This is a genomic window from Actinomadura rayongensis, from assembly GCF_009831215.1.
Classification (GTDB): domain Bacteria; phylum Actinomycetota; class Actinomycetes; order Streptosporangiales; family Streptosporangiaceae; genus Spirillospora; species Spirillospora rayongensis.
This window is the reverse complement of sequence record NZ_WUTW01000005.1, coordinates 222437-280107: the sequence shown is the minus strand read 5'-3', so window position 1 is coordinate 280107 and position 57671 is coordinate 222437. Positions and strand designations below refer to the sequence as shown.

Below are 57671 nucleotides of genomic sequence, written 5' to 3'. Positions count from 1 at the left end.
CGTATCGTGCTCGCCGCGGACGAAGGCGTCGATCCGCTCCAGTTCCCGCGCCCGGCCGACGAAACGGGGGCTCGGCGGCGGCAGGCCGACGGTCATCGCGACGGCGTTGCGCTTGGACCTGCGGCTGGGCCGTCCGGCCACGAGCGCGATCAGCGCGCCCCCGGCGTCCAGTTCCCGGTCGTAGGCCCGTGCGATTCCGAGAGTGACGTCCCGTTGTCCTCTCTCGACCTTGCTGAGATAGCCCTTGCTGAACCGGACGCGTTCGGCGAACGTGCTCAGGGACAATCCCGCCTCCTCACGCGCCTTTCGGAGTTCGCGGCCGAGTTCCCGGGACGTCTCTGCCATGACCACATGGTGCCTTCTCCGTCTCGTCTGGACCGGTCGAATCGCGGCACGGGCACGTCGGTGCACGTCACTCGGGCAGCACTGGCCTCATCCGGTCGGGGCCGTCGAACGTTCCAAGATCGTTTCCGGAAAAATGTGACTGTGCATACCGGTCGCCTCGCCTGGGTCCTCGGGGCCGCAATCTGTCATGGAACTTGTTGATGCGGCCGGTTCCGCTGCCGCAAGCAAGTGTCACCCGAGGAAACTGAGGCGAGAAGCGGTTTCCCGTTTCCAGATCGGAGGAAACGGTGGGACGGCCCGCTAGGCGGAGGGCGGGTACGGGAGGCGGGCTTGGACCGTCCAGCCTTCGCCGTTCGGGCCCGCGGTGAGGGTGCCGCCGAGCATTGTGGCGCGTTCGCGCATGCCGACGAGGCCGCGGTTGCCGCCGCCGGACGTGGCGGGGACGGGGGTGCGGGGGCCGGTGTCGGTGATCGTCACGGTCAGGGCGGCGGGGCCGTAGGCGACCTCGATGCGGACGGTGGTGCCCGGGGCGTAGCGGATCGCGTTGCTCAGGGACTCCTGGACGATCCGGAACGCCGACAGGTCCACGCCCGCGTCGAGCGGGCGGGGCACGCCCGTCACGACCATGTCGACGTGGAGGCCGGAGTGGCGGGCGCCGGCGGCCAGGTCGTCCAGGCGGTCCAGGCCGGGCTGGGGGGCGCGCTCGACGCCCTCGTCCTCGCTGCGCAGGAGGCCGACGACGCGGCGGGTCTCGGTGAGGGCGTCGCGGGCCGCGTCCCGGACGAGCCCGAACGTCGCCACGGCCGCGGGCGGCAGTTCGGGGATCTTGAACGGGGCGGCCTCGGCCTGGAGCGCGATCACCGACATGTGGTGCGCGACGACGTCGTGCAGCTCGCGGGCGATGCGCGCCCGTTCCTCCAGGATCGCCTGCCGGGCCAGGTCGCGGTCGCGCAGTTCCTCCTGGACCCGCAGTTGGGCCTCGACGGCGCGGCGCTCGCCGACCGCGTTCCCGAACACGAGCGCGGTCGCCGCGACGGCCGCGAGGATCAGCGCGAACCAGCTCGCCATGCCGACGACGATCGCGACGCCGAGCGGTCCGGCGAGGGTCGCGGCGCCCGCGCCGACGGCGGTCTCCCGCTCGCTCGACGTGCCGACGAAGAACAGGACGATCGTGTACGCCAGCATCGACGTGACCGGCCACGGGCTGAAGTCCGTCCCGGCCATGAGGATCGCGCCCGCGACGAGCCCGGCGGCGCTCACCCGCCACGCCGTCATCGGCCGGTACGCGGCGAGCAGCACCGGCGCGGACTGGGCCGTGGCGAGCACGATCGCGATGATGTCGGGCAGGTGCTGGTGGAACACGTTGAGCTGGATCGCGATCGAGCCGCCGGTGAAGCCGATCGCCAGGCCGCCGAGCAGCAGCAGGATCGGGATCCGCAGCCACCAGCGGGACGGCAGCCGCGAGCCCTCGGGGTCGTGCGGTCCGGGCAGCACGGCGGCGCGCACGCCGCGCAGGACGTGCACGCGTTCGGGCTGCGCGCGGTGATCGGGCTCCATCGACGTCACCCTAGTTCCGCGCCGCCCGCCGGGCATGACCCCGGGGAGTGAACCCGGCACCGCACCCTGGGTACGAGGCGGCGCAGGTCAGGCGGCCGGTTCAGGCGACCGGGTCGGCGGCCGGGTCGGGCGGCCGGGTCAGGCGACGTGGACCTGGGGGCGTTCGCGCGGATCGGGGACGCGGCGGCGCAGGATCTCGTGCGTCAGCGGCGGGATGTCGCCCTCGCCGAGGACGAGGTAGCGCAGCATCGCGGCGACGGGGTTGCCCTCGGCCCAGTTGAAGTAGACGTGGGGCCGTTTGCCGGTGGTGTCGCGGACCTCCAGCAGGACGGCGGCGATGGCGTTGGCGACGGTCGCGCTCTCGGTCCGCAGGATCCGGTAGCCGTGGCGCTCCTCGCCGGTCACCGTCAGCTCCGAGGCGAACTCCGACGCGTCCGGGACGGTCACCTCCAGGAAGATCAGCGGCTCGGTGTCGGGCAGGTGGTGGTAGTCGCGCTGCTCGCGGTCCTTCTCCTCGTACTCGGCGCGGTCCCGTGCGTCCGGCTCGTTGGCGATGATCCGGACGACCTCGGTCTCGGCGAGGAACCGCTCGGCGACGGGGTCGAACGTGATGTCGGTGACGCGCAGCTCGGTGGAGCGGGTGGCGCGCGAGACCAGCGAGAACAGGATGATCGCAATGATGAACATCGACGCGATGCGCACGCCGTCCGGACGTTCGATGACGTTGTCGACCGTCGTGTAGGCGAACACCAGCGTGACCGCCGCGAACGCGAGCGTCGCCGCCCGTCCGCTGCGCCGCCACGCCGAGATCGTCACCGCGACGGCCGCCGACAGGATGAGGACGAGCACGCCGGTGGCGTACGCGCCGCCCTGCGCGTCCACGTCGGCGTGGAACCAGACTGTGATCAGGAACGCGACGGCGACGAACACGAGCACCAGGGGCCGGGGCGCGCGCGTCCACTCGGGCGCCATGCCGTAGCGGGGCAGGTAGCGCGGGACGATGTTGAGCAGCCCGGCCATCGCCGACGCCCCGGCGAACCACAGGATCGCGATCGTCGCGACGTCGTAGACCGTCCCGAACGCGCCGCCGAGGTACTGGTGGGCGAGGTAGGCCAGCGCCCGTCCGTTCGCCTCGCCGCCGGGCTCGAACGCGCGCGCCGGGATCAGGACGGTGGTCGCGAAGCTGGACGCGATGAGGAACACGCTCATGATCAGCGCCGCGACAGTGAGCAGCCGCCGGGTCGCGCGGACCCGGCCCGCGATCCCGCCCGGCGCCCGGATCAACGGCATCACCGCCACGCCCGTCTCGAAGCCGGACAGCCCGAGCGCCAGCTTGGGGAAGACCAGCAGCGCCACGCCCGCGACCGCCAGCGGCTCGGGATGGGCGGCCGACAGCAGATGCCGCCAGTGGACGACCAGGTCCGTGTGGGTCAGGACGCGCTGGACGGCGACCACCACCACGACCAGGTTGAGCAGCAGATACGTCGCGACCAGCGCGACCGCGATCTTGATGGCCTCGCTGAACCCGGCGAGGAACACCGCGCCGAGCGCCGCGATCAGCACGAGCGTCACCGTGACGCGCTCCCCGTGCAGCGCGGCGGGCGCGTACGGGTTCTCCAGCGCGTGCGCGGTCGCGTCGGCCGCCGACAGCGTGATCGTGATGACGAAGTCGGTCGCGACGAAGCCCAGCAGCATCAGCACGAACAGCTTCCCGCCCCAGCGCGGGAGCAGCTTCTCCAGCATCGCGATCGACCCCTGCCCGTACGGGCTCTCCCCGGCCACGCGGCGGTAGATCGGCAGCGCGCCGAACAGGGTCAGGGCGACGAGCAGCAGCGTGGCGACGGGCGACACGACACCGGCGGCGAGGAACGCGATGCCCGGCTGGTAGCCGAGCGTCGAGAAGTAGTCGACGCCCGTGAGGCACATGACCATCCACCAGGGGTGCTGCCGCTGGTCGTCGCCGTCGGGGAGATGCGGGCCGGGCGTCTCGCGCGGCACGCCGTCCAGCAGCCAGTTGCGCACACCCGTCACCCACTCTCCGTGTCGTCACGATCACCGACTGTCGAAGATCACGCTACCGACTCGGCCCGCCGTTCCCGCGCACCGGCTACCTCGACGGGTCGCGGTCGTAGAGTCTTCGCGCCCACAGGTAGGAGCCCAGCGCGATCGCGACGGCCCAGCCGACGGCGATGGCGGCGTGGTTCCCGATCGGCGTGCCGAACAGCAGCCCGCGCAGCGTCTCGATGACGGGCGTGAACGGCTGGTACTCGGCGAACCAGCGCAACCCGGCCGGCATGGACTCGGTGGGGACGAACCCGCTGCCGAGGAACGGGAGCAGCATCAGCGGCATCGGGGTGTTGCTGGCCGTCTCGACGGACTTGGCGGCCAGGCCGAGCGCGACGGCGAGCCAGGTGAGGGCGAACACGAACAGGGCGAGGACGCCGAGGACGGCGAGCCATTCGAGCGGGCCGGCGTTCGGCCGGAACCCGACCGCCAGCGCGACGCCGACCACGACCGCCATGCTCAGCAGCGTCTGCAGGACGCTGCCCACGACGTGCCCGGTCAGCACCGACGCGCGGGAGATCGCCATCGTGCGGAAGCGCGCGACGATCCCCTCCACCATGTCCATCGAGACCGACACGGCCGTCCCGGTGGCGGCGCCGGCCATCGTCATGAGGATGATCCCGGGCGTCACGTAGTCGACGTACGCGCCGCGTCCGCCGCCGATCCCGGCGCCCAGCGTGGCGCCGAAGACGTAGACGAACAGCAGCAGGAAGACCACCGGCATCCCGACGAGCATCAGCGTCAGGGACGGATAGCGCACCATGTGCCGGAGGTTGCGGCGCAGCATCGTGGCCGAGTCGTGCAGGGCGGGAGCGAGCGCGGTCATCGGGGGTCCTTCGGGTCGTCGCCGGGGCGGCCGGTCAGGGTGAGGAAGACGTCGTCCAGGTCGGGCAGGTGGACCGAGAGCGCCGCCACCTCGATCGACCGGTCGTCCAGCCGGGCGAGCAGGCCGCGCAGCGAGCGGACGCCGCCGTCGCTCGGGACGCGCAGGGTGAGCGCGTCGTCGTCCAGCGAGCCGGTGCCGAGCGCGTCGAGGGCGGCGGCGAGCCCGTCGGGGTCGGCGAAGCGGAGCTGGACGTGCCCGCCGGGGACGAGCCGTTTCAGTTCCTCGGCCGTGCCCTCGGCGATCAGGCGCCCGTGGTCCAGGAGGGCGATGCGGTCGGCCAGCTCGTCGGCCTCCTCCAGGTACTGCGTGGTGAGGAAGATCGTCACGCCGCCCGCGACGAGTTCGCGGATGATCTGCCACATGGTGCGGCGGCTGCGCGGGTCCAGCCCGGTGGTGGGCTCGTCCAGGAAGATCACGCGCGGGTCGCCGACCAGCGTCATCGCGAGGTCGAGGCGGCGCAGCATCCCGCCCGAGTAGGTCGCGGCGGGCTTTCCCGCGGCGTCGGTCAGGTCGAAGCGCTCCAGCAGGTCGGCGGCGCGGCGGCGGCCCTCGGCCTTCCCGAGACGGTGCAGGTCCGCCATGAGGATCAGGTTCTCGGCGCCGGTGAGGAACTTGTCGACGGCCGAGTACTGGCCGGTGACGCCGATGGCGGCGCGCACGGCGTCCGGTTCGCGCGCCAGGTCGTGCCCGGCGACGGTGACGTCGCCGCCGTCCGCGCCGATCAGCGTGGTGAGGATCTTGACGATCGTCGTCTTGCCCGCGCCGTTCGGGCCGAGCAGCGCGAAGATCGTGCCCGCGGCGACCCGGAGGTCCACGCCGTCCAGGACGGTGTGGGAGCCGTAGGACTTGCGCAGCCCGGTCGCGGCGACGGCGGGGGCGGGGGCGGTCGGGGGGTTGCTCATCTGTGCCTCCGGTGGCGGGCGCGGGGTCACGCCCGGTGGATGACGATGTCGCCGTAGCCGGTGTTCGCGCGGACCTCGACGGGCTCCAGGTCCGCGGCGGACGGATCGGGACGGTCGGCGGGCGCGAGGTCGCTGCGCACCAGCCCGTGCTTGGACGCGACGTCGAGCCAGGCCGGGACGCCCGCCGCGACCCCGATCTCGATCTCGCCGAACCGGGTCTCCAGGACGATCGCGCCGCGCACCGCCTCGCCCACCCTGACGCCGCCGAACGCCGTGCGCGCGACCAGCGCGGCGAGCGCCCGCTCGACCGTGACGTCGCCGTGGGCGGTGTTCAGCCGCGCGTCGCCGGTGATCTCGCCGACCGTGATGTCACCGCTTGACGTCTTGACGACGGCAGTGCCGTCGACCGCGCCGATGCGGACCCGGCCCGCGGCGGTCGTCACCTCGACGGGGCCGTCCGCGCGGCCGAGCGTGACGTCGCCCGCGCCGGTGCGGATCTTGAGGCGGCCCGTCCGGTCGAGCCGGACGGCGCCGCCGCCGATGGCGAAGGAGGACTCGCCGAGGCGCCCCTCGCTGCGGAACTCGGCGTTCCCGCGGGCGTCGACGCTCGAACCGGCGGGCAGCTCGATCGTCATGTCGACCGACGGGTACCGGCCGAACAACGAGCGGAGCGCGTACTTGGGCGACCGCACGCTGAGGTGCCCGTCGGCGTACTCGACGCGGGTCTCCTCGGCGGCCTTGACGTCGGCGTCCTCGGCGGGGTCGGCCGGCCGCACCTGGACGACCGTGTCGGCGCGGTCGCTCGCGCGGACGAGGACGCGGCCCGTCACGGTCTCAAGGGCGGCCGTGATCGGCTCGGGTGTGGCGAACGTGGGCATGACGGCGCCTTCCTCTGGCGGGTGAAAAGGGGGGAGCTGCGGGGTCAGCGGACCCAGCCGGTGTAACCGCGGCCGAACGGACGGCCCGTGTCGCCGCCCGGCCGGGGGACCCGGTCCTCCGGTTCCAGCGCGGCGGCCACGGCCCGCACGAGCCAGGAGTTCACCGACAGCCCGGCCTGCCCCGCCGCCGCTTCGATGCGCGGTTTCAGGTGCTCGGGGAGCCGGAGCGTGATCCGGGAGGTGCCGCCCGGATCGTCGGGCTCCGGCGGGACGGGCGGCGCGGGCGGCAGCGGCGGCTTCCCCTCCGCCCGCCGGGCCAGCGCGCGGCGCAGCGTGGCCTCGGCCGCGGACGGCGGGCCGACCGGTTCGTCGTCCGGCGGCGGCGTCACGACGAACTCGGGATCGCGCCCGCGCAGCCGCACTTCGACCGCGCCCGGCGCGAGATCGCGGGTGATCTCGTCCGCCGCGGCCGACAGCGACTCCAGCAGCGCGAGCCGGGCGGCCGAGTCCAGCGCGGCGCTGAGCCGTTCGGCGAGCGCGCGGGCCTCCGCGCCGCCGGCCGCGGCGGCGTTCGCCAGCTCCCGGCGGAGGTTGTCGAGGAAAGGCTCCAGATCCATGACGCCATCATGACGTCACGATGCCGCCGTCGTCAAATCGATCACGACATCACCTCGCCTCGGGGTGATGTCATGGTGGCGTCGAGCCGCGAAACGGCCCGCCGCCCCGGGGGGACGACGGGCCGTGACGAGCAGGCGATCAGCGGGAGGAGCGCACCGCCCGAGCGGCGGCGACCATGTTCCGCAGCGCCGCCTCGGTCTCCGGGTAGGCGCGCGTCTTCAGGCCGCAGTCCGGATTGACCCAGAGCCGCTCCGGCCCGACCGCCCGCAGCGCCGCCCGCAGGTTCCGCTCGATCTCCCCGGCGGACGGGACGCGCGGCGAGTGGATGTCGTACACGCCCGGACCGATCCCGTTCGCATACCCCGCCGCGCGCAGGTCGCCGACCAGTTCCATGGACGACCGCGCCGCCTCGACGCTCGTGACGTCCGCGTCCAGGTCGCCGATCGCGCCGATGATCTCGCCGAACTCCGCGTAGCACATGTGCGTGTGGATCTGCGTGGCGTCCGCGACCCCGGACGTCGCGAACCGGAACGCCCCGACCGCCCACGCCAGGTAGTCCGCGTGCTCGGAGCGCCGGAGCGGCAGGAGTTCGCGCAGCGCGGGCTCGTCCACCTGGACGATGCGGATCCCGGCCGCCTCCAGGTCGCCGATCTCGTCCCGCAGCGCCAGCGCGACCTGCCGCGCGGTGTCGGCGAGCGGCTGGTCGTCGCGGACGAACGACCACGCCAGCATCGTCACCGGCCCGGTCAGCATGCCCTTCACCGGACGGTTCGTCAGCGACTGGGCGTAGGTCGTCCACTCCACGGTCATCGGACGCGGACGCGACACGTCCCCGTACAGGATCGGCGGCCGTACGCAGCGCGTGCCGTACGACTGCACCCACCCGTTCTCGGTGGCGGCGTACCCGTCGAGCTGTTCGGCGAAGTACTGGACCATGTCGTTGCGTTCGGGCTCGCCGTGGACGAGAACGTCCAGCCCGATGTCCTCCTGGAGCCGGACGACCCGGGCGATCTCATCCTTCATCGCCCGCGCGTACTCGGCGTCGCCGAGCCGTCCGGCCCGGTGGTCGGCGCGCACCCGGCGGAGCGCGGCGGTCTGCGGGAACGACCCGATCGTCGTCGTGGCGAGGTCGGGCAGCCCGAGCCGGGCGCGCTGCGCGGCGAACCGGACGGCCCGGTCGCCCCGCCGCGCGTCGCCGAGCACGTCCAGCCGGGCGCGGACCCGGTGGTCGGGCGCCGGACGCGGCGGAGCCGGAGCGTCCAGGTCCAGCGCGCGGCCGAGCGCGACCACCTCGGCGACCTTCTGTCGCGCGAACGCCAGCCGGCCGCGCACCTCGGCGGGCAGCGCGGGCTCGGCGTCCAGGTCGAGCGGGACGTGCAGCAGCGAGCACGACGTGCTCACCTCGACCTTGTCGCTGAGCCCGAGCAGCGCGGGAAGGACCGCCTTGACGCGCGCGACGTCGGTGCGCCACACGTTGCGGCCATCGACCACGCCCGCAACGACGGTCGTGCGAGGCAGGCCGCCGATCGACCCGAGGACGTCCACGTTGCGCGGCCCGGCCACGAAGTCCAGCGCCACAGCTTCCACCGGGGCCGTACCGAGCGCGCGCAGTGCGTCCGCGCCGATCGTCCCGAAGTAGGACGCGACGAGGATCCGGGGCCGGCTGGGCAGCGCGGCGAGCCGCCGGTAGGCCCGCGCGAGCGCCGCCGTCTCCGCGTCGGTGCGGTCGGCGACGAACGCGGGCTCGTCGAGCTGCACCCACGCCGCGCCCGCCCCGGCGAGCCGTTCCAGCAGCTCGGCGTACACCTCGACGAGGCCGTCGAGCAGGTCGAGCGGACGGAACCCGGCGGGCGCGTCCGGCGCCGCCTTCGCCAGCAGCAGGTAGGTCAACGGGCCCACCAGCACCGGACGGGTCTCGACGCCGAGCCCCCGCGCCTCCTGGAACTCGGCGAGAGGCTTCGCCCGCGCGCCCTCGGCCAGCGCGAACCGGGTGCCGGGACCGATCTCCGGGACGATGTAGTGGTAGTTGGTGTCGAACCACTTCGTCATCTCCAGCGCCGGGACGTCCGGGACACCGCGCGCCATCGCGAAGTACCGATCCAGCCCGGTGAGATGGCGGTACCGGTCGGGCACCGCGTCGACCAGCACGCTGGTGTCGAGCATGTGGTCGTAGAGCGAGAAGGTGTTGGACGGGATCGTGTCGAGACCCGCGTCGCGCAGCTCCGTCCACACCGCGCGGCGCAGCTCGCGTGCGGTGCGGGTGAGCGTGGCGGCGTCCGACCGTCCGGCCCAGTAATCCTCGACGGCGAACTTCAGTTCCCTGTGCGCACCGATCCGGGGGTATCCGAGGATCGTCGTTCTCATCGGCAGCATCCCTCGCCTTGCCAGGCGCGGCGCCCGGGGACGGGCCGGCGCGCGCACGGCAGGGCTCACCCCGGCGGGCGCGTCCCAGGCCCTCCCACGAGGCCGCGGACCACCGCGCGCCGGGCGGCGCGCGGGCGGAGGCAGGTCTTCGGACTCGCGGGCGCCATGCCGGACGGGCATGTCCTACTGGCCGTCGCTTCCCAGGCTGCGCGCCCAGTGCGTATGACGGCGGTCGTTCCCACTCACCGCTGCGGGGCAGTCCCGGATTCCCACCGGGTTCCCTCTTACGACACCCGGATCGCGGGGACCCGGGTGAACCGTCCGCGTCCCGGAGTCTAGCGACGCCCTATCCCTACCGTTTAAGTTGACAACCCGCTGAACGCTGCTCCATGATCGCGAACGTTGTCCTCTCGCTGCCCTGGAGTCTGTTTTGAGTGGATTTGAGCCGTCCCGTCGAACCGTGCTGGCGGCCGGTGCCGGCGTCGCGGCGACGGCCCTCGCCGCTCGTCCCGCCGCCGCGGCCCCGGCGCCGCGCCCGAACATCCTGTGGCTGATCAGCGAGGACAACAACCCCTACATCGGCGCGTACGGGGACCGGGTCGCCCGGACGCCGACGCTGGACCGGCTCGCGCGCGAGGGCGTCCGCTACGAGAACGCCTTCTCCGCCGCGCCCGTCTGCGCGCCGTCGCGGTTCGCGCTCGTCACCGGCCTGCCCGCCGAGACCAGCGGCCCCGCAGAGAACATGCGCGCCGTCGGACGGCTGCCGTCGTTCGCGCGGGCCGTCCCGGAGTACCTGCGCGCGGCGGGCTACTACTGCACGAACAACGCCAAGAGCGACTACAACTCGCCGATCGACCCGGCGCGGGTGTGGGACGCGTCCAGCACCACCGCGCACTGGCGGAACCGCCCCGCCGACGCCCCGTTCTACTCGGTCTTCACCTACCTGACGACCCACGAGTCGCAGATCTTCACCGCCGGGCCCGGCCGCACGCGCCCCGAGGACGTCCGCGTCCCCGCCTACGTGCCCGACGTGTCCGAGATCCGCGCGGACCGCGCCCGGTACTACGACCTGATGGAGAAGATGGACGGGCAACTGGCCGCCCGTCTCGCCGAACTGGAAGCCGACGGGCTCGCCGAGGACACCATCGTGTTCTACTTCGGTGACAACGGCGGCATCCTGCCCCGCAGCAAGCGGTACTGCTACGACAGCGGCCTGCGCACACCCCTGATCGTCCGCTACCCGCGCAAATGGGCGCACCTGGCCCCGGCACGCGCCGGATCGGTCGTCACGTCGCCCATCACGGTGTCGCTGGACCTGCCGCCGACCGTCCTGGAACTGGCGGGCCTGCGGGCGCCGGACCACATGACGGGCACGTCCCTCGCCGCGCGGCGTCGTCCCGCCTACGCGTTCGGGATGCGCAACCGGATGGACGAGCGCTACGACGTCGTCCGTACCGTCCGCGACGAACGGTTCTGCTACATCCGCAACTACAGCCCGCACCGTCCGTACGGGCAGCACCAGGCGTACGCGTGGCAGCAGAAGGGCTACCAGGTCTGGGAGCAGGCGCATCTGGACGGCACGCTGACGCCCGTCCAGGAGCGCTTCTGGCGCGAGAAGCCCGCCGAGGAGCTGTACGACCTGCACGCCGACCCCGACGAGGTTTACAATCGGGCCGCCGACCCGCGCTACCGGGGCCACCTGAACCGGCTGCGCCGCGCGCTCGACCAGCACCTTCTCGACGTCAACGACAACGGCTTCATCCCCGAGGGCTCGCCGCTGGAGGGCTACGACGCGAGCCGCGCGCCGGGCGCGTACCCGCTGCGCCGCGTCCTGGACGTCGCCGGAACCGCGATCCGCCGCGACCCCCGCGACGTCGCACGCCTCACCCGCGCCCTAGCCGACAAAAACGAGGTCATCCGCTACTGGGCCGCGTCCGGCCTGCTCATGCAAAAGGGCAAGGCAGCCGCACCGGCCGCCGACGACCTCACCCGAATCCTCGCCGACGACCCGTCGCCGCAGGTCCGCATCGTCGCCGCCGAAACCCTGGCCCGCCTCGGCAACGGCACCGAACAGGCGATCTCCTACCTGGCCGCCACATTGGACGACCACCCCGACGCGCAGGTGCGGCTCCAGGCACTCAACGCGCTCACCTACCTCGGCGACGCCGCACGCCCCGCGCTCCCCGCGATCGACCGCGCCGCGCACTCGACCGCCGAGTACCTGCACAACGCCGGAAAGTACCTGAACCTCGTCCTGACCGGCGCGTACACGCCCACCACCCCGATCTTCGGCGCCTGACCCCGAAAAAGGAGAACGGCCCCCGGCGGGCGAGCCGGGGGCCGTTCACCGAACGGGGGTCAGAAGGCCTCTTCGGGGAGGTCCATCACGTCGAGCGTGGTGGCCTCGACGATCGCGCGGTCGGACGCGATGCGCGGCAGCACCGTCTGGACGAAGAACTGCGCCGCCGTGACCTTGCCGGTGTAGAACGCCTTGTCCGCGTCGGACACGTCGCCGCCGCCGAGCTTGCGCAGCGCGATCTCGGCCTGGCGCAGCAGCAGCCAGCCGACGACCAGGTCGCCGAGCGCGAGCAGCAGCCGGGACGAGTTGAGCCCGATCTTGTAGAGGAGCTTCGGGTCCTCCATCGAGCCGAGCGCCCAGCCGACCATCGGCTCGATGATGCCCTGGACGTCCTCCAGCGCGCGGTTCAGCAGCGCCCGCTCGTTCTTGAGCCGGCCGTTGCCCGCGTCGCCCTCGGCGAACGCCTTGATCTCGCCGGACAGCGCCTTGAGGGCCTCGCCGTTGTCCCGGAGGATCTTGCGGAAGAACAGGTCCTGGCCCTGGATCGCGGTCGTGCCCTCGTACAGGGTGTCGATCTTGGAGTCCCGGATGTACTGCTCGATCGGGTACTCCTGGAGGAAGCCCGACCCGCCGAACGTCTGGAGCGACTCGGCGCCGAGCAGCGCGTAGGCCCGCTCGGACCCGAAGCCCTTGACGATCGGGAGCAGCAGGTCGTTGATCTTCTCCGCCAGCTCGTCCTTGCGGCCCTCGAACTGCGCGATCTGCACGGCGTCCTGGTAGGACGCGGTGAGCAGCACGAGCGCCCGCATGCCCTCGGCGTAGGCCTTCTGCGTGAGGAGGCTGCGCCGGACGTCCGGGTGGTGGGTGATCGTGACGCGCGGGGCGGCCTTGTCGGTCATCTGGGTGAGGTCGGCGCCCTGCACCCGGTTCTTGGCGTAGTCCAGCGCGTTGAGGTAGCCGGTGGACAGCGTCGCGATGGCCTTGGTGCCGACCATCATCCGGGCGTACTCGATGACCATGAACATCTGCTTGATGCCCTGGTGGACGTCGCCGACGAGGTAGCCGATCGCGGGGTGCTTCTCGCCGAGGGTCAGCTCGCAGGTCGTGGAGACCTTGAGGCCCATCTTCTTCTCGACGTTGGTGACGTAGGCGCCGTTGCGCGCGCCCAGCTCACCGGTCTCGACGTCCACGAGGTACTTCGGCACGAGGAACATCGACAGGCCCTTGGTGCCGGGTCCGGCGCCCTCGGGACGGGCCAGCACCAGGTGGAAGATGTTCTCGGACATGTCGTGCTCGGCCGAGGTGATGAAGCGCTTCACGCCCTCGATGTGCCAGGTGCCGTCGGGCTGCTGGACGGCCTTGGTGCGGCCCGCGCCGACGTCGGAGCCCGCGTCCGGCTCGGTCAGCACCATCGTGGCGCCCCACTTGCGCTCCAGCGCCAGCTCGGCGAACTTCTTCTGCTCGGGCGTGCCGATGTTCCACAGGATGTGGGCGAAACCGGGGCCGGCGGCGAACATGTAGACGGCCGGGTTCGCGCCCAGCACCTGCTCGGCGATCGCCCAGGTCAGGCTGCGCGGGGCGCCGGTGCCGCCGAACTCGGGGGAGAGGTCGACGCGGTACCACTCGGCGTCCATCCACGCCTGGTACGACTTCTTGAAGCTCTCCGGCATCGCGACGGTGCCCGTCGCGGGGTCGAACTTCGGCGGGTTGCGGTCGGCGTCCTCGAACGACTCGGCGAGCGGGCCCTCGGCGAGCCGGTTCACCTCGTCCAGGATGCTGCGGACGGTGTCCTCGTCCAGCTCCGCGTACGGGCCGCTGCCGAGCAGGTCCTGGCGGTTGAAAACCTCGAAGAGGTTGAACTCCAGGTCCCGGAGGTTGCTCTTGTAGTGCCCCATCGAACACTCCGTTGGTCCGGCGGCGCGCTCGTGGCCCCGCGGTCGTACTGGTCAGTAACTCAAGTTCATGCTACCCGCTGGTAACCAGTGCGCAACCCGCAGCACCCGGTGGATTGCGGGCGCGCCAGTGAACTCTGGACGGACGGGACAGTGACGTGCATCACACGCGATGAAGAAGGGCGCCCGCGAATCCGGACGGTCATCTGCCGCTTTCACTCCCGGGTCGTCCGACGGTCACCGGAACGCCGCCGCACGGCGTTCCCGAGTGTGCTTGACGTCACTGCCGACCTACCGATAACACAATTCAGGTCTCATTACTGGTAGAACCGACAATCGCCGCATCAGGCCCCTGGCGTCACGGGGGCGCCGTCACATTCCCGGAGCGCCCGGCTCCGCCACCCCGCCACCCCCGCACCGCGCCGGGCCGGACTCGATCGCCGCCGGACGGGTGTGAGCCCGCGCACAGCGTGCAAGAGAGGACGGCCATGAGCCCCATCGACTCCCCGCGCCTCACCGTCATCGGCACGGGGTACCTCGGTGCCACGCACGCCATCTGCATGGCCGCGCTCGGCTACGAGGTCCTCGGCGTCGACGTGGACGAGGAGAAGATCGCCAAACTCCAGTCCGGCGAGACGCCCATCTTCGAGCCCGGCCTGCCCGAACTGCTCACCAAGGCGCTGGACTCCGGACGGCTGCGTTTCACGACGTCCTACACCGAGGCCGCTCGGTTCGGGGACGTCCACTTCATCTGCGTCGGCACCCCGCAGCAGGCCGGATCCGACGCCGCCGACGTCTCCTACGTGGACGCCGCCGTGCGCAGCCTCGCCCCGCACCTGGACCGCCGCGCGCTCGTCGTCGGCCGCTCCACCGTCCCGGTCGGCACCGCCGAGCGGCTGACCGGCCTGCTGCGCGAGCTGGCGCCCGCCGGGACGGACGTCGAACTCGCCTGGAACCCCGAGTTCCTGCGCGAGGGCTTCGCCGTGGACGACACCCTGCACCCCGACCGGCTCGTGTTCGGCGTCGCGTCCGACTGGGCGGAGGAACGGTTGCGGGCGGCGTTCCGGCCCGTCCTGGAGTACGGGGCGCCGGTCGTCCGGACCGACCTCGCCACCGCCGAGCTGGTCAAGGTCGCCGCGAACTCGTTCCTCGCCACCAAGATCTCCTACATCAACGCGATGGCCGAGGTCTGCGAGGCCGTCGGCGCGGACGTCAAGGACCTCGCCGACGCCCTCGCCCTGGACGACCGCATCGGCGGGCGCTTCCTCAAGCCCGGCCTCGGCTTCGGCGGCGGCTGCCTGCCCAAGGACATCCGCGCGTTCGCGCACCGCGCCGAGGAGATGGGCGTCGGCCAGGCCACGTCGTTCCTCCGCGAGGTCGACAAGATCAACCAGCGGCGGCGGGCCCGGACGGTCGACCTCGTCGGCGAACTGCTCGGCGGCCGGATCGCGGGCGCCCGCGTCGCGGCCTGGGGCGCGGCGTTCAAGCCGAACTCCGACGACATCCGCGACGCCCCCGCGCTGGAGGTCGCGCGGACGCTGCACGGCCTCGGCGCGGACGTCCGCGTCTACGACCCGGCCGCGCTCGGCAACGCCCGCCGCGCCTTCCCCGAGCTGTCCTACGGCGAGTCGGCGCTGGACGTGGCGCGCGGCGCGGACGTCGTCGTCCTGCTGACCGAGTGGACCGAGTTCCGCGAGGTCGACCCGGACGCGCTCGGCGCCGTCGTCGACCACCGCCGCATCGTGGACGGCCGGCACGTCCTGAACGCCGGACGCTGGCGGGCGGCGGGCTGGGAGTACCGGGCGCTCGGCCGCCCCTGACGGAACAAAGCGGCGGCGGCCGGCCGTTGACCCAGGTGGGAGTGGTGATCGCTCTCCCGGACGAGGTGCGCCGTACCCGGTGAGCGAAGACGACGCGTGTCCTTCGTCTGCCGGGAGGCTCATCATGGCGTGGCTGCTCGTGATCATCGCGGGCCTGTTCGAGGTCGCGATGGCCCTGTCCCTGAAGGCCAGCCGCGGGTTCACCGCGCTCGGCCCGTCGCTGTCGTTCCTGTTCTTCTCGGTCCTGAGCTTCGGCCTGCTCAGCCTCGCGCTGAAGCGGCTCGACGTCGGCACCGCCTACGCCGTGTGGGTCGGCGTGGGCGCGGTCGGCACGTCCGCGCTCGGCATGGCCGTCCTGCACGACCAGGTGTCCCCGCTGAAGATCGCCGCGCTCGCCCTGATCGTCGTCGGCGTCGTCGGCCTGAACCTGGCCGGGGGCGGTCACTGAGCGAGATCGCGAATCGGCTTCGGGGGGAACTGCCTGGAACGTACCCTCCCCGCAGGGCGTCTATGGGATGCCGGGGTGCCGCGGGGCGCCCGTTGCAGGGAGGAATGAGAGCACGTGGTCTTCAAGCGGCTGAGGCAGGCGATGGGCGTCGGTGGCCCGTCCATCGAGACGGTGCTGCACGACCCGAACACGCAGCCGGGCGGCGTCGTCACCGGTGAGATCACCATCATCGGCGGCGAGTACGAGTCCGACATCATCGGCGTGAACCTCGCGCTGCGCACCAAGGTCGAGGTGGAGACCAGCGACAGCGAGTACAACGCGAACCTCACCTACAACCAGATCCCCGTGGCCGGGGCGTTCCGGCTGAACCCGGGCGCGCGGTACGGGATCCCGGTGCAGTTCCCGATCCCGTGGGAGGCGCCGCTCACCCACATGTACGGGCACCCGCTGCACGGCATGACCGTCGGGCTGGCGACGGAGCTGGAGGTCAAGGGCGCGCTGGACCCGGGCGACCTCGACCCGATCGCGATCCACCCGCTGCCCGCGCAGGAGCGCATTCTCGCGGCGTTCTCCAACCTCGGCTTCCATTTCCGGAACGCCGACTGCGAGAAGGGGCACATTCACGGCGTCCACCAGGAACTGCCCTTCTACCAGGAGATCGAGTTCCACCCGCCGCACCAGTACAGCGGCATCAGCCAGCTCGAAGTGACGTTCGTCGCCAACCCCCACTCGATGGAGGTCATCCTCGAACTGGACAAGCGCGGCGGCCTGTTCACCGAGGGCCACGACTCGTTCAGCCGCTTCACCGTGGACTACGCCACGTTCGGCCAGACGTCCTGGGAGCACGAGCTGGACGGCTACCTCCAGCACGCCGGCCGCCGCCGCGGCTTCTTCTGACGTCCGCCCGCCCTCCGCGGTCTTGATCGCGGAGGGCGGACCCCGTAGAAACAGGGTCCGTGCCCGAACCCCCCGGACTGAACTCGGCCGAACGGCGGCTGTGGTCGGCGTTCCCCGCCGGATCCACGGTCGTCGTCGGCGGCGACCTGCCGGCCGGCCCGCACCCCGACCGGATCGTCCGCGCCGAGATCATCGCGCGGCTGCTGCTCGGCGGACGGGAGACGCGGCCCGGGTTCGTCCCGGCCGTCCGGTTGCGCGGCGCGTACATCGTCGGACGGCTCGACCTGTCCGGCGGGACGGTCGACCACGAACTGCGGCTGGACCAGTGCCGTCTCGTCGAGGCGCCGGACCTGTCCAACGCGCAGACGCGGCAACTGCGGTTCAACGGGTGCAAAATGCCCGGCTTCGACGGCGGCGGGCTGCGCGCGGACGGCTCCTCAGCCTCTCCGACTCGCAGATCGACGGCACGCTGAGCCTCACGCGCGCGCAGCTCTCCGGCGGGCTGCGGCTGAACGCCACGTGCGTCAACGCCCCGGCCGAGGACCGCCTCGCCGTGTTCGCGGGCGGCCTCGTCGTGGACGTCGGCTGCTTCGCGCGCGGGGCCGTCCTGACCGGCGGCGTCCGGCTGACCGGCGCGCGCATGAACGGCGGGCTGTTCATGGAGGGCGCGAAGCTCGTCAACCCGGGACGCATCGCCCTCGACGCGCAGAGCATGGTCGTGGAGGACACCGCCGAGTTCAGCCAGGGGTTCTCCGCGTTCGGGACGGTCCGTATCCGGAACGCCCGGTTCACCGGGATCGTGTCGTTCTCCCGGGCCTTCCTGGACTCCGGCGATCCCGCCCGGATGGCGCTGCACGCCAGCCACATGACCGCCGACGAGCTGCTGCTGTGGCCGGAGGAACGGATCAAGGGGCGCGTCTCGCTGTCCTACTCCCGCGTCTCGCTCGTCATGGACCATCCGGACATCTGGCCGGACGAGCTGTACCTCAACGGTCTCGTCTACGAGACGCTGCGCGGCGGCGAGTTCAAGGACCGGCTGAGCTGGGTCAGCCGCGACCCCGAGTTCCACCTCCAGCCGTTCGAGCAGCTCGCCACCTGGTACCACAGCGTCGGCCACGACGACCTGGCGCGGAAGGTGCAGCTCGCCAAGCTCCGCGCGCGGCGCCGCTCGCTGAACCCGGTCGGCAAGGGCTGGAACACGCTGCTGGACTGGACGGTCGGCTACGGCTACCGGCCGTGGCTGGCGTTCGCGTGGTTCGGCGTCCTGCTCGTCGCGGGGACGGTCGTTTTCTCCCTCGACCGTCCGACGCCCATCAAGCAGCCGGCGGAAGTACCCCGTTTCCACGCCCTCGTCTACAGCCTGGACCTGCTGATACCGATCGACACGTTCGGGCAGCAACAGGCGTTCGACCCGTCCGGGTGGTCGCGCTGGGTCGCCTACGGGCTCGTCGCGGCGGGCTGGGTCCTCGCGACGGCGCTCATCGCGGGCGTGACCCGCGTCCTGCGTCCGAACTAGCCCGAAATCCATGGCCGGGCCGTAACACTGATATATCGTCCGGCAACGCCGTCGTAATCGTTCCTTTCTACCGTCACCCCCAGACCGACGCAGGGGAGACGGCGTGAACCCACGGCACCGCGCCGCACCGGCGCGCGCCCGGACCGGCGGGACGCGCGGGAGCATCAGAACGCGCATGGCGGTGATCCTCGCCGTGCCCACGGCGGCGCTCGTCGCGCTCGTCCTCGCCGCGACGCTCGCCCAGGTGCGCGCGGCCGAGCGCGCGGCGACCGTCGCCGACGACGTCGAACTCGCGCTCGCCGCCCAGGAGCTGATCCACTCCGTGCAGCGCGAACGCGGCCTCACCAGCGGGTTCATGGGCGGCGCGACCGACTACCGGCCGCGCGTGATCGCCCAGCGCGCGGCGTCGGACCGGGCCAGGACGGCGCTGGACCGGCTGCTGGCGCGCCGCGACGCTCGCGTCGTCCGCGACGGCCTGGCGGGCTTCGACGGCCTCGGCGAGCTGCGCGGCTCCGTGGACGCCGGGCACGCGTCCCGCACCGCCGTCCTGGATCGTTACACGGCCGCGATCGCGCGGCTGAACACGGCGCTGCGCGGCCTGGCCACGTCCGACGATCCACAGCTCGCGCGCGGACTTGACGCGCTCCGCACGCTCGGCGACGCCAAGGAGCACATGGCGCTCGAACGCGGCCATCTCAACGGTGTCTTCGCGGTGGGACGGTTCACCGCCGCCGACTACCGGCGGTTCACCGAGGTCCGCGCCCGCAAGCTGGACGCGCTGGAGCGCTTCCGCGCCGTCGCGACGCCCGTCCGCCGCGACGCGCTCGACGCCGCGCTGCGCACCGGCGCCGCGAGCACCGCCGCCGCCCTGGAGGAACGCGCGCTCGAAGGCGCGGCCGGACGCCGCCTCGGCGTCTCGCCGCCGCAGTGGTGGGCGGCCATGACGACCGTGGTGGACGACCTGCGCACCGTCCAGCTCGGCATCGGCGCCGACGTGCGGCACCGCGCCGCCGACCTGCGCGCCGCCGCCCGGGTCCGGCAGGCCGTGTACGGCGCGGGCGCGCTGCTCGTGCTGGTCGTCGCGATCCTGCTGTGGCTCTACACGGCGCGGTCGATCGTCCGGCCGCTGCGCACGCTGGCCGCCGAGGCGCGCGACGTCGCCGAGCGGACGCTGCCCGCCGCCGTCGAGGCCGTCCAGTCCGGGGAGCGCGCGGGCCCCGTCGAGCCGTCCAGGCTGCTGACCCGCCGGGACGAGTTCGCCGAGGTCGCGGGCGCGCTGGACGCCGTCCGCCGGACCGCCGTCGAGCTGGCGTCCGAGCAGGCCGTGCTGCGCCGCAACTCCGCCGAATCGCTCGCCAACCTCGGCCACCGCAACCAGAACCTCGTCCGCCGCCAGCTCGGCTTCATCACCACGCTCGAACGCGACGAGACCGACCCCGGCGCGCTGGCGAACCTCTTCGAGCTGGACCATCTCGCCACCCGCATGCGCCGCAACGCCGAGAGCCTGCTCGTGCTCGCCGGACGGCACGCGCCCCGGCGCTGGTCCGGCCCGATCCCGATCGGGGACGTCCTGCGCTCGGCGTTCGCGGAGGTCGAGGAGTACCGCCGCGTCACGCTCCGCCGGACGGACGACGCGTACCTCGCGGGCACGGCGGCGGCCGAGGTCGCCCACCTGCTGGCGGAGCTGGTGGAGAACGCGCTGACGTTCTCGCCGCCGGACCGGGAGGTCGAGGTCCAGGCCCGGCTGGCGGACGGCGAGTACCACATCGCGATCGTCGACCAGGGCGTCGGCATGGACCCCGAGGCCCTCGCGGCGGCCAACGAGCGGCTGCGCGGCGAGGGCGGCCACCTGGTGGAGTCGGCGCGCCGCCTGGGCCACCACGTCGTCGGACGGCTGGCCGCGCGGCTCGGCGTCCGCGTGTGGCTGCACGACTCGCCGCTGACCGGGGTGACGGCGCGGGTCGTGCTGCCCGCGTCGCTGCTGGTCGAGGAGCGGGCCGCCGAGCCCGTGCCGGAGCCCGTCCCGGCCGGAGCGCCGCCGGAACGCCCGGTGGGTCCGGTCGTCACGCCTGTCACGACGACGCGCAACGGCCTGGTGAAGCGCACCCCGGCGGCGCCGCGCCGTCCCGTCCGGCCGGAGCGGGCGGTGCCGCCGCGCGACCCGGCGGAGGTCCGCTCGGTGCTGGAGACGTTTCGCTCCGGCGTCCACCGCGCCCGGTCCGCCGACCCCGAGAACGAGGAGACCTCCCCATGACCGTTGCCCGGACCGACGACGTCACCTGGCTGCTGGACGACTTCGTGCGCGGCACCGACGGCGTCGCCGAGGCCGTCGCGGTGTCGTCGGACGGCCTGCTGATGGCCCGCTCCGCGGACGCGCACGCCGACCGCGAGTCGGCGGAGCACCTGGCCGCGATCGTCGCGGGCGTGACGAGCCTGGCGCGCGGCGCGGCCCACCGGTACGACTTCGAGGGCCTGCGCCTGGTCATGATCGAGATGAACCGGGGCTTCCTGCTGATGTCGGTGATCTCCGACGGGAGCTGCCTCGGCGTGGTCGCGTCCGACGGCGCCGATCTCGGGCTCGTCGGCCACCAGATGGCGCTGCTGTGCGACCGGTTCGGGACGCTGCTCACCCCGCAGCTCGTGTCGGAACTGAAGCTCCAGGTCCTGCGGTGAACGACGACCCCGACCCGATCCTGCGGCCGTTCATCGTCACCGGCGGCCGTACCCATCCGGTGGACCAGCGGCTCCGCGTGGAGACGCTGGTCAGCGCCGCCCCGGCGGCCCTCGCGGCGCCGCTCGGGTTCGAGCGGCGGCGGATCGTCGAGCTGTGCCGCCTGCCGGTGTCGGTCGCGGAGATCGCGCGGGGCGTCGGCGTGCCGGTCGGGGTCGCGCGGGTGCTGGTGGCGGACCTGCTCGCCGAGCGGCTGGTGACGATCCACGCGAGCGTCACCGATACGCCGAACGTGACACGTGAACTGCTGGAACGCATCCGGGACGGTGTCCGTGCCCTCTGATCCCGTCTCCGCGAAGATCGTCGTGTCCGGCGGCTTCGGGGTCGGCAAGACGACGTTCGTCGGCGCGCTGTCGGAGATCACGCCGCTGACGACCGAGGCCGCGCTCACCGAGGTCTCGCGGGGCGTGGACGACACGTCCGCCGTCGCCGCGAAGTCCACGACGACGGTCGCGTTCGACTTCGGCCGCGTCACGCTGGACGGCAATATCGTCCTCTACCTGTTCGGCACGCCCGGCCAGGAGCGCTTCACGTTCCTGTGGGACGACCTGGTGGACGGCACGCTCGGCGCGGTCGTCCTCGTCGACACCCGCCGGATCGGCGACGCCTACCCCGCGCTCGACTACTTCGAGTCCGCCGGGATCCCGCTCGCGGTCGGCCTCAACGAGTTCCCCGACGGCGAGCGGTACGCGCTGGAGGAGGTCCGCGAGGCGCTCGGCGTCGCGGCGGGCGTCCCGCTGGTGCCGTGCGACGCCCGGGACAGGACGGCCGTGAAACGCGTCGTCCTCGCACTGCTCGACCTCGTCATCGACGGAGCCTGAACTCGACGGGCGCGGGAGGCGTCGATCCAGGTACGGGAGTCCACGAGAATGGGGCGTCATGGGCACGTATCTGATCACCGGGGCGACCGGCGGCATCGGCACCGCCGTCGCGGGGCTGCTGCGCGACAAGGGGCACGACCTCATTCTCAGCGGACGCTCGCCGGAGCGTCTGACCGACCTGGCCGAGACGCTGCGCAAGGGCGCGCACGCGCGCACGCAGGCGTTCCACGTCGGGTCCGGGGGCGCGCCGGCCGCCGGGCCGGGGATCACGACGCTCCCGCTCGACCTCACCGAGCCGCGCCGGCTGGAGGCCCGGCTCGTCGCGGCCGGGCCGCCCGCGCGGCTGGACGGGCTGATCCACGCCGCCGGGGTCGTCCACCTCGGGACGGTCGGGGAGCTGGAGGCCGACGACTGGCTCGACCACGTGACCGTCAACCTCGTCTCGGCGGCGGAGCTGACCCGGCTGCTGCTGCCCGCTCTGCGCGCCGCGTCCGGGGACGTCGTGTTCGTCAACTCGACGGCGGGCCTGCGCGCCAACCCGGGCTGGTCGGCGTACGCGGCGAGCAAGGCGGGGCTGCGGTCGCTGGCGGACGCGCTGCGCGCCGAAGAGGCGGACGTCCGCGTCACCACGGTCTTCCCCGGCCGTACCGCGTCGCGGATGCAGGAGAGCGTCCGCGCGCAGGAGGGACGGTCGTACGACCCGAGCGACTACGCGTCCGCCGAGACGGTCGCCAAGGTGCTCGTGAGCGCGCTGGAGGCGCCGCGCGACGCCGTGGTGGCCGAGGTGTCGGTCCGGCCGCACTGACGCGGCGTCAGGCGTGGGCGCTCCGGCGCAGCGCCCACGCGGCGGCCACGCCGCCGATCAGCCCGAACAGGTGCCCCTGCCAGGAGATGCGCGGGTCGCTCGGCAGGACGCCGAACACGAGCGTCCCGTAGAACGCGACGACGGCGACCGCGATGACGATGTCCAGCACGCGGCGCTCGAACACGCCCCGGCCGAGCAGGTACCCGAAGAACCCGAAGATCAGGATGCTGGAGCCGAGCGTGTTCGCCGAGCCGGTGAACCACACGCCGAGCCCGCCGGTCACGATGACGATCAGCGACATCCCGAGGAACTTCGCGATCCCGCGCCAGGCCGCGAGGAAGCCGAGCACGACGAACGGGACGGTGTTGCCCGTCAGGTGGTCGAAGCCGCCGTGCAGGAACGGCGCGGTGAAGATGTCCGGGAGATCGGCGACGTCGCGGGGCTGGATGCCGTAGCGGTCCAGTGAGTTGTCCGTGGCGACGTCGACGATCTCCAGCAGCCACATCACGGCGGTGACGGCGAGGACGAGCACCGCCGCCGTCACGGCCCGCGCGCCCTGCGTCGCGAGCCCGGCGGACGGGCGCTGGTCGGGAACCGGGGGGCTCATGGCATCACCGTAAGGCGAGGAGGTGCGTGCGTCACCCGGTTCAACGTCCGGTTCGCCGGAAAAGTGCCTGGGTCAGGCGGCGTCGGCGCCGACCGGGACGTCGCCCCGGACCATGATGACCGGCAGCCGCCGGCGGGCGGGCGCCTCGGCCTCGCGGCGCAGGCGGCGGCGCTCCTCGGGGGTCGTGCCGCCCCAGATGCCGTCCGGCTCGCCGACGCGCAGCGCCCAGGTCAGGCAGTCGCTCACGACGGGGCAGTTTCCGCAGATCCGCTTCGCCGCCCGCTCCTGTTCCTTCAGGATGGACGCCGAGTACCCGATCGGGAAGAAGAGGTCGGGATCGGCGCCGCGGCAGATGGCGTGGTCGCTCCAGTGTTCTTCGGTGCTCGGTGTCGACATGACGTCTCCCTGCGGCGGTTCGCGCCGAGTGCAGAAGCGGGGTGGGTTTGTCCTCCACCTAACGTAGTACTACGTCCGGTAGTACTACAAGTCGTTGGGACAAAGGCCGGAGAACGTCCCGATAGCCTGTTGACGTGCGGCGTGATCCAGAAGTGACCTTTCGCGAGGCGACGCGGGACGACCTCCCCGCGATCGTCCACCTGTTGGCCGACGACCCCCTGGGCGCGACCCGCGAATCCCCCGGCGCGGTCATCCCGGCGGCCTACTTCGACGCCTTCGCGGCCATCGAGAAGGATCCGAACAACTTCCAGATCGTCGCCGAGATCGACGGCGTCGTGGCGGGCACGTTCCAACTCACCTACATCCCCGGCCTCACCTACACCGGAGGAGAGCGCGCGCAGATCGAGGGCGTGCGCGTCGCGGCCGAGCAGCGCGGCCACGGCATCGGCCAGATCATGATCGGCTGGGCGATCGACCAGGCGCGGGCCCGGGGCTGCCGCGTCGTCCAGCTCACGACCGACCGCCAGCGGCCCCAGACCATCCGCTTCTACCAGAAGATCGGCTTCATCCCCTCCCACATGGGCATGAAGTACCACCTGCGCGACGACTGAAGTCTCACCGCGCGGCGCGTACCTTGGCGACCTTCGCGCCGTCCGCGCCGATCGGCGCGGTGACCTGCGACCGCAGCCACAGGCCGAGCACGGCCGTCAGCAGCGCGCCCGCCGTCGTGATCTGCTTCTGGTCGATGTCCGCGCCGAACGACACGGCGAGCTGGAGGATCGCCACCAGCACGCCCGACGCCGCCGGGACGATCTGGTCGCGCGCGACCGACAGGGCGATGACCAGGCCCATCACGGCCGTCGTCGCGGCGTTGATCCAGGCCTGCTGCTGCTCGCTGAGATCGACGCCCCAGGCGACGAGGAACTGAACGGCGACGGCGGTGAGGGCGGTCCACAGGGCGGGTTCGCGCCCGAGAATCTTCATGATCGCTCCTTGCGTCCGATCCGGGGGTGACCGGGACCACGATTCTTTCGAAATGTTCCCCGCGCCGTCCGCGATGACCTCCACCGGTCACTTTCCGGACGGCTCGTAGACTGGTGGGCCGACTCAGGGGGTGGTCGGAATGCCGGGGGAACCGAGGTGCGACGAAGCGCTCGCGCTGGCGTTCGAGGTGCTGGGCAAACGCTGGACCGGGATGCTGCTCGGGGTGCTCGCCGAAGGGGACGCGGGATTCGCCGAACTGCGCCGGGGAATCGGCGGCATCAGCGACTCGGTGCTCTCGGCGCGGATCACCGAACTGGTCGGGACGGGCCTGATCGAGCGCGACGACCTCCGCTACCGCCTCACCGCGACGGGCCGCGCTCTCGTCCCGTCCCTGAACGAACTGACCCGCTGGGCCAACGCCCACCTGATGCCTCAACGCGCCTAATCCCGCGCCTCCAGCCGGGCGAGGCCCTGACGGCGGTCCACGGTGTCGGGGTGGTCGGGGCCGAGAACGCGTTCGCTGGTCTCCACCACCGCGCGGAGTTCGCTCGTGGCCTCGTCGGCATGGCCCGCTTCCGCGAGGACGGCCGCGCGGTTGTTGCGGGCGATGAGCATGTGCGGATGGTCCCGGCCGAGAACCCGTTCCCCGGCCTCCAGGAGGGCCCGGTATTCGGCCTCGGATTCTTCGAGCCGTCCCAGTTCGTGCAGAACGCGGGCGAGATTGTTGCGGCTCGCGAGGGTCTCGGGATGGTCGGTGCCGAGGACGCGCGCGGACGCTTCGAGTTCGGCGCGGTGCTCGATTTCCGCCTCGTCCAGGCGGCCGAGGTCGGTCAGGACGAGGCCGAGGGTATTGCGGGCGATGAGCGTGGTCGGGTGCTCCGGGCCGACCGTTCGTTCCAGCACGGCGAGGAGGGCCCGTTGCTCGGTCTCGGCCTCGTCCAGGCGGCCCCGGAGATAGAGGAGGTTGACGAGGTTGCTGCGCGCGTCCAGCGTGTCGAGATGGTCGGGGCCGAGAACGCGCGTGGCGATCTCCAGTGCGGCCCGCTGTTCGGCGTCGGACTCTTCCAGGCGCCCCATGTCGCCGAGCACGACGGCGAGATTCGTGCGGGCGGCCAGAACGGTCGGATCCTCCGGTCCGAGTTCGTTCTTCCGCGCCTCGATGGCCTGGAGCAAGGCCGTTTCGGAAAGGCGGTAGCGGCCCTGACCGTACGCGGTCGCGGCGATCTCGTGGGCGTCGTCGGCGCGGGCGTGGCGCAGTGCCGCCGTGATGGTCTCTTCGGGCGTGTGGGTGCCGGGCGGCGCGGCGCGCTGGACGTCGTCCAGCAGGTAGTCGAAAAGCTCGTAGGTGTCGTCGTCGCCCGCGTGCAGCGGGGCGTTTCCCGAGTCGCGGAGTCGCGTGGCCCATTCCCAGGCTTTCTCCTCGGGTTCGGGATTGAGACGTGAGCCGCCGCGCTTCTCCAGGTAGTACTCGTGCGTCTCGCTGAGCAGTGCGCGGGGGAGCGGCGAGGCGAACCCGGCGCAGCGCAGGTCGACGGCGGCGGCGATGAGCGCGGCGGCGCGCGGATGCGTCCCGCGCGCCCACGCCCGCTCCCATTCCTCTTTCAGTTGCGGACCGGCGGCCAGATACTCGGGAACGCCGAGGACGTCCGCGCTGGAAAGGGCGTCGGCGATCCGGGAGTCGTCGTCGGCCAGCCCGGCGGCGCGCTCCTTCTCCGGCGCGCTGAAAAGGCGCTCGACAAGGATCCGGTCGGCCTGTTCGAGAACGGCGCGGCCCTCCCGGCTCAACCGCCGGCCTTCGTCGTCGTCCCCGGAGGCCAGCCGGTCCTCTTCCGCGGCGCGCAGGGTCGCGAGGACGATCCGGTGATGCCCCGGCCCGTCCAGCAGTTCGGCGACCTCTTTGCGCGTCAGACCGCCGGGCCCGAGAAAGCCCTCCAGATCGTCCAGCCAGAGAACGCAGTGCCGTAGCGTCATCGCCTCCGCCACGGCCGCAGCGACACCGTCCCGCCGCACCGGCATGACGAGGCGGTGATCGGGCAGCACCGCGCGCATCGCTTCGAACGCCGACCGCGTCTTTCCTGCCGTGGAATCCCCGACCAGAAGAATGAAACCGGGCGCCGCGAGCGCGGCGCGGAGCCGTCCGTCGAAATCGCGCGGGACATAAGCTGGAACCCGATCCCCGCCGGAATCGCGGCGCCGCGCCGGATGCACGCCGACCGCCCGCACGGGATCGGTGATGTCCCGCACGCGCGGCAGTTTCCCGGCGGGCGCGAACGTCCCCTTGGCCAGTTCCCGGGCGTGCGTCTCGCGCGATTGGACGGCGTTCTCGAACCGCGTCTTCCAGACCCCGGCGAGCAACGCGGCGATGGGCACGACAAGCGCGGCGCCCGCCAGCAGACGCCAATCCTTGACCCCGGCCGCCGCGAGCACCCCCGGCGTCGCGACCAGCAGGGCCGCCGCACTCGCAAGGAAGCCGACTCCGACCACGCGGCGTTTCACGCCGTCCACGCTGTCACACGCCCCACGGCCGAGATGCCCGATGACCTCACCAGGCCACGCCCCGTTCCGAGCGTCCGACGGCCGGACGCGCGGCAACGAGCGCGCCGTCGACCGGCATGCGCCTCGCCTTCAGATCGAGTAGGTGGTTTGGAAGGCGAGCCGCTGGTCGGCGATGTCGCCGAGACGGGTGAGGAACTCGTCGAGGGCGGCGTACTCCTCCCAGGGCTGGTGGCCGGTGGCGTGGGCGAGGTGGTTGACGACGAGGTCTTCCAGGTCGAGGACGCGCTTGTTCTTCCAGACCTTGTCGGCGAGGCTGACGAGCAGGTCTTCAAGGGTGATGCCGGGCTGGTCCCAGGACGCGTGCGTCGCGGCGAACCGGGCGAGGTCGCTGTCGAAGCCGTGCTGGAGCAAGAGGTCTCGTCCGGCGGGTTCGTGGGTCGAGCCGGGGCCGGAGAGTTCGGCCGGGTGCAGGGCCTTGCCGATGTCGTGGGTCGCGGCACCGAAAAGCACGGCTCGTCGGTCGAAGGAAAGCCGAGGGTGCCGCTGCTGGAGCCAATCGGCGATCCGCCGAGCGGCGTCGTGGACGAGACGAAGATGAGCGGCCAGCCGGGGAGGGCTGTTCACCGCCTGCAATAGTTCGACGACCTCGTCCGGCAGCTCGTGCAGCGGGAACTCGGCGGGGTCGGTCAGAGCACGGGCGAGAGCGCTGGCGGAGTTCGTCGTCGGCTCATCCTTTGAGGTCAGAAGACCGAGATGTGCACGTGGTCGTAATGGTTGGCGGTGATTCCGCCGCGGTTCTCCATCGCGCGCCAGCCGGGGCTGCGCATGTCGTAGATCCGCTGCCGCCAGATCACGTACTTGATGCCGAGCGAACTGGCGTGCGAAATGGCGTACGCCGCCACCTGGTCGCCGTTCTGCTGGCGCGTCGCGGTCGGCATCGAGCCGCCGCTGCTCTCCATGAAGTCGCAGGCGCGGCCCGTCCCGTGGTCCTGCGGGTCGCCCGGACGGGTGCAGCCGATCGTCGGGAACGGCCCGAACTCGGCGTCGATGACCTGCTTCACGTGCAGCATCCGCGGCGTCACGCCGCCCATTCCGACGCTCGGCGACTGCGGCTTGTACTTCTTGACGAGCGCCTGGATGCGCTTGCGCTGCTTCTTCAGATCGTCGATCTCCTTCTGGAGGTCCTCGATCTTCTGCTCGGCCTCTTTCCGCGCCTTTTCCTGCTGGTCGATGAGCTTCTGCACCTGCTGAACGCGCGCGGCCTGGTTGGTGGCGAGGTGCTGCGCGAGGCTCGCGGTGTTGAGGAAGCCGGACGGGTCGTCCGACGAGATCGCGGTGAGCGCCGGATCCCCGCCGCCCGTCATGTACTGGTTCGCGGCGAGCTGGGCGACGAGCCGCTGGGCGTCGTCGCGCTCCTTGCGCAGCGTGTCGGCGCTTTTCATCGCCTTCTGGACGCCGAACTGCGCGTCCTTGAGCTTGGCGAGGTCGCCGCCGTACGCGCGGTCGAGCTTGGCGATCTGCCGGTTGAGCTTCTCCATCCGGCCGCTGTCGCCGGGGTCGGCGTCCGCCGGGACGGCGCCGGCCAGCGGCAGCGCGAGGATCCCGGCCGCCGCGACGGCCAGGACGGCACGGCGCCTGCGGGCGGAGCTGCGGGCCTCCACCTGGGCGTCTCCTCTCGGGGCCGACGGACTGGAACGGCGTTCCGGTCTCCGGAACGGACCGGGCGGGTCCGTTCCGGAGACCGGGCCGGTCAGGGAGCGAAGCTCACGAACCGGAAGGAACCGCCCGCGCACAGGGTAGCCGCATCGCGGACCCCGGCACGGGGCATCCTACGGGAGCGGGTCACAGACCGGCCTTGTAGAGAAGACGGTTCGGGGTGCCCGACGGCAGCTTCTTGACCACGTTCTTCGTCGAGTTGTCCGCGAGCCACTTCTGCACGGTCGGGAACGTCGCCGTCTTGTGGGTGGCGAGGTACAGGGCCGCGACGCCCGCCACGTACGGCGTGGCCATCGACGTGCCGCTCTCGACCTGGCTGCCGCCGCCCGGCCAGGTGGAGGTGATCCCGTAACCGGGCGCCTGGATGTCGACGCACGAGCCGTAGTTCGAGAACGACGCCTTGTTGTCGTAGATCGTCGTCGCGCCGACGGCCTCGACCCAGCCCGCGCTGGCCGGCGAGTAGTTGCACGCGTTCTTGTTGTCGTTGCCCGCCGCGACGGTCACGAACACGCCCGACTTGGAGAGGTTCGTCAGGGCCGTGTTCACCGCGGTGGACTTCGGTCCGCCGAGGGACAGGTTCGCGACGGCGGGCTTGACGGCGTGGCCCTTCAGCCAGTTCGCGGCGTCGAGGACGTCCGACATGTAACCGGAACCGTCGCAGTCCAGGACGCGCAGCGCGCGCAGCTTCACGCCCTTGGCGGCACCGTAGGTCTTGGAACCGATGATGCCGGCGACGTGCGTCCCGTGGCCGTTGCAGTCATTGCCGTTGGTGAAGCTGTCGGGAGCCCACCACGCGACGGACGCCCGTCCCCCGAACTGGGGGTGCTGGGCGTCGATGCCGGTGTCGATGATGTAGGCGTTGACGCCGCTGCCGGTCGACTTGTACGTGTACGTCTTCGAGAGCGTGCGGCTGCGCTGGTCGATGCGGTCCAGGCCCCACGGCAGCGGGGCCTTCTGGGTCGTGTCGGCCTTGACGATCTGGTCCTGCTCGATCGCGGCGACGGACTTGTCGTGGCGCAGCTTGTCGAGCTGGCTCGGCGTGAGCTTGGCGACGAACCCGTTGATGACGCTGAGGCGCTTGGTCCCGGCCGCGTTGACGCGCCCGGCCGTCGTGCTGGACGAGGCGCCGTCGCGCAGGGTGACGATGTACCGCCCGGGGACGGGCGTGCCCTGTGCCGCCGTCACGGCGACGAGGTCGTCCTGGCCCGCGGCGAGCACGGGCACGGCCACCGCGGCGGACGCGCACGCGGCGATCGAGCCGACGACCAGCAGCCTTCGGGGGGTGGGCCGCAAGGGGCCTCCTTCAATCTGTGCGGACGGGGGGTCCGCTGCCTGTGCGGGGCTTCGACCGAATGCACCCTAATGGACCCGGCGCTAATTAGACGGATTTATCACCCATTGTGGCTATCCGATGCGCGTGAGTCGTCCCTGATAGCCGACCGGACGGCCGTTCTCGCTCCGGCTCCAGGCGTACTGGAGCGTGCCGTCCGGCTGCCGCGTCACCTGAATGTGGCCGGGCGTGCACGGCTTACCGATCCGCAATGCCATCTCCAGGCTGCTTCCGGTACCGCGCGTCAGGGACAGGGTCCCGTTGCAACGCTCCTTCGGGTACACCGCGTGCGCGGTCTTACCGCCCTCCTGGAACGTCACCTCGACGGGGAACGACACACCGCTGTTCTGGTTCACGGCCGTGCCCTTCCACGTGCCCGCGAACGTGCCGGGGATCGCGGCGACGGGACGTCCGTCCGCCACGTTCGCCGGGTCGCCGCCGGAACCGCCGTCGCCGCCGCCGAGCCGCGGCCACAGCACCAGCGTGATGATCGCGACGCCGGCCAGCACGCCGATCGTCACCGACAGCGCGAGGCCGAGCACGTGGCCGCCGCGCCGGGCCTTCGGGGCGGGGGGCACCGGCGGGAGGACGGCGGTGCCGGGGTCGGCGAGGCCGGGGATGAGCGCGGTGCCCTCGGTGTCGGGCGTCGGCGCGCTGAAGAGGGTCGTGGCCTGCTCGTCCGGCCCGGGCCCGGGCGCGGGCTGCGGCGCGCGGACGCCCTGCGCCAGCGCCCGTCCCTCGGCCACCATCGACGCGGGCAGGCGGTCGGCGAGCGCCGCGTCCTCGACGAGCAGCCGGTCCAGGATCCGCTGCGCGGTCGGACGGTCGGCCGGGTCCCTGGCGAGGGCCGTCCCGACGAGGCCGCGCAGCGACTCCGGCAGCGGCGCCAGATCCGGGTCCTCGTCCGGCGCCATGTCGGAGAACGGACGGACGCCCGTCGCCGCGAACAGCAGCGTCGCCCCCCACGCGAAGATGTCGGCGGGCGCGCCCGCCGGGCCGCCCTCGAACTGCTCGGGGGCTTGGTAATACGGCGCCTCTCCGGTCGTGGACGGCGGCGTACCGAGCGCCTCCAGTGCGGAGCGGACGGCGATGTCCGTGACGCGGGGGCCGTCCGGGCCGAGCAGGACGTTGGCGGGCCGTAGATCGCCGTGCACCGATCCAGCGCGGTGGATGGCGGCCAGTGCGACCGCCATGCCGACCGCCAGCCGCTCCAGGACGGTGTCGCCGCGCGGGCCCTCGGCGGCGACGAGCGCGGCGAGGGACGGGCCGTCCACGAACTCGGTGACGACGAACGCGCGGTCGTCCTGCGTGCCCGCGTCCAGGACCGACGCCGAGCAGAAGCCCGCCACCCGCCGCGCCGCCGCGAACGCCGCCGTGAACCGGGCGTCCGCCAGCGGCCGGCCGCTCAGGCCGAGGTGCAGGAGCTTGACCGCGACGGGTCTGCCGTCGGCGGACCGGCCGAGGAAGACCGCGCCGTGCTCGCCGACGCCGATCCTGCCCGTGATCTCGTGCTCGCCGAGCCGGCGGGGATCGCCGGGCTGCAGGGGCAGCGCCTCGGGCATCTGAAACCTCCGTGTGTCTGCGGGAGCGGAGTCCCCGGACCGGGCGGGGTACGGTCGAGGCGATGCCTCGACGACCGCTCACCCCGGCCGCGCTGGACGAGCAGCGCACCGCGCTCGGGCTGCCCCCCTACGCGGGCCGCCCGGACGATACGACCGCGCTGCGCCGGGCCGCGCTGGACACGGTGCTGGCCGCCCGTGCCGCCGGGGTGGAGCCGTCCCGTCCGGTTTTGACCGGGGCCGTCCGGTTCCTGCTCGGCGCGCTGGCCGAACGGGCGCCGGGACGGTCCGTCGAGGTCCGGGTGCCGCCGCACGCGGCCGTGCAGTGCGTCGACGGCCCGCACCATACCCGTGGAACCCCGCCGAACGTGGTGGAGATGTCGGCCGAAACGTGGATTTCACTCGCGACCGGTGCCGTGGCGTGGGCGGACGCGACGGCCGCGCACGCGGTGACGGCGAGCGGCTCGCGCGCGGATCTGGCGCCCTACCTTCCGCTGGTCGCGCCGGATGTCCCGAATGCGGCGGATGCCCCGTCCGGGCGGGCGTCGGCCGACGGCTGAGCCGGGTTATCCACAGTTTCGGACCGGGCTTTCCTCCGGCATCCCCGCGCCGTCAGGGTGGAGACACGGCCCCGGGGGCGGGCCGGAACGGGGGATGTGATGTTTGTCTCAACTGTCGGAATCATGCGCCGGGCCGGTGCCCGACGGCTCGTCCGGGCCGTCCTGACACGTCTTGTCCGGGCTCTCCGGCGACCGCCGAGCGGGCGCGGCGGTGGCGGGACGGGGGGTGTCGGGTCCGCGCCGATAAATTCCCAGGTAAAAGTCCGGTCAGGAACCATGCCGAGCGGACCAACGAGGGCCGCCATCTACACTGACGGACGTGCCTCTCCGCTATGGACGACTGAGCCACGACCTCGATCCCACCGACCGTGCCCCCCAGGACGCCTGCGGGGTGTTCGGTGTTTGGGTCCCCCCGGAACAGGCGAGCCGGGCGGAGGTCGGGAAGCTCGCCTACTACGGCCTCTACGCGCTCCAGCACCGCGGCCAGGAGTCGGCGGGCATCTCCGTCAGCGACGGCTCCCGCATCGTCGTCTACAAGGACATGGGCCTGGTCGCCCAGGTCTTCGACGAGTCGGTCCTGAGCACGCTGCGCGGCCACCTGGCCGTGGGGCACTGCCGCTACTCCACGACCGGCGCGTCGACCTGGGAGAACGCGCAGCCGACGTTCCGCTCCACCGGCGACGGCGGCGGGCTGGCCCTCGCCCACAACGGCAACCTGATCAACACGCCGGAGCTGGCGGCGCGGCTCGGCGCGGGGGAGCGGACGGCCACGTCCGACACCGACGTCCTGTCGGCGCTGCTCGCCACCCGCGACGGCGACCCGATGGCCGCCGCGCGGGAGATCCTGCCGGTCACGCGCGGCGCGTTCTCGCTGGTCTTCATGAACGAGACCACGCTCTACGCCGCCCGCGACCCCGAGGGCGTGCGCCCGCTCGTCCTCGGCCGCTGGGAGGACCGGGGCTGGGTCGTGGCGTCGGAGACGGCCGCGCTGGACATCGTCGGCGCCCGGTTCGTCCGGGAGATCGAGCCCGGCGAGCTGATCGCGATCGACGGCCCCGGTGTCGGGGACGTCCGCTCGGAGCGGTTCGCCGAGCCTCGGCCGAAGGGCTGCCTGTTCGAGTACGTGTACCTGGCGCGTCCCGACACGACCATCGCGGGCCGCAGCGTGCAGGCCACCCGCGTCGAGGTCGGCCGCCGGCTCGCGCTGGAGCACCCCGTCGAGGCGGACCTCGTCATCCCGACGCCCGAGTCGGGCACGCCCGCCGCGATCGGCTACGCCGAGGCGTCCGGGATCCCGTACGGGCAGGGCCTGGTGAAGAACTCCTACGTCGGCCGGACGTTCATCCAGCCGTCGCAGACGATCCGCCAGCTCGGCATCCGGCTGAAGCTGAACCCGCTCCGCGAGGCGATCGAGGGAAAGCGGCTGGTCGTCGTGGACGACTCGATCGTCCGGGGCAACACCCAGCGGCAGGTCGTGGCGCTGCTGCGCGAGGCGGGCGCGACGGAGGTCCACGTCCGGATCTCCAGTCCGCCGGTGTCGTGGCCGTGCTTCTACGGCATCGACTTCGCGACGCGCCAGGAGCTGATCGCCGGACGCCTCGACGTCGAGGGCATCCGCGACTCGATCAACGCCGACAGCCTCGGGTTCATCGCGCTGGACGAGCTGATCGCGGCGTCCCGCATCCCGAAGGACCGGCTGTGCCGCGCCTGCTTCGACGGCGAGTACCCGATCCCCGTCGAGGAGAGCGCGCGCGGCAAGTACCTGCTGGAGCCGTCCCGGCCGTGACCGACAAGGAACCGATGAGCACCTCCTACGCCGCTGCGGGCGTCGACATCGCCGCGGGCGAACGCGCCGTCGAGCTGATGAAGGCGCGCGTCGCCAGGTCCCGCCGTCCCGAGGTCGTGGACGACGCCAGCGGCTTCGCGGGCCTGTTCGACGCGTCGGCGTTCCTGAAGTACCGGCGTCCGCTGCTCGCGACGTCCACCGACGGCGTCGGCACGAAGGTCGACCTGGCCCGCCGCCTCGGCGTCTACGACACGATCGGGCACGACCTGGTCGGCATGGTCGTCGACGACCTGGCCGTCTGCGGGGCCGAGCCGCTGTTCATGACGGACTACATCGCCTGCGGCAAGGTCGTCCCGGAACGGATCGCGGACATCGTGGGCGGCATAGCGGACGCCTGCGCCCTGGCCGGCTGCGCCCTGGTGGGCGGCGAGACCGCAGAACACCCCGGCCTCCTGGAACCGGACGAGTTCGACATTGCAGGCGCCGGAACAGGCGTGGTGGAAGCCGACGAGTTGCTGGGCCCCGACCGCGTCCGCCCCGGCGACGTGGTGCTGGCCCTGGCGTCCTCGGGCATCCACTCCAACGGCTACTCGCTGGTCCGGCACGTCATCGCCACAACGGACCTGTCGCTGGACGCGACCCCGGCCGACCTCACCCGCCCCCTGGGCGAAGAACTCCTCACACCGACCCGGATCTACGCCCAGGACTGCCTGGCCCTCACCCGCTCCGGACCCGTCCGCGCCTTCGCGCACATCACCGGCGGCGGCCTGGCGGCGAACCTGACGCGCTCCCTCCCGCCGACCGTCGACGCAGTCCTGCACCGCTCCTCCTGGACGGTGCCCTCTCTCTTCGAGGTCCTCCGCACAGCAGGCGGAATCCCCACCGAGGAAATGGACAAGACCTTCAACCTGGGCGTGGGAATGGCCGCCATCGTGGCCCCCGACTACGCCGACGAGGCCCTGCGCAACCTCAAGGCCCGCAACGTCCCGTCCTGGATCCTCGGCGAAATCACCGAAGGCACCGGCACCACCACCCTCACCTGACCCCCATCCCGCACGGCCGTGCCCCGCGCACGCCCATGCCTCGCGCACGGCTATGCCCCCCGCGCGCGGCTGTGCCCTCCGCGCGGCTGTGCCCTCCGCGCGGCTGTGCCCTCCGCGCGGCTGTGCCCTCCGCGCGGCTGTGCCCTCCGCGCGGCCGTGCCCCGCGCACGCCCATGCCCCGCGCATGACCGTGCGCCCCGCATGACCGTGCCTCGCGCACGGCCGTGTCCCCCACGCGGCCGTGTCCCCCACGCCATGCCCCGCGCACGCCCATGCCTCGCGCACGACCGTGCGCCCCGCATGACCGTGGCCCCGGCACGACCGTCCCGGCTCGTGCGGTCGGCCCGGCAGGGGCGGAGGCGGCCGGATCGTGGGCTCGGCTCGTTCGGCCGGGCCGTCCGTGCGGCCGGCTGGCCGTCCGTGCGGTTGGCTGCTTGGGCGCTTGGGCGCTTGGGCGCTTGGGCGGGTTGGGCGGGTTGGGCGGGCTGTGATTCTTGTCCGTGCGGTCGGGTCGGGGAGAACACGCGGGGGATCAAGGGCGTCTTAGCGGGTGTGACGGGCGAAGTGGGCTTGGTGTCGCGGGGCGGGCGGTGGGCGCGGCGTGTGGTCGGGCTCGTGCTGCGGTGGCGGTGGCCGCTCGCGGTGGCCGTGGCGTTGGGGTTGTACGGCGTCGTCGCGCCGCTCGGGTGGGCTTATGCCGAGACGGGCGGGCGGCGGGTCTCCGTCGGCGCGGTGCCCGCCACGCCGGTCGGGCTGGTGCTGGGGGCGGGGATCAGGGACGGGCGGCCGTCCGTACTGCTGGCGCGGCGGCTGGATCTGGCGGCCGAGCTGTGGCGGCGGGGCAAGGTGCGGGTCCTGCTCGTGTCCGGGGACAACCGGACGAAGGGTTACGACGAGCCGTCCGTCATGCGGGCGTACCTCGTCGCGCACGGCGTGCCCGAACGGAAGATCGTCCGGGACTTCGCCGGGCTGGACACCTGGGACTCCTGCGCCCGCGCCAAGCGGATCTTCGGTGTGCGGCGGCTGACCGTGGTCACCCAGGACTTCCATCTGCCGCGCGCCGTCGCGCTCTGCCGCGCGGCCGGGCTGGACGCGTGGGGGGTCGGGGACGAGAGCCTGGAGGCGCGTCCGGACGCGACGATCACCGGCTACGTCCGGGAGCCGCTGGCCATGCTGAAGGCGATGGCCAGCATCGTCGCCAAGCCGGATCCGCATCTGCTGGGGGTTCAGGAGGCCGGTGTTCGTACTGCGCTCGCGTCCCCTTGAGGCCTGGAACTGTCGGGCGCGCTGGGTGTTCGTGCTGCGCTCGCGTCCCGTTGAGCCTGGAGCTGTCGGGCGCGCTCAGGGGGTCGGCATTCGCCTGGGGGTCGCGTCCCGTTGAGGGGGGCGGGGAGGCTGGGTGGGGGAACGCCAACGCCACTGCTGGACGGGGCGCGTCCTGGGCAGTGGCGTTGTCGTTCGGGCGTCGATCAGTGGCCCGTTGTGCCGTCCTTACGGTCTTCGGCCCCGTAGTCGTCGGCGTAGTCGGCGTATTTCTCAACCAGCTCGTCGTAGGAGTCGTCGCCCTGGGAGTCGTTCACTCCCAGCTCGCTCTTCAGGCGGTCGAGGTCCGTTCCGCCGCTGTTGTACTTGAGCTGGCGGGCAACCTTCACCTGCTTGGCCTTGGCTCGGCCGCGACCCATTGGCTCGACCCCCTCGATGGTCAGGGCTTTCGTGGGCCCATCAACGCGCGCGTGTACCACACGAACCGGTGCCTGATGAGCCATGCGTCAGTCACGAGTACAACCGTACCCGTTTTGCGCCCGGCTCGGTACATCGGCGGTACGTGGCGGAAGGCTCGTTGCGGAGATGCCCCAGTGTATCTGGTGGTCATCGGCGCCCCACGCGGGGTCCGTTACCACCCCTTGCACCGTCGCACAACCAACCTCTTCCGGTCCCTGTTCCCTAAGGTGTGGAGGCCGCGAGGCCTCCACACCTTAGGGCCGGACGGTGCTCGATGGGTTGGAGAACGGGCGGTGTCCGGGGGGAGAACGGCCGGTGGGGCTCAGTTCCGCAGGTACAGGCTCCGCAGGCGTCCCACCTCGGCCATGCGGCGTTCGGCGAGGCGGTCGGCGGCCACGGCGGGCGGGACGCCCTCCTCGGCGGCCAGGGCGAAGACCTTGCGGGTCGTGTCGTAGATGCCGGTGGCCCGGTTGCGGGCCCGGTCGAAGTCGAACCCGGCGGCCTCGTCCGCGACCTGGATCACACCGCCCGAGTTGACCACGTAGTCCGGCGCGTACAGAACGCCCCGGTCCGCCAGCTGCTTGTCGATGCCCGCGTGGGCGAGCTGGTTGTTCGCGGCCCCGCAGACGATCCCGCCGGTCAGCGTGGCGACCGTGGCCTCGTCCAACGCGCCGCCGAGGGCGCACGGCGCGTAGACGTCGAGGCCGGACGCGAGCAGCGCCGTCTTCCCGTCCACCGCCTCGACCTCGGGGTGCGCCGCGACGACGCGGGACACGGCGCGCGGGCTGACGTCGCACACCACGACCTCGGCGCCGTCCTCGCGCAGGTGCTCCACGAGCCGGTGCCCGACCTTCCCGACGCCCTCCACGCCCACCCGGCGCCCGCGCAGCGTCGGCGTGCCCCACAGGGTCTCGGCGGCGGCCCGCATGCCCTGGAAGACGCCGTAGGCCGTCAGGATGGACGAGTCCCCGGCGCCGCCGTGCTCGACCGTCCGGCCGGTGACGTACTGGCATTCGCGGGCGACGACGTCCATGTCCTCGCTGTAGGTGCCGATGTCGCAGGCGGTGTAATAACGCCCGTTGAGCGACTGCACGAATCGTCCGTAGGCGCGCAGCAGCGCCTCGGACTTGTCGGTGGCCGGGTCGCCGATGATCACGGCCTTCCCGCCGCCGAGGTCCAGCCCGGCCATCGCGTTCTTGTACGCCATCCCGCGCGACAGGTTCAGCACGTCGGCGAGGGCTTCGTCCTCGGAGGCGTACGGGTAGAACCGGGTGCCGCCGAGGGACGGCCCGAGCGCGGTCGAGTAGATCGCGATGATGGCGCGCAGGCCGCTCGGTTCGTCCTGGCAGAAGACGACCTGCTCGTGCGCGCCGAACCGGGACGGGACGGTGGGGCCGTCCTTGTGGGGCGACCCGCCGAAGACTGTAGGCACGGTGGTGCCCTCCTCTCGTCTGTCCTTGCGCTCAAGAGTAAGGCCGCAGTGACGGCGGACACGGGGCGAGGGTGCGGGCGCGCGCACCCCGCCTCGTGCCACGATGCGGGGTGTGCTTCCGTACGCCGCCTACCTTCGGGTTTACGAGCCGGTGACCGCGTTCCCGGAGCCGGAGCGGACGGTCTGGACGGCCTATGCCGAGTCCCGCCGGCGTCCGCGCCGCGCCGGGGCGCTGGAGGCCGAGCAGCGGGAGGCGCTGGCGCGGCTGGTGGAGCGCCGCGCGGCGCCGGAGCGGGAGAGCCGGGACGCGTACGTCCGCCGCGAAGGCGACCTGTACTACGTCGCGCCGTGGGGGACGCGTCTGCGCTGCTGGCTGGCGTACGAGCGGTTCCGCGACGGTACGACCGCCGCCCTGGCCGCCGCGGCGCTGCCGCCGATCGCGGCCGAGTCGGCCGGGACGGGCCTGGAGCGCCGTCGAAGGTCGGGCCGGTCGATGGACCCGCACATCCTGTCGTGCACCTGGCACGTCCCGGCGGAGTGGCTGGTGCCGTTCCGGGGCGAGGAACGGTGCCGGGAACTGCCGCCGGACGGCGAGGGCGCGGCCGAGGTGTCCACGGCCGCGCGGGCGATGCTCTATGTCACGCCGCTGACCGAGGCGCGCCGCCGGATCGCGGAGGCGCTGCCGGTGGTGGCGATCGCGGACGAGGGCGTCCTGCCCGTCGGGACGGCCGACCTGATGACCCTGGACCGGTGGCTGACCGGCTTCCACCCCGGCTCCCTGGTCGAACTCGACTACGGAGGGCTCGTCCACCTGCTGGACGAGCACGCGCTCGAAACCGACATGTCGGTCGTGGAGCTGGCCGTGGCCCTGACGGCGTCCCGCCGGGGCGAGCACGAACTGGCGGTCGCGGCGGGCGAGCGGCTGCGGGCGCGGTGGCGCCGGGTGCGGGCGCTGGAGTCCGCGAACTGACACGCTCTGCGACCGACGGTCAACCTTTTCGTAGGGGATCGGCGCAGGTGGGAGGCCCTGTCGCTAGGGCAGACTGAACAAATTTCCCGAATCCCTGCGCGATACGACTATACGTGTCACTAGAATCACTCAGCGTGACCCAGTGGCCACGGATCCGGCGGCGACGACGGTGGGGGGCTCCCGCGAGAGCGGGGATGTTCCCTGCCGTCAGGTACTTGCTTGTTGCGGTGAGTGGTGGCAAGGTTACACGTTGTGATGTCATAGTGGCTCTTTCGGGCCATAGGGGACATCAGTGACCGCGCGAGGATCAATCGCAGGATCGCTGTCATCGGTCCACGAAGGAGAGGCCGCACACATGTCAGCACGTACGCCAGAGGCCGAGCCCCTGCTGACGCCCGCCGAGGTGGCGACGATGTTCCGCGTCGACCCCAAGACCGTCACGCGGTGGGCCAAGGCCGGCAAGCTCACGTCCATTCGCACGCTGGGGGGACACCGGCGCTACCGCGAGGCCGAGGTCCGGGCGCTGCTGGCGGGCATCCCGCAGCAGCGTTCGGAGTAGCGCGCGACAGACCATCGGGGGGTGGTCGCAGGCCGTCGCGCCGTCCCGTGTCGCGGAGTGCGGACGGGAGCAGGGGTGAACGGCCGTCGAGCGGCGGTCCGGGACCACGATCGTCCGAGAATCGTGGTCCCGGATCCCGCCGCCCCCTGGTGCGCGGTCCCGTTCGCGGCGCGCGGCCGTCCCGTCCCCCGGGGCGGACGGTCCCGGCGTCCGAACGGGATTTCCGCGTTCCCGGACGCGGATCTGAGCGGGGTCAGGCGGGCGCGGGTTCCGCGCCGCCGGCGATCTCCTCCTCGCGGGCGAGCCGCTGGAACAGCGCCGCGACGGCCGGTTCGTGGTGCCCGGCGACGTCCAGCATGACGACGCACTGGTCTACCAGGACGTGTTCGAGCTGCGCCCGGTCGATGTCGCGGTTCTCCAGCCAGTCCAGCCCGGCCGTCTCCACCGACGCCAGCCACGACCGCAGCGTGATCCGCAGGATGGGCGGCGCGCTCTCGATGTCCAGCGCGTGCAGGATCCGCCGGAGCAGCAGCTTGCGGATGCCGTCCACGATCTCCCCGATCTCGCCGGACCGGTTGGCCGGCCCGCCGCGCAGCAGCGCGGTGAACCCGGCGGCGTGCCGCTCCACGAAGTCGAAGTAGCGTTCGAGCGACAGCCGCAGCCGGTCCAGCGGGCTGCCCTCGGTGGGCGGTTCGAGCAGTTCGGAGAGCTGCCGCGCCGCGCTGCCGAGCGCCGCGATGTACAGCTCCTGCTTGCCGCCGAAGTAGTGGTAGACGAGCGCGCGGGACGCCCCGGCCGTCGCGGCGACGTCGTCGATCGAGATCTCGTCGGGGGAGCGCGAGCTGAACAGCTGCAGCGCGGCGGCGATCAGCTCGTCGCGACGCTCGTCCACGCTGAGCCGGCGCCGGCTCCGGGGGGCGCGTCCGGACGCGCCCGAGCCGCTTCTCGTCCTGCTGCCAGCCGTCACGCGATCTCCCACCCCGGCAGCGTATCCGAGGCAGCATGACGGATCGACGCGCGATCCCGCAGAGCGTTGACGTGTTCCGGCCGACCGAGCGAGCGTCGTTCCGGACGTCCGCCCAGCGTGCCCCTTACGTCCGATCCATTGTGATCCGGGACACCACCGACCTGAATCGGTATTGACGACCGCCCGTTACTCCCTGTTGCGACCATTTGGGAGCGCGGGCGGGCATCATGGCTACTCCTCCCGAGTGAGGAAGGTGCGCCGACCCCGCCCCCGCGGGTCCGGAGCGCCGTCGCGGCAGGTCCTGCAGGCTCCCCGGACGGAGTGCCATGTCAGTTGCTGGTGAAGGAAGTTCCACGCGCAAGGGAACGTCCCAGGCGGGGGACGTCGTCGTGCCCGCGCCCCGCTCCCCGGAGGGCAGACCCGGCCCGGCGCCGAAGCCGACGATCCGCAACGTCGCCGAGCGCGCGGGCGTGTCGAAGTCGCTGGTGTCGCTGGTCATGCGCGGGTCCCCGCACGTCAGCGAGCGGCGCCGCGAGGCGGTCCTGCAAGCCGCGCGCGAGCTGGGCTACCGGCCGAACGCGGTCGCGCGGAGCCTGGTGGAGGGCCGGACGCGGCTGATCGGCGCGATCGTCGCCGACCTGCACAACCCGTTCTTCGCCGAGTTCCTGGACGGCCTCCAGGAGAGCCTGCACGGCGACGGCCTGCGGATGCTCGTCGGCAGCGGCCGGTGGGACCCGCTGTTCGAGGCCGAGGCGGTCGAGGCGTTCCTGGAGATGCGGGTGGACGGCCTGGTGCTGCTCAGCGTCGTTCCGGACTCGCTGAGCGACGCCGCCGCGAGCGTCCCGGTGGTCGTGGTCGGCGAGCGCGACGTCCACGGGGTGGACATCGTGGTCGACGACGACGAACTGGGCGCCGCGCTCGCGGTGGACCACCTGGTCGAGCTGGGCCACCGGCGGATCGCGCACATCGAGGGCGTCCGGTCCACGACCGCGCGGTACCGGCGCAGCGGCTACGAGAAGGCGATGCGGCGGCACGGCCTGGACGGGCTGATCCGCGTGGTCCCGGGCGACTTCACCGAGGACGGCGGCTACCGGGCGGCGCTGGCGCTGCTCGGCGGCGATCCGGCGACCCGGCCGACGGCGATCTTCGCGCCGAACGACCTGGTGGCGACGGGCGCGCTGTCGGCGGCCGACGAGCTGGGCCTCGGCGTGCCCCGCGACGTCTCGATCGTCGGCTACGACAACACGCATCTGGCGGCCATCCGGCACATTTCGCTGACCAGCGTGGACCAGCCGCGCAAGGATATGGGACGCGTCGCCGCCGAGCTGCTGACGGCCCGCATCGGCGACCCGTCGCGACCGGCGCGACAGAACCTCGTCGTGCCGCATCTGGTCGTCCGGGCCACCACGGGACCGGTCCCATCGTGACGCGCGGGTCGAGGGAAGGTCGATCGCCGTCCGCCCGGGTATTCACCGGGTAAGGGCCGCACCAAGCCCGGGTTTTACCTGTCGCTTTCGCCCGGCGGGCCGCCGCGTTCGTGTGGTTAATGGGTCTGTGTCGGAGGACGCAGGGTGGACGGGTCACCGGGGGGGGTTCGGTCGTGCGTGATCCCGAATTGGCGTCGCACGCGCGCAGCGCGGCGAGCGAGCTGGAGCGCGCCTGGTCGGAGTGGCGGCACGCGCGCGGGCTGGACGGCGAGGAGGCCGTCGCGAGCTACGTGGCGCACTCGATCGACCATCCGTGGGGGCGGCCTCGCGTCGTGCTGGGCCTGGACGCCGCGGAGGCGCGGGCGCTGGCGGAGCTGCTGTGCCGCGCGGAGGCGGTGAACTGAGCGGAGGGGCCGCGCAGGCCCCTCCGCTTTCGTCGTCCCGTTTGACGGAATGGCACGCGTGTGGAGACTGTGAGGGTCCGTAACGATTGCATCACGGGAGACGGCCTGTGCGATTCCACCGAGGCGGCACCATCGCGGCCGGTCTGGCGCTCTGCCTGACCGGGCTGGCCGGCTGCGGGGGCGGTGACGGCGCGGGCGGCTCGACCGCGCCCCCGCCGACCGCGCCGACCGGAGCGCCGACGACGCAGGACGCCCCGGCACAGACCCCGTCGCGCACCAAGGGCTCCCGCCCGCTGGCCGGGAAGGTGATCGTGATCGACCCCGGGCACAACGGCGGCAACGCGGCCCACCCGGCCGAGATCAACCGCCAGGTGGACGTCGGCAACGGCAAGAAGGAGTGCGACACCACCGGCACGGCCACGAACGGCGGCTACAACGAGTCGACGTTCACGCTGGACGTGTCCAAGCGCCTGCGCGACCTGCTGCGCGCCCAGGGCGCCACGGTGAAGATGACCCGCCAGGACGACGCGGGCGTCGGCCCGTGCATCAACGAGCGCGCCGCCGTCGGCAACCGCGCGCACGCCGACGCGGCGATCTCCATCCACGGGGACGGGGCGCCCGCGTCCGGCCACGGCTTCCACATCATCGAGCCCGCGCCGGTGGCCGGGTTCAACACGGCGATCGTGGCGCCGTCGGCGAGGCTGGCGCTCGCGCTGCGCGCCGCCTACCACGCGGGCACCGGGATCCCGTACGCGAGCTACATCGGCGAGCAGGGCATCGACAGGAGATCGGACCTCGGCGGCCTGAACCTGTCGAAGGTACCGAAGGTGTTCATCGAGTGCGGCAACATGCGCAACGCCGGGGACGCCGCCAAGATGACCGACGCGAACTTCCGGCAGCGGATGGCCGAGTCCCTGGCCCGGGGCTTCGAGAACTACCTGCGCTGACCGCGCGCCCGTCCGGCAGGATGGGCGGATGCCCGATTCCGTGCTCGGCCGCGTCCGCGCGGCCTTTCTCGACGCCGACTACACCGTCGCGGGGGTGCGGGCGCTGCTCGGCCCGGTGGCGGGCGGCGCGCTGGCCCGCGACCAGATCGTCCCGGCGCTGCGCGGCACGTCCGGCGGGACCGATCTGGAGCGTTTCGTCCGGCTGTTCTGGCTCCAGGTCCCGGTGCCGTCCGGCGGCGCGGCCGACGCCGATCTGGTGGCCGCCGGCCTCGCCGAGCACGAGAACGGCGAGCTGCGTCCGCTGCTGCACGTGGAGCCGCTGGAGTCGGTGACGGGCGCGGGCCACCTCGGCTGGACGGTCTCGGATCTCAAGGCGCGGCCGGGCGCGGGACGCCCGGTCGGCCCCGACCACGTCGTCGGCGCGGGCGGCGCGTCGGCGTCGCTGGCGCGCCTGGTTGTCCACAGCCCTGTGGATAAAGTCCTCGATCTGGGCACGGGTTGCGGGGTCCAGGCGCTGCATCTCGCGGACCCCGCGATCGGCCGCCGCCCGGCGCGGATCACCGCCACGGACGTCCATCCGCGCGCCCTCCGTCTCGCCGCGACGAGCTTCGAACTGTCGGCCCTGGACGGCGTCGAACTGCTCCGGGGCAGCCTCTTCGAGCCGGTAAAGGACCGCCGCTTCGACCTCATCGTGTCGAACCCGCCGTTCGTCGTCGCACCCCCGGGCGGGCCCCGCCGGACGTACCGGGAATCGGGCCTCGAAGGCGACGACTTCTGCCGCCTCCTGGTGACGTCCGCGCGCGACCGCCTGACCGACGGCGGACGCTGCCACCTGCTCGCGAACTGGCTGAACGTCGAGGGCGAGGGCTGGGAGGAGCGCGTCGGCGGCTGGGCGGAGGCGTCCGGCTGCGACGCGTGGATCGTGCAGCGCGACGTCCAGGACCCGGCCGAGTACGCCGAACTCTGGCTGCGCGACGCGGCCGAGACCGACGCGTACGCCGGGCGTTACGAAGCCTGGCTGGACGAGTTCGAGCGCAGGAAGGTCACCGGCGTCGGCTTCGGTTGGATCACGTTGCGGCGCCGGGACGAAGGCCGTCCGGCCGTCCGCGTGGAGGACCTGCGCCACGCGGTCCAGGAGCCCGTGGGCGCCTATGTGGACAACGTTCTCGACGCCCTGGCGGAAGCCCCAAGGTTTTCCACAGCCTGGGGAAAACTCAGCCTCGCCCCCGGCGTGATCCAGGAGCAGATCGGCCCGCCCGGCGCCCCGGACCCCGAGCGGATCCTGCTCCGCCAGACCGAAGGACTCCGCCGCGCGGTGGGCGTGGGAACGATCGAAGCGGCCCTGGCGGGCGTCTGCGACGGCACGCTCCCGCTCGAACCGCTCCTGGACGCGATCGCGCAACTTCTGGACCACGACCGAGCGGAAGTCCGCGCGCACGCCGCCGCCGTCCTCCCCGAACTCATCGCGGACGGCTTCCTCGTCCCGGCGTGACGCCTCCCGGAGCCGCAGCCCCGGGAGGCGTCCGCGATCACGGCAGGATCGCTACCGCGGTGTACCGATCGGTGGTGGTTCCATCGCCGAGTTCACCGGTGTTGTTGTCGCCCCAGCCGAAGACCGCCCCGGCGGGACGGACCGCGACCGTGTGCAGGTTCCCGCCCGAGACGCCCGAGACGCCGCCGAGCCCCGTGACGCTGACCGGCGTCGTCCGCGTCGTGGTGGTGCCGTCCCCGAGCGAGCCGTTGAGGTTGGACCCCCACGCCACGACGAGGCCGCTCGCCCGCACCGCGACGCTGTGGAAGGCGCCCGCGCTCAGGCTCGTGATGTCGCTGAGCCCGCTGACGGCGACCGGAGTGGTGCGGTTGGTGGTGGTTCCGTCGCCGACCTCGCCGCTGGCGTTGAGGCCCCACGCCTTGACCGTGCCGTTCGCCAGCAGCGCCAGCGAGTGGCCGAGGCCGCCCGCCACCGCGCCGGGCCACGTCGAGACGCCGCTGAGCCCGGTGGGAGTGACCGGAGTCGGTCGGTCGGTGGTCGTTCCGTCGCCGAGCTGCCCGTACCCGTTGTCACCCCACGCCCGGACGGTCCCGTCCGTGCGGACCGCGAGCGCGTGGTACTGACCCGCGCCGATGGACGCCACGGACGTCAGCCCGGACACCTGGACGGGCGTCGTCCGGTTCGTCGTGGTCCCGTCGCCGAGCTGCCCGTTGGCGTTGTTGCCCCACGCCCAGACGGTCCCGTCGTTCTTCAGCGCCAGCGAGAAGGTCTCGCCCGCCGCCACCGCGCGCACGTTGGTGAGCCCGCTGACCGCGACCGGAGTGGCGCGGTTGGTGGTGGTTCCGTCGCCGAGCTGCCCCGACGCGTTGGACCCCCACGCCACGACCGTCCCGTCGCTCTTGACCGCGAGCGAGTGGTCGCCCCCGCCGTCGATCGAACCGAACGTCCGCGCAATGTTCGTCAGCCCGGACACCTGGACGGGCGACGTCCGGTTCGTGGTCGTCCCGTCGCCGAGCTGCCCGGACGTGTTGTCGCCCCACGCCCACACCGTGCCGTCGTTCTTGACGTCCAGCGTGTGCCCCCCTCCGGCGGCCACCCCGCCGCGCAGGGCGGCGACGGCGGCGCGCAGGTTCGGCTCGGGCCCGATGTGCCGGGTGTCGCCCGCGGCCTGCGGCGTGCCGGTCTGCTTGAGGATCTGCCGGACCTGCTGCGGCGTCAGCGGCGTCCCGTACTTCTTCGCCACGCCCTGGAGCGTCGCGACCGCGCCGCCGAGGATGCCGGTGGCGCTGGACGTGCCGTTGAACGTCCCCCGGTACATCTTGTTCGGGTCCGTCTCGGACGGCGTCAGGTCCTGGTACCCGGTGACGCCGAGCGTCGCGACGCACGAGCCGTACGCCTGGAGGTCGACGCGCGACCCGTAGCCGGACGCCCACCACCCCGCGAGGTTGATCGCGGTGCGCTCGGCGGGCGGGCTGGAGCCGAGGCAGTTGGAGCCGCCCGGGCTCGGCGGCGCGCCCGCGCCCGCCATGATCGCCCCCGAGTCGGGACGGCTCATGATCAGCGCCGCGTTGGCGTCGCTCGGGTCGTCGAGGTTGGTGCCGCTGTTCCCGGCCGCCTCGATGAACGTGATCCCGCGCGCGGTCGCCTGGACGATCGCGTCGTAGACCGACCCGTCCCACTCGTACGGGTAGTCCTTGCCGTTGGAGCCGAACGCGACCGGCGCGGCGATGACGTCGCCCGGCCCGAGCGCGTCGATCGTGTCGAGGACGTCGCCGCCGGGGGAGGACAGCAGCAGCTTGGCGTGCGGCGCGATGCCCGCGACGCCCGCGTTGTTGTCGTCCCGGGCGCCGATGATCCCGGAGATCGCGGTGCCGTGCTCGCTCTGCGTGGAGGAGATGCAGTTCGAGCCCCACGTCGGGTGGATCCGGACGGGGTCGCCCCCCGGGCTCGGACGTCCCGTGAACTCCTCGTGGCAGGTGTTCCAGTAGTTGTTCCGGACGTCCCAGATGGTCTCCTGGGTCCGATCGGCGGTGTCACCGAGCCCGAGCTGGCCGCTGGAGTTGAAGCCCCACGCGGCGTGCCCGATCGCGAACCCCGAGACGGTGTGCTGCGCGCCCGCCGCCAGCGTGGTGACGAACCCGGTGCGGCTGAGCGCCGTCGGGCTCGTCCGGTTGGTGGTGGTCCCGTCGCCGACCTGGCCGTGGGCGTTGTAGCCCCAGGCCCACGCCGAGTAGTAGCTGGCGTTGCTCGGGTCGTACGCCTGGGCGGCGGTGTGGAAGCCGCCCGCGACGACGCTGCCGACCGGTTCGGACAGCGGGACGCTCACCGGCGAGGTCCGGTTCGTGGTCGTCCCGTCGCCGAGCTGCCCGGACGAGTTGAGCCCCCAGGCCTTCAGCGAGCCGTCGGTGAGGACGGCGAGGCTGTGGAGCCCGCCCGCCGCGACCTGCTTGCCGGTGGTGATCCCGGAGACGCTGACCGGGGTCGTGCGGTTGGTGGTGGTCCCGTCGCCGAGCTGGCCGGAGCCGTTGGACCCCCACGCCTTGACCGTGCCGCTGGTCAGGACGGCCAGGGACTGCCCGCCGCCCGCCCCGACCGCGCCCCACGTCGTCTTGACCCCGGTGAGGCCGGAGACGGTGACGGGCGTGCTGCGGTTGGTGGTCGTCCCGTCGCCGAGCTGTCCGCCGCCGTTGTAGCCCCACGCCCGGACGGTCCCGTCGGACAGGACGGCGAGCGCGTGCCCGTCCGACCCCGCCGAGATCGCGGTGGCGGTGGTGATGCCGCTGACCTGGACGGGCGTGTGTCGCTCGGTCGTGGTCCCGTCGCCGAGCTGCCCGGAGCCGTTCGCGCCCCAGGCCCAGATGGTGCCGTCGGTCTTGAGCGCGAGCGAGTAGTCGCCCGCCGCAGCGACGGCCTTCACCCCGGACAGGCCGGGGATCTCGGTGGGCGTCGTCCGGTTGGTGGTGGTTCCGTCGCCGAGCTGGCCGTGGTTGTTGGAGCCGGTGGCCCACACGGTCGGCGCGGACGGCCCGAGGTCGACGGCGAGCGTGTGCGCCCCGCCCGCCGCTAGGTGGCCCCACTGGAGGCCGAAGGCGGCGGACTGGGAGGTGCCGCTGTCCACGTCCGCGACGGTGATGTTGTCGCCCTTGCCGCCGGGCACGCTGTTGATGCCGTCGACGTCCATGCCGGTGCCGGCCGGGTCGCCGACCGGGTTGCGGTAGCGCTGCTGGCCCTGCAGCGGCTCGGACATGTTCTTGAGTTGCGCCTGCGCCTGGGCGATCTCGACGGACGACAGCGCGTTCAGGTCCGTCACGAGGTTCGCGAGATGGTCCGGGACGCGGACGACGTACCAGGAGTTGAAGTCGGGCATTTCCCGGCCCGTCTTCTCCTGGAGGGCGGCGCGTTCGTCGTCGAGCTTCTTCTCCGAGCGCACGGACAGTCGCGTGACCGTCGCGCCGGGATACTTCGCGAGCACTTTCTGTATTTGCTCGGTCGCGCCGGAGTCGGCGGCGGTGAGTTTTCCGCCGCGCAGCCGGACCTTCGCCTCGGTCCGGAATTTCACCTTGAGGGTCGTCGCGGAGAAACCCTTGGGCAGGGGGCCGCGCGTGCCGGGCCTGCCCTTGTCGCGGGAGTGGTCGTAGAGGGGTTTCAGGCGGGGCTTGGCCTGGGCGCCGGCCGGGCTCGCCGTGATGCCGAGGCTGGTCGCGCCGAGGGCCAGCGCGGTGAGCGCGACCAGCGGCCTTCGCCATGCGGCCGGTGATCGCCCGCGTACGGAACGGGAGGACACAGATGGCTCCTTAAGGTCAACGATTCCGGGGGAACCGCAACTTTGAAAATAGGAGCCCGCCGTGGGCGCGGGGAACTCAATTTCCTGCGCGCGGCGCCGGGTGCGGTGCTCACGTCAGGGCGTTTTACGTCCCGGCGGATGAATCTGTGGTCGTCCCGTCACGGAAAGATGCTGGTCCGCCAGATTGACACGTTAGTTGGAATTGATGAAAATGATCAGTCCAGAAGTGGACACGAACAGTTGTTTGAATCACATGCGCGGCACCTCCCGGCCGCGCGCCGTGCGGCCGGGAGGCCCGGACGGTCAGTTCAGGTCGGTGCGCAGCGCCTTGATGGCGGCGGTGGCGTCGCCCCCGACGTAGGTGCGGATGACGCTGTGCAGGACGGCACGGGCGCGCGGGCTCGGCTCGGGCTCCGGGTCGGGCGCGTCCGCGGTGGGGTCGCCGGTCTGGAGGAGGCGGTGGATCTCCTCGGCGGGGTAGCGACGGTGCCCGGACGGCAGGGCGATCGGGTACCCCATGTTCCTGAATCCATCAGTGAACACGGGGGCGCCTCTTTTTTCTGCCGGTCATGTCCGCCGATCTCTGCTGTGCAGGGCCTCCAAGCGTTCACCTGCGGCGAAGGACCGGGCGAGCGCGCCCCGGGTGAGCGGGGCGAGACGGCACGTGTTGCTCATGTAGAGCTTCAGGACGTTGACCAGCGCGATCCCGGCGGCGTAGACCCACCAGTCGCCGATGATGCCCCTGCTCAGGCAGTAGGCGACCAGGAATAACAGCAGCGAGTACATGGTCATGGTCCGCCACCACTCGCCGTGGCTGCGCAGAATATGCCGCGTGTGCGCCGGAATCGAGGAGAACTCCGACGACCCCCGGCGGATGGCGCCGGTGGCCACCAGATGGGAGAACAGGTCGTTGAGCGCCACGCCGAAGTAACCGATGGCGGCGCACCAGGGCCACCAGGCGGGATTGACCAGGACGGCGACGAGGATGGGACCCCCGACCCAGCATGAGTTGAAGCGCATGAAGAACTCGCACAGGGCGCTTTTGATCCCGGGCAGGGAACGCGTCGTGAGGTTCGCGTAGATGCTCTGGTAGTACTTGGTCGCGACCAGCCCGAAGCTCAGGGCGAGGACGAGGGTCTGGACGTTCTCGGAGCTGAATCCCAACTGGTAGTCGGCGGCTCGAAGGCCGTCGACCACCGGGAAGCCCTTGTCTCCCGTCAGGCGGCCGGCGACGTCCGCGGCGGGCGGCAGCGAGTCCACTCCCCAGTAGCGCAGCGTCCAGATGAACACGACCGCCGTCACCAGATACCAGTTCGCGGCGCAGACGGCGGACCACGCCAGCAGCCATCCGGCGTACCTGCTGTGCCGGTTGGGCCTGCGCCTCTCCTCGTGCCAGATCTGGTACTGCCGGAAGGGCTGGCGCGAACGATAGAGATCAACGATGGCGAGCAGCCAGCGCTCGTCCGCCGGTTTGACCCGGTCGGCCTTCTCCAGAATATCGATTTCCTCGATCAGCGCCTGCTTGATGTACCGGAACCGGGAACTCCCGATCTCCTCCTGGTCGGCGAGCAGAAGACGCTTGCGCGGATCGCGATCGACCATGTCGTCGATGAAGCGGGCGAGCGGCGGCAACTGCTGGTAGAGCACGTCCGGCACGACCGGGCCGGAGAAGCCGGCCCGGTCCGCCAGCCAGCAGACGACCAGGCCGAGTGAATAGATGTCGGCCAGGAAGTTCCCCGCGCCGTCCCGCTTGATCTCCGGCGCGACGAAGATCGACTCGGGTCCTTCAAGGAGCCCGACGGAACGGCTGTAGAGATGGTTCTTCCCCATGTCGATCAGAGTCACCTGATCGACGTGGTCACCCTCGAGGCCGAGGATGATGTTGGAAGGGGTGAGGTCGAGATGCTGCAGGCCGTTGCGATCGAGTTCGTCCAGGGCGGTGAGGATCGCCACCGAGACTTCGCGGACCAGCTGGAGATCGACGGTGACGGACTCGGGGTTCTGGGGTCTGTGCTCCGTCACGTACTCGCGTAACGTCGGCCCCGGGACGAAGTCCATGATGACCCATTTCGGCGAGGACGCGCGCAGCCGGGGCACGAACCGCGCCTGGTCGAAATGGTATTTCGCCTGGTAGTTCTCGCACTCCTCGCTGACCGGCGCGATGGCCGTGTAGGGGTAGATGAGGCACTTGACGACGACGCTGTCGTTGAGAAGCCTCGTCCGCCCCCGGAGCAGGAACGACGTGGTTCCTCTCCGGTAGAACGTCAGGGACTCCAGATCGAGGTCGTTCCACTGGGACTCGGCCAGGTCGCGCCGGGCCGAGCCGCCCGGGGAACTCCACCGGTAAAGCCGCTCGAAGACCGTGCGGACGGCCTCGTCCTGGAACAGGGTCCCGCGCAGAACGCGCACATCGCGCGTGACCTGCCGGTCGATATGGTCGGAGTCGCTCGAGGTCAGGGAGTTGACCTTGTCGATCTCCTCCAAGAGGCCGAGCGTCAACGCAAAGAGGCCGATGAATCCGCGTAACAGGCCGCTCTGCCGCCACGTCGGAACGACCTCGCCGACTTCCGCGTACGCGCTGGTGAGTCCGGCGAGCAGAGCCGGCCGGGAGATCCCGAACAGCGAGTGAAAGGACGCGGGATCGAGGGCCGTTTGGCGCAACGCTCGTTCGAGCTGGGCGAACAGATGGGTGCGCGCGCCGAGCTGCACGAGCGTGGCGTTGTCGGAGGCCGATCCGTTGAGCCGTCCGATGAGAGTGGGAACGCTGTCTCCCACGCCGACCACCCCTAGCCGGGTAAAGTCTCGGTTTTCGCGGCGAGAAGCGCGGGATCCACCGCCGGACGAAGGTAGATCTTGGGCGCGGCGGTTCCCGTGAGCGCGGTGTAGGCGGCGTCGTATCCGGCTCGCATTCCCGCGAACAGAACTCCGCGGTCGCGCGTGAGCCTCGACACGGCGTGGCTGCCCGTGTGGCAGGCGATCTCCATCATGGGGAACGGAGGATCCCCGGTGGCGTCGTCGCGGGCGAGACGGAGCCGCAGGTCGTCATAATCCGCCAGGGCGGACGCGTAGGCCGTTCCCAGTCCGGCCGCGACCCGGTTGAGCGCGAGCGCGGTGAGTTTGACGCCGGCGCCGGGCCGGGTCGCTTTTTCTCTCATCCGGGTCCTGATGACCAGCGCGTGGGTGAAGCCGTCCTTTTCCGCGGCGAGCACTGGGTGGGCGAGGACGAGCGAGCCGTCCATCATCATGTCGTCCCCGATCGAGACGCCCGGACCCGCGAGCAGCGGAATGCAGGCACTGGCGCGCAGCGCGCTTTTCAGCGCCCCCTTGCCGCTGAACCCGCGCATCGCCATGGGCGTCAGAGAATGGATGGACGTCACGAGGACGCAGAGTTGCACGGGAGAGTCGATGACTTTTCGGTAGTCGAGGGGATGGCGGTGTTCCATCACCTCGTCCAGGACGAAGTCGAGCGAGAGCGCCGACTGCCCGCGCAGGACACGGCGACGGTCGTAGAACTCTTTCCCGACCAGCTCGTCATAGTAGACGACGAGCGCGGGCCAGTCGTCTCCCGCGACGAAGTAGGCGCTGTTGATCGCTCCGGCGGACGACGCGTACACGGCGTCGAAACAATCGCCGTAACCGAGCTCCCGAACCGCCGTGAGCATGGCACCGGAGATCAGCCCGCGCATGCCGCCGCCCTCGACAGCCAAGGCGATACGGTACTTATCGGACCGCATGCCGGGCTTACTGCCCGAATCGCGGCGTTCGTTCAGTACGGCCAGGACATCTTTTCCCTGAGACAAGGCGACACCCGAGGTCTCGGAATTTCTTTGCCGCATCTTACCAAGGATCGAATTCGATCTTAGTGATTCTTTCCAATGTCTCGTTGGGGTCGTCCGAAACCGGGATTCTGGTGAGTGACCATAAGCCGTTCCACCAGCCATCTCCGACCACGACGACGACGCCTCCCGGCTCGCACGAGCCGGGAGGCGCCATCGGACGTCCTCAGGAACGCCCGCTCAACCCGTCCACGTCACGGAAGATCGTTGACGAAGACGGGTGTACTGCGATTGGTGGTCGTCCCGTCCCCGAGCTGCCCGGAGGAGTTGAGCCCCCAGGCGAACACGATCCCGGCCGGGGTGGTCCCGGTCGTGGAACTCCCGCCGGCCGCGACACCCGCGAGCGGCCCCCAGTCGCTGACGACGACGGGCGTGGAACTGCTCGTGGTGGACCCGTCCCCGAGCTGCCCGCTGGTGTTCATCCCCCAAGCCGTGGAAACCCCGGACGTACCGGAAGCGACACTGTGCCAACCACCGGCCCCAACCGTCGCGACACCGCTGAGCCCGCTGACGGCGACCGGAATATTGCTGGACGCAGTGGACCCGTTCCCGAGCTGCCCATAATTGTTGAGCCCCCAGGCCCGGACGGTCCCGTCCGCGAGCAGCGCGACGGAATGAGCGAACCCACCCGCAAGCGCCCCGGCCCACGTGGAAACCCCGCTCAACCCGGACACCGTGACAGGCGCACTGCTGTTGGTGTTGGCCCCGTTCCCGAGCTGCCCGTTGGAGTTGGCACCCCAGGCCTTGACGGTCCCGTCCGCCCGAACCGCGAGCCCATGCGAGGACCCCGCCCCGATGACGGCGGCATCACTGATCCCACTGACCTGAACCGGCGTAGAACTCCCGGTAGTGGTCCCGTTCCCAAGCTGCCCAGAGGCATTAGCCCCCCAAGCCCAAACGGTCCCATCACTCTTGAGCGCGAGCGAGAAACTGAGCCCCGCCGCAACCGCCTTGACCCCGCTCAACCCGCTCACTTGAACAGGCACAGAACTATTGGCGGTGGTCCCGTTCCCGAGCTGCCCAGACCCGTTGGCCCCCCAAGCCCAGACAGTCCCATCGCCCCGAACGGCCAGCGAGTGGTTCTGCCCGGCCGCAACAGCCCCGGGCGCCCGCACGACCCCGCTCAACCCGGAGACCTGCACCCCCGAGGTGCTGTTGACGGTGGTCCCGTTCCCGAGCTGCCCACTGGAGTTGAGCCCCCAGGCCCACACGCTCCCGTCATTCCGCACCGAGACCCCATGACTGTTCCCCACAGCAAGCCCACCCCGCAGATAACTCACAGCCGCCCGCAGATTCGGCTGTGGCCCGATGTGCTTGCTCGTGTCACCGGTCTGCGGCGTTCCGGTCTGAACGAGCAACTGCCGTAGCTGCCGGGGTTCGAGCGGCGTGCCGTACTTCTTCGCGATGCCCTGGAGCGCGGCGACGGCTCCCGCGACGATCGGGGTGGCGCTGGACGTGCCGCTGAAGTACCAGTACTGCCTGTTCGGGTCCGTCTCGGTCGGCGTCAGGTCATTCGCCGCATCCACGCCCGTGGTCGCGGCGCACTCGCCGTAGGCCTGCACGTTGACCCGCGAACCGTAGTCCGAGAAATCGAGCTTCGACCGTTCGGCAGGCGCGGAGGGACCGGGGCAGTCGGCGCCGGACGGACGGGGCGGAGCCCCCGCACCGACCATGATCGCGCCCGAGTCGGGGCGTGCCATGACGGCGGCACCGCCCGGATCGCTCGGATCGTCGAGGTCGATGCCCTCGTTGGTGGCCGGTTCGATGACGCTCACGCCGCGCTGCACCGCGCCGAGGATCACCTGGTAGTAGTAGGTGCTCGCCTCCGCCGGATCGAGTCCGTCCCCGGCGGAGTTGTAGATGCCCCATTCGAGGTCCAGGACGTCGCCGGCATTGAGCGCCGCCGCCGCGGCGGCGAGGTCGTTCGATGTCGAGAGCTGGATTCCAGCGTTCGGCACAAGCCCTGAGATGCCCTTTCCGTTGCCGTCGTCGGCCGCGATGATGCCCAGCGTGCTCGTGCCGTGCATGGCGTCGTACCTGCTGTTGCACGCGGGCCCGACGAGAGGAAGGACGTTGACCGGAGCGCCGCCCGGGCGTCCGGTGAACTCCTCGTGACACAGGTTCCAGATGTTCTTCCTGTCGTAGATGCCGACGATGAAGGTGGAGTTGTTCGTGTTTCCGGTACCGAGTTGCCCGGCCGTATTCGATCCCGAGGCGTAAACGCTCGCCGACCTGGTGTGCACGGCGTGCCAGGTGCCGACGGCGGTCGCGTCCCAGCGCCCGGAGAGAAGCGCCGGTGTGTTCTGGCCGGTGGTGGTGCCGTCCGCGTACTGCCCGGCGCTGTTCGCGCCCCACATGTAGGACGAGGCCCCATCAGCGGCGCTGGTGTTGCCGCCTCCTGCGACCGAGGCGATCCCGCTCAGCCCGGCGACGGCGACGGGCGTCGAGCTGCTGGTGGTGGATCCGTTGCCGAGCTGGCCGGAACCGTTGAGGCCCCAGGTGCGGACCGTCCCGTCCGCGAGCCGGGTGATGCTGTGCCCGGTGCCGGCGCTGACCTGGGTGGCCGTGCTCAACCCCGAGACGGTGACCGGCGTGGTGCTGCCGGTGGTGGTTCCGTTGCCGAGCTGCCCGAAGCCGTTCCCGCCCCAGGCGACCACGGTGCCGTTGGTCTTGACCGCCAGGGAGTGGACGGTGCCCGCGCTGATCGCCCCGGCGGTGGTCGCGACACCGGACAGGCCGCTGACCGTGACCGGGATATGGCTTTCGGTCGTGGTTCCGTTGCCGAGCTGCCCGGAGCCGTTGGCGCCCCACGCCCGGACGGTGCCGTCGGCCAGGACGGCGAGGGCGTGGCCGCCGGGCCCGGCGGCGATGGCCTTCGCGGTGGTGATGCCGCTGACCTGGACGGGTGTGTGCCGCTCGGTCGTGGTGCCGTCGCCGAGCTGGCCGTGGGCGTTGTCGCCCCAGGCCCACACCGTGCCGTCGTCCTTCAACGCGAGCGTGTAGTCGCCGCCCGCCGCGACGGCGACCACGTTGACCAGGCCGGGAACGCGGACGGGATAGGCGCTGTTGGTCGTGGTGCCGGTGCCGAGCTGGCCGTGAGTGTTGTCGCCCCACGTCCAGACCAGATCGCCGTCGAACTCGGGCGCCACGATCGCGGTGTGCCTGGTGCCCACCGTGAGGTGCCCGGGACCGAGTGTGGCCGTCAGGACGGCGTCTGCGCCGGGACCGCTGTCGCCCACGGTGATGCCGTCGCCCTTGCCACCGGGAACACCGTTGATCGCGTCCGCCTCGATGCCGGTGCCCCCGGCGGCGCCGACCGCATTTCGGTAACGCTGGAACGGACGGAGCGGTTCGGATACGGCCTTGGCCTTCGGCGCGGCCTCGGCGATCTCGACGGAGGGCAGGGCGTTCAGGCGGCCGAGAAGCTTCTCGATTCCGGCGGGCGCGAGGACGGAGTACCAGGAGTTGAAATCCGGGCTCTCCTGGCCGGTGCGCTTCTCCACCTTGGCTCGCTGGTCCGCGACCTTCTGCTCCGACCCGATCGCCAGCCGACGGATCGTCGCTCCCGGGAAGTCGGCGAGGACGCGCTGGATCTGCCGGGTGTCGTCCTGGTTCGCGGCGACGAGTTTCCCGTCGCGCAGGCGCACGGTCCGGTCCGTGCGGAACTTGACGTTCAGGCTCGTCTGGGAGAAGCCCTTGGGCAGCGGGCCCTTGGTGCCCGGCCTGCCCTTCTCCCGGGAAAGGTCGTAGAGCGGCTTCAGTCTCGGCTGTGGATCGGCGGCGGCGCCGGGGGCCGCGAGGCCGGACGCGACGAGGGCCAGCGCGGCGAGCACGGCAAGCGGCCCGCGCCTACTTTTCCGTGATGGTTCGATGACGGGGGGAGAGGACAAACTCGGCCTCCTGTAGTGGCATCTTTTGGGGGAAGCGCCATTACGTTAGACCGTTGTCTTCGCAGGTCAAGTGGCGAAGATTACCGGGCGGTGCCCTTGCTTTCCGGCAAGTTTGTTGATCTTGTCGGAAAGTGTCAAGAAATACGTCGGAGGCGGCGCGCCCGAGAAACACGAACGCCTCCCGGCTCGGACGAGCCGGGAGGCGGAGGCGACCGGGGGAATCAGGCGGTCAGGCGAGGCCCGAGCACTGCGGAGCGTCCTTGAACGCGGTGTTCAGCTCCGCGTTGGTGGACAGGTCCTTCACGGGGCCCTGGTACCCGCTGAACTGCGCGAGCTGCTGGCTGTAGGGGCTGAGGGCCTTGGTCAGCGACTTGGAGTCGGTGACCTTGGCCTTGTCCAGCGTGCTGATCGCGGAGGTCAGCTGGGTCTGGATCTTGGCGAGATTGGCCAGCGCCGTGTTGTAGGCGGGCTTCGCGGAGGACACCGGGGGCGTCCCGGCCGTCTCCAGGTTGCGCTGCTGGGTCGCGAGCCGGGTCTTCATGGTGTTCATGAACGTCAGCATGGAGTCCTTGGCCTCCTTGGCGTTCTTGGCGTCCAGGCCCGGCATCGGGACCTTCGCGGTGTCCGCCTTCAGGTAGGAGCACACCTTTCCGGCCCAGGCCAGCTCGGGGCCCGACTTCTTGTCGTCGCCGCCACCGCACCCGGCCGCCGAAACGACCATCACGCCGGCCAGCGCGATTCCACCGATCACGCGTCGGACCATGTTCATTCTCCTTGGGCACGCTGTGATGGTCGCGCGGACTCACAGCTTGGGGGACGATCCAGCGGCGCCGTCCCGGAAAGCCGCCCGGAACGGCGGTGGAAGATTTCACTACACGATATGCGCGGCGGCCGGGGCCGCCGCCCGCCGCCGGGGGAAGC

General features: G+C 71.7%; 49 protein-coding genes and 2 riboswitches (1 of these 51 cut by a window edge). Of the genes, 23 read left to right on the top strand and 26 right to left on the bottom strand.

Annotation, left to right across the window (positions count from 1 at the left end; genetic code table 11):
* The 8 genes from GQ466_RS22865 to metE all read right to left on the bottom strand — a co-directional run.
* A protein-coding gene (locus GQ466_RS22865; RefSeq protein WP_161105056.1) for a helix-turn-helix domain-containing protein crosses the window boundary here: on the bottom strand, positions 1-345 show its 5' portion. Its footprint begins 1881 nt before the window's first position; the window shows 345 of its 2226 coding nt (coding positions 1-345); its start codon is at positions 343-345; its stop codon lies beyond the left edge, outside the window.
* 300 nt (positions 346-645) lie between these two features.
* A complete protein-coding gene (locus tag GQ466_RS22860) occupies positions 646-1902 on the bottom strand; it encodes a sensor histidine kinase (RefSeq protein WP_161105055.1) in 1257 nt (418 codons plus the stop codon).
* A gap of 138 nt (positions 1903-2040) precedes the next feature.
* Positions 2041-3933: an APC family permease gene (locus tag GQ466_RS22855; protein ID WP_161105054.1), complete on the bottom strand. Its 1893-nt coding sequence runs from the start codon at positions 3931-3933 to the stop codon at positions 2041-2043.
* Positions 3934-4009: 76 nt separating this feature from the next.
* Positions 4010-4792, bottom strand: coding sequence for an ABC transporter permease (locus GQ466_RS22850; protein WP_161105053.1), 783 nt, complete (start codon positions 4790-4792; stop codon positions 4010-4012).
* On the bottom strand, positions 4789-5754 hold the full coding sequence (locus tag GQ466_RS22845) for an ATP-binding cassette domain-containing protein (protein ID WP_161105052.1): 966 nt from the start codon (positions 5752-5754) through the stop codon (positions 4789-4791). The genes GQ466_RS22850 and GQ466_RS22845 overlap by 4 nt, the downstream gene beginning before the upstream one ends.
* 26 nt (positions 5755-5780) lie before the next feature.
* Positions 5781-6632, bottom strand: coding sequence for a DUF4097 family beta strand repeat-containing protein (locus GQ466_RS22840; RefSeq protein ID WP_161105051.1), 852 nt, complete (start codon positions 6630-6632; stop codon positions 5781-5783).
* Positions 6633-6676: 44 nt separating this feature from the next.
* A complete protein-coding gene (locus tag GQ466_RS22835; protein ID WP_161105050.1) occupies positions 6677-7249 on the bottom strand; it encodes a hypothetical protein in 573 nt (190 codons plus the stop codon).
* 139 nt (positions 7250-7388) lie between these two features.
* A complete protein-coding gene (gene metE / locus GQ466_RS22830) occupies positions 7389-9614 on the bottom strand; it encodes a 5-methyltetrahydropteroyltriglutamate--homocysteine S-methyltransferase (RefSeq protein WP_202420948.1) in 2226 nt (741 codons plus the stop codon).
* A gap of 139 nt (positions 9615-9753) precedes the next feature.
* Positions 9754-9933: riboswitch (cobalamin riboswitch) on the bottom strand.
* A gap of 141 nt (positions 9934-10074) precedes the next feature.
* Here metE and GQ466_RS22825 point away from each other — a divergent pair.
* Positions 10075-11913, top strand: a complete 1839-nt coding sequence (locus GQ466_RS22825; protein WP_337193587.1) for a sulfatase-like hydrolase/transferase — start codon at positions 10075-10077, stop codon at positions 11911-11913.
* 59 nt (positions 11914-11972) lie between these two features.
* Here GQ466_RS22825 and GQ466_RS22820 read toward each other — a convergent pair whose 3' ends face one another.
* Positions 11973-13808 (bottom strand): acyl-CoA dehydrogenase, encoded by a 1836-nt coding sequence (locus GQ466_RS22820; protein WP_161105047.1) that lies wholly within the window; start codon positions 13806-13808, stop codon positions 11973-11975.
* A gap of 485 nt (positions 13809-14293) precedes the next feature.
* Between GQ466_RS22820 and GQ466_RS22815 the strand changes: the two genes are divergently transcribed.
* The 10 genes from GQ466_RS22815 to GQ466_RS22775 all read left to right on the top strand — a co-directional run bounded on the left by GQ466_RS22815 (position 14294) and on the right by GQ466_RS22775 (position 22843).
* The gene (locus GQ466_RS22815) at positions 14294-15625 is read left to right on the top strand and encodes a UDP-glucose dehydrogenase family protein (protein WP_161105046.1); all 1332 of its coding nucleotides are present in this window, start codon (positions 14294-14296) and stop codon (positions 15623-15625) included.
* Positions 15626-15659: 34 nt separating this feature from the next.
* Positions 15660-15724, top strand: a riboswitch (guanidine-III (ykkC-III) riboswitch).
* A 25-nt stretch (positions 15725-15749) separates the two neighbouring features.
* Positions 15750-16073, top strand: a complete 324-nt coding sequence (locus GQ466_RS22810) for a DMT family transporter (RefSeq protein ID WP_161105045.1) — start codon at positions 15750-15752, stop codon at positions 16071-16073.
* Positions 16074-16187: 114 nt separating this feature from the next.
* A complete protein-coding gene (locus GQ466_RS22805; RefSeq protein ID WP_161105044.1) occupies positions 16188-16970 on the top strand; it encodes a sporulation protein in 783 nt (260 codons plus the stop codon).
* A 59-nt stretch (positions 16971-17029) separates the two neighbouring features.
* Entirely contained in the window at positions 17030-17443 is a 414-nt protein-coding gene (locus GQ466_RS31880) for a hypothetical protein (protein ID WP_237418259.1), read from the top strand.
* Positions 17359-18486 carry a pentapeptide repeat-containing protein gene (locus tag GQ466_RS22800; protein ID WP_237418258.1) on the top strand — a complete coding sequence of 376 codons (1128 nt, stop codon included), beginning with the start codon at positions 17359-17361 and terminating at the stop codon, positions 18484-18486. The genes GQ466_RS31880 and GQ466_RS22800 overlap by 85 nt, the downstream gene beginning before the upstream one ends.
* 103 nt (positions 18487-18589) lie before the next feature.
* On the top strand, positions 18590-20740 hold the full coding sequence (locus tag GQ466_RS22795) for a nitrate- and nitrite sensing domain-containing protein (protein ID WP_161105043.1): 2151 nt from the start codon (positions 18590-18592) through the stop codon (positions 20738-20740).
* Positions 20737-21159, top strand: coding sequence for a roadblock/LC7 domain-containing protein (locus tag GQ466_RS22790; protein ID WP_161105042.1), 423 nt, complete (start codon positions 20737-20739; stop codon positions 21157-21159). The genes GQ466_RS22795 and GQ466_RS22790 overlap by 4 nt, the downstream gene beginning before the upstream one ends.
* On the top strand, positions 21156-21500 hold the full coding sequence (locus GQ466_RS22785; protein WP_161105041.1) for a DUF742 domain-containing protein: 345 nt from the start codon (positions 21156-21158) through the stop codon (positions 21498-21500). Before GQ466_RS22790 ends, GQ466_RS22785 begins: the two co-directional genes overlap by 4 nt.
* Complete coding sequence (locus GQ466_RS22780) at positions 21490-22038, top strand: ATP/GTP-binding protein (RefSeq protein ID WP_161105040.1); 549 nt, start codon at positions 21490-21492, stop codon at positions 22036-22038. Before GQ466_RS22785 ends, GQ466_RS22780 begins: the two co-directional genes overlap by 11 nt.
* Positions 22039-22096: 58 nt before the next feature.
* The gene (locus GQ466_RS22775) at positions 22097-22843 is read left to right on the top strand and encodes an SDR family oxidoreductase (protein WP_161105039.1); all 747 of its coding nucleotides are present in this window, start codon (positions 22097-22099) and stop codon (positions 22841-22843) included.
* A 7-nt stretch (positions 22844-22850) separates the two neighbouring features.
* On the opposite strand, the gene GQ466_RS22770 is transcribed toward GQ466_RS22775, so the two are convergent.
* Together GQ466_RS22770 and GQ466_RS22765 are read right to left on the bottom strand one after the other, a co-directional pair.
* Positions 22851-23450 (bottom strand): rhomboid family intramembrane serine protease, encoded by a 600-nt coding sequence (locus GQ466_RS22770; RefSeq protein WP_161105038.1) that lies wholly within the window; start codon positions 23448-23450, stop codon positions 22851-22853.
* A gap of 72 nt (positions 23451-23522) precedes the next feature.
* Positions 23523-23846 carry a WhiB family transcriptional regulator gene (locus GQ466_RS22765; RefSeq protein WP_161105037.1) on the bottom strand — a complete coding sequence of 108 codons (324 nt, stop codon included), beginning with the start codon at positions 23844-23846 and terminating at the stop codon, positions 23523-23525.
* 152 nt (positions 23847-23998) lie between these two features.
* Between GQ466_RS22765 and GQ466_RS22760 the strand changes: the two genes are divergently transcribed.
* Positions 23999-24457, top strand: a complete 459-nt coding sequence (locus GQ466_RS22760; protein WP_161105036.1) for a GNAT family N-acetyltransferase — start codon at positions 23999-24001, stop codon at positions 24455-24457.
* 4 nt (positions 24458-24461) lie between these two features.
* On the opposite strand, the gene GQ466_RS22755 is transcribed toward GQ466_RS22760, so the two are convergent.
* Positions 24462-24830, bottom strand: a complete 369-nt coding sequence (locus GQ466_RS22755; RefSeq protein ID WP_161105035.1) for a hypothetical protein — start codon at positions 24828-24830, stop codon at positions 24462-24464.
* Between the two features lie 139 nt (positions 24831-24969).
* Between GQ466_RS22755 and GQ466_RS22750 the strand changes: the two genes are divergently transcribed.
* A complete protein-coding gene (locus tag GQ466_RS22750; protein ID WP_161105034.1) occupies positions 24970-25275 on the top strand; it encodes a winged helix-turn-helix transcriptional regulator in 306 nt (101 codons plus the stop codon).
* On the opposite strand, the gene GQ466_RS32455 is transcribed toward GQ466_RS22750, so the two are convergent.
* From GQ466_RS32455 to GQ466_RS22725, 5 genes are all read right to left on the bottom strand, one after another.
* Positions 25272-27326, bottom strand: a complete 2055-nt coding sequence (locus GQ466_RS32455) for a tetratricopeptide repeat protein (protein ID WP_161105033.1) — start codon at positions 27324-27326, stop codon at positions 25272-25274. The genes GQ466_RS22750 and GQ466_RS32455 overlap by 4 nt on opposite strands.
* A 129-nt stretch (positions 27327-27455) precedes the next feature.
* On the bottom strand, positions 27456-27950 hold the full coding sequence (locus GQ466_RS22740) for an HD domain-containing protein (RefSeq protein WP_337193586.1): 495 nt from the start codon (positions 27948-27950) through the stop codon (positions 27456-27458).
* Between the two features lie 116 nt (positions 27951-28066).
* Positions 28067-28987 carry a VldE C-terminal domain-containing protein gene (locus GQ466_RS22735; RefSeq protein WP_161105032.1) on the bottom strand — a complete coding sequence of 307 codons (921 nt, stop codon included), beginning with the start codon at positions 28985-28987 and terminating at the stop codon, positions 28067-28069.
* Positions 28988-29168: 181 nt separating this feature from the next.
* Positions 29169-30335 (bottom strand): S8 family peptidase, encoded by a 1167-nt coding sequence (locus GQ466_RS22730; protein WP_161105031.1) that lies wholly within the window; start codon positions 30333-30335, stop codon positions 29169-29171.
* A gap of 111 nt (positions 30336-30446) precedes the next feature.
* Positions 30447-31934, bottom strand: a complete 1488-nt coding sequence (locus GQ466_RS22725; RefSeq protein ID WP_161105030.1) for a serine/threonine-protein kinase — start codon at positions 31932-31934, stop codon at positions 30447-30449.
* A gap of 62 nt (positions 31935-31996) precedes the next feature.
* Here GQ466_RS22725 and GQ466_RS22720 point away from each other — a divergent pair, with 62 nt between their 5' ends.
* From GQ466_RS22720 to GQ466_RS22705, 4 genes are all read left to right on the top strand, one after another.
* Positions 31997-32491 carry a sterol carrier family protein gene (locus tag GQ466_RS22720; RefSeq protein WP_161105029.1) on the top strand — a complete coding sequence of 165 codons (495 nt, stop codon included), beginning with the start codon at positions 31997-31999 and terminating at the stop codon, positions 32489-32491.
* 319 nt (positions 32492-32810) lie between these two features.
* A complete protein-coding gene (gene purF / locus GQ466_RS22715; protein WP_161105028.1) occupies positions 32811-34277 on the top strand; it encodes an amidophosphoribosyltransferase in 1467 nt (488 codons plus the stop codon).
* A 14-nt stretch (positions 34278-34291) separates the two neighbouring features.
* The gene (gene purM / locus GQ466_RS22710; protein WP_161105027.1) at positions 34292-35320 is read left to right on the top strand and encodes a phosphoribosylformylglycinamidine cyclo-ligase; all 1029 of its coding nucleotides are present in this window, start codon (positions 34292-34294) and stop codon (positions 35318-35320) included.
* Between the two features lie 552 nt (positions 35321-35872).
* Positions 35873-36586 (top strand): SanA/YdcF family protein, encoded by a 714-nt coding sequence (locus tag GQ466_RS22705; protein WP_378186449.1) that lies wholly within the window; start codon positions 35873-35875, stop codon positions 36584-36586.
* A 203-nt stretch (positions 36587-36789) separates the two neighbouring features.
* Here GQ466_RS22705 and GQ466_RS22700 read toward each other — a convergent pair whose 3' ends face one another.
* Together GQ466_RS22700 and GQ466_RS22695 are read right to left on the bottom strand one after the other, a co-directional pair.
* Positions 36790-37002 (bottom strand): DUF3073 domain-containing protein, encoded by a 213-nt coding sequence (locus tag GQ466_RS22700; RefSeq protein WP_103562666.1) that lies wholly within the window; start codon positions 37000-37002, stop codon positions 36790-36792.
* Positions 37003-37364: 362 nt separating this feature from the next.
* A complete protein-coding gene (locus GQ466_RS22695; RefSeq protein WP_161105025.1) occupies positions 37365-38474 on the bottom strand; it encodes a Glu/Leu/Phe/Val dehydrogenase dimerization domain-containing protein in 1110 nt (369 codons plus the stop codon).
* A gap of 112 nt (positions 38475-38586) precedes the next feature.
* On the opposite strand from GQ466_RS22695, the gene GQ466_RS22690 reads away from it, so the two are divergent.
* Both GQ466_RS22690 and bldC read left to right on the top strand, forming a co-directional pair.
* The gene (locus tag GQ466_RS22690) at positions 38587-39444 is read left to right on the top strand and encodes a DUF8083 family protein (protein WP_474078564.1); all 858 of its coding nucleotides are present in this window, start codon (positions 38587-38589) and stop codon (positions 39442-39444) included.
* Positions 39445-39799: 355 nt separating this feature from the next.
* Positions 39800-40003, top strand: coding sequence for a developmental transcriptional regulator BldC (bldC, locus tag GQ466_RS22685; RefSeq protein WP_012850682.1), 204 nt, complete (start codon positions 39800-39802; stop codon positions 40001-40003).
* Positions 40004-40256: 253 nt separating this feature from the next.
* Here the strand turns inward: bldC and GQ466_RS22680 are convergent, their stop codons facing one another.
* A complete protein-coding gene (locus tag GQ466_RS22680) occupies positions 40257-40895 on the bottom strand; it encodes a TetR/AcrR family transcriptional regulator (protein WP_337193585.1) in 639 nt (212 codons plus the stop codon).
* Positions 40896-41296: 401 nt separating this feature from the next.
* Here GQ466_RS22680 and GQ466_RS22675 point away from each other — a divergent pair, with 401 nt between their 5' ends.
* The 4 genes from GQ466_RS22675 (at position 41297) to GQ466_RS22660 (ending at position 45240) form a co-directional block, all read left to right on the top strand.
* On the top strand, positions 41297-42397 hold the full coding sequence (locus GQ466_RS22675) for a LacI family DNA-binding transcriptional regulator (protein WP_202420947.1): 1101 nt from the start codon (positions 41297-41299) through the stop codon (positions 42395-42397).
* 173 nt (positions 42398-42570) lie between these two features.
* Entirely contained in the window at positions 42571-42801 is a 231-nt protein-coding gene (locus GQ466_RS22670) for a hypothetical protein (RefSeq protein WP_161105022.1), read from the top strand.
* A 107-nt stretch (positions 42802-42908) separates the two neighbouring features.
* On the top strand, positions 42909-43748 hold the full coding sequence (locus GQ466_RS22665) for an N-acetylmuramoyl-L-alanine amidase (protein WP_337193584.1): 840 nt from the start codon (positions 42909-42911) through the stop codon (positions 43746-43748).
* A gap of 28 nt (positions 43749-43776) precedes the next feature.
* Positions 43777-45240, top strand: a complete 1464-nt coding sequence (locus tag GQ466_RS22660) for a DUF7059 domain-containing protein (RefSeq protein WP_161105021.1) — start codon at positions 43777-43779, stop codon at positions 45238-45240.
* A 37-nt stretch (positions 45241-45277) separates the two neighbouring features.
* On the opposite strand, the gene GQ466_RS22655 is transcribed toward GQ466_RS22660, so the two are convergent.
* The 6 genes from GQ466_RS22655 to GQ466_RS22630 form a co-directional block, all read right to left on the bottom strand.
* Complete coding sequence (locus GQ466_RS22655) at positions 45278-49024, bottom strand: RCC1 domain-containing protein (RefSeq protein WP_161105020.1); 3747 nt, start codon at positions 49022-49024, stop codon at positions 45278-45280.
* A 303-nt stretch (positions 49025-49327) separates the two neighbouring features.
* Positions 49328-49543: a hypothetical protein gene (locus tag GQ466_RS22650; protein ID WP_161105019.1), complete on the bottom strand. Its 216-nt coding sequence runs from the start codon at positions 49541-49543 to the stop codon at positions 49328-49330.
* A 48-nt stretch (positions 49544-49591) separates the two neighbouring features.
* Complete coding sequence (locus GQ466_RS22645; protein ID WP_161105018.1) at positions 49592-51799, bottom strand: protein kinase domain-containing protein; 2208 nt, start codon at positions 51797-51799, stop codon at positions 49592-49594.
* 11 nt (positions 51800-51810) lie between these two features.
* Positions 51811-52860, bottom strand: coding sequence for a patatin-like phospholipase family protein (locus GQ466_RS22640; RefSeq protein ID WP_161105017.1), 1050 nt, complete (start codon positions 52858-52860; stop codon positions 51811-51813).
* Positions 52861-53054: 194 nt separating this feature from the next.
* Positions 53055-56693, bottom strand: a complete 3639-nt coding sequence (locus GQ466_RS22635) for an RCC1 domain-containing protein (RefSeq protein ID WP_161105016.1) — start codon at positions 56691-56693, stop codon at positions 53055-53057.
* Positions 56694-56979: 286 nt separating this feature from the next.
* Positions 56980-57513, bottom strand: a complete 534-nt coding sequence (locus GQ466_RS22630) for a hypothetical protein (RefSeq protein ID WP_161105015.1) — start codon at positions 57511-57513, stop codon at positions 56980-56982.
* Between the last annotated feature and the right edge of the window lie 158 nt (positions 57514-57671).

Coding starts and splice junctions, on each gene's coding strand:
- GQ466_RS22860 (WP_161105055.1), bottom strand. CDS start 1,902: ATGGAGCCCGATCACCGCGCGCAGCCCGAACGCGTGCACGTCCTGCGC.
- GQ466_RS22850 (WP_161105053.1), bottom strand. CDS start 4,792: ATGACCGCGCTCGCTCCCGCCCTGCACGACTCGGCCACGATGCTGCGC.
- GQ466_RS22845 (WP_161105052.1), bottom strand. CDS start 5,754: ATGAGCAACCCCCCGACCGCCCCCGCCCCCGCCGTCGCCGCGACCGGG.
- GQ466_RS22840 (WP_161105051.1), bottom strand. CDS start 6,632: ATGCCCACGTTCGCCACACCCGAGCCGATCACGGCCGCCCTTGAGACC.
- GQ466_RS22835 (WP_161105050.1), bottom strand. CDS start 7,249: ATGGATCTGGAGCCTTTCCTCGACAACCTCCGCCGGGAGCTGGCGAAC.
- metE (WP_202420948.1), bottom strand. CDS start 9,614: ATGAGAACGACGATCCTCGGATACCCCCGGATCGGTGCGCACAGGGAA.
- GQ466_RS22820 (WP_161105047.1), bottom strand. CDS start 13,808: ATGGGGCACTACAAGAGCAACCTCCGGGACCTGGAGTTCAACCTCTTC.
- GQ466_RS22815 (WP_161105046.1), top strand. CDS start 14,294: ATGAGCCCCATCGACTCCCCGCGCCTCACCGTCATCGGCACGGGGTAC.
- GQ466_RS22810 (WP_161105045.1), top strand. CDS start 15,750: ATGGCGTGGCTGCTCGTGATCATCGCGGGCCTGTTCGAGGTCGCGATG.
- GQ466_RS22790 (WP_161105042.1), top strand. CDS start 20,737: ATGACCGTTGCCCGGACCGACGACGTCACCTGGCTGCTGGACGACTTC.
- GQ466_RS22775 (WP_161105039.1), top strand. CDS start 22,097: ATGGGCACGTATCTGATCACCGGGGCGACCGGCGGCATCGGCACCGCC.
- GQ466_RS22770 (WP_161105038.1), bottom strand. CDS start 23,450: ATGAGCCCCCCGGTTCCCGACCAGCGCCCGTCCGCCGGGCTCGCGACG.
- GQ466_RS22765 (WP_161105037.1), bottom strand. CDS start 23,846: ATGTCGACACCGAGCACCGAAGAACACTGGAGCGACCACGCCATCTGC.
- GQ466_RS22755 (WP_161105035.1), bottom strand. CDS start 24,830: ATGAAGATTCTCGGGCGCGAACCCGCCCTGTGGACCGCCCTCACCGCC.
- GQ466_RS22750 (WP_161105034.1), top strand. CDS start 24,970: ATGCCGGGGGAACCGAGGTGCGACGAAGCGCTCGCGCTGGCGTTCGAG.
- GQ466_RS22725 (WP_161105030.1), bottom strand. CDS start 31,934: ATGCCCGAGGCGCTGCCCCTGCAGCCCGGCGATCCCCGCCGGCTCGGC.
- GQ466_RS22720 (WP_161105029.1), top strand. CDS start 31,997: ATGCCTCGACGACCGCTCACCCCGGCCGCGCTGGACGAGCAGCGCACC.
- purM (WP_161105027.1), top strand. CDS start 34,292: ATGAGCACCTCCTACGCCGCTGCGGGCGTCGACATCGCCGCGGGCGAA.
- GQ466_RS22700 (WP_103562666.1), bottom strand. CDS start 37,002: ATGGGTCGCGGCCGAGCCAAGGCCAAGCAGGTGAAGGTTGCCCGCCAG.
- bldC (WP_012850682.1), top strand. CDS start 39,800: ATGTCAGCACGTACGCCAGAGGCCGAGCCCCTGCTGACGCCCGCCGAG.
- GQ466_RS22675 (WP_202420947.1), top strand. CDS start 41,297: ATGTCAGTTGCTGGTGAAGGAAGTTCCACGCGCAAGGGAACGTCCCAG.
- GQ466_RS22660 (WP_161105021.1), top strand. CDS start 43,777: ATGCCCGATTCCGTGCTCGGCCGCGTCCGCGCGGCCTTTCTCGACGCC.
- GQ466_RS22650 (WP_161105019.1), bottom strand. CDS start 49,543: ATGGGGTACCCGATCGCCCTGCCGTCCGGGCACCGTCGCTACCCCGCC.
- GQ466_RS22640 (WP_161105017.1), bottom strand. CDS start 52,860: ATGCGGCAAAGAAATTCCGAGACCTCGGGTGTCGCCTTGTCTCAGGGA.
- GQ466_RS22630 (WP_161105015.1), bottom strand. CDS start 57,513: ATGGTCCGACGCGTGATCGGTGGAATCGCGCTGGCCGGCGTGATGGTC.